We start from the raw sequence: 57,214 nt of genomic DNA on the forward strand, positions 1-57,214 counted from the left end.
AGCTTGCCGACATCTACCTTTGCTCCATCGTACTGTTCGGCGGTGAGCTGGACGATGATGACCCCTGCAATATGTGCGATGATGTCGGGGATAACATGGTCGAGATCATGGAGCAGAAGCTCGCACGCTGGAAGTACCGCTTGATGAAGAAGGAGGCACCCAATGTCCCTGAAGAATAAAGCCGTCCTCATCAGCATCCGCCCTGAGTGGTGCGACCTCATTGTGCGGGGCAAGAAAACCATTGAGGTGCGCAAGACCCGTCCGAAGCTGGAAACGCCGTTTACGGCGTACATCTACTGCACAAAAGCTCCGCAGCAACTCATCACCATTTTCAAGGATGGCGAAGAAACGATGGACGGCGAAATCCATCACGGAAAGCCTGTGTTCGTAAAGTTCAATAAGCTACTGCCGGACAGCATACGCGGTAATACCCAGATGGTTATTGGAGAGTTCATCTGTGATGACATCCGGCGCATCGGCCCTGAGTACTGCATCGTCAAAGAAGATATTGAAACAGCGATTGCTGGAAGTTGCCTCAATATCAAGCAAGTGAAGGAATACGCCGACTGGGATATCGGTATGAACTATGCCGACATGAAAGACCTGTATGGCTGGCATATTTCCGGCCTCAAAATCTATGATAAGCCCCGCAATCTGCACGAGTTCGTCCGCTTCAATTTTCAAAGCATGAACGGAACCGATGTCTGCGGGAATGAGAGTTGCGAGCATTATCGGCCGTCTGGAAGCTATATGCTCCCACCGACCTGCGAAATCAATGGCTGCTATTTGAGCAAGCCGCCCCAGAGCTGGTGCTACGTTGCTGAGAATGAGGAGAATGTATGATGTGGGCTGAAATGTCTGATGCCGCCAAGTGGCTGGCCGTTGGAGCTGCGATTGTCGCGGCTATTATCGTAACTGGGCAGACGTACCCGCTGTGGTTCTTTCTGATTCCGATGATCTGTTGATGAGGAGGTGCCGACCGTGGAACTGAAGAACAGCGAGCATTACAACGACCCGACGCCGTATGAAGCACACAAGAACATCCGCAAGGAGGAACAGCTTGAAGCTGCCCGGATGCGCACCATCAGCGCATTGGTCAGCGCATTGAAGCAGGTAGCCGATCTCGCCGGGTTCGAGATCGTGGGCCGGGTTGTTCTTATGGACAAGGATTCCGGGAGGATTTTCAGATGAGTACCCCAAAGTGCGAGATGTGCGGACGGGACATACCGAACGCCAAGAACCGCCAGAAGTTCTGCCCTGACTGCGTAAAGAAACGTCAGGCCGCACAATCCCACAAATCTTATCTCAAGCACCGCGAGTATTATCTGGAACGCAGCCTTGCTCAAGCTGAACGTCGGAAGCAGGAAGCACTGGAGGAAAGGATGCTGGAGGAACTTTTGCTCGCAAAAAGACCGGAACCGAAGTACAGCATCACTCAGGTGGTCGAAAAGGCAAAAGACCTCGGCATCAGTTACGGCTGGTGTTCGTATCTGCTTTCGGTCGGAAAAGTCTGTATGGAATGAAAGGAGAGTGCTTATATGACGCTGATTACGAAGTCCGAAGAATTGATGGCCGTTTCTGTCCGGCAGGGTGTTGAGCTTGCCGCCATTGAGGCCAAAGTGCTGCTGGGCTATCTGGAGGGGCATGACTACAGCCTGATGATGGATGACAAGTTCCATCTCACCCTGCATGACAATCAGGACGGCGAGAATGCCGACAACGATCAGCCGTACACCATCCGGGACTGCATCGACTTCTGTCAGGAGATGAATAGTGAGCTTCTTCTGGAGGAAGCGGGAAAAGAAGGCGGCGACCCGGACTACTTCAGCGAGCTTCAGAAGGACGAGCTGATTCTGGGTCTGATGATGGAACGCGCAAAGGTAGCGCTTCCGCCCCGGACCAGCACCTACGATGTGGTCATCATCGAATACCTGAAGAAGGCCGTACCCGTCGAAGCCGCAAGTTGGGAAGAAGCCAAGATGCTTGTCAACGAGGCGTGGGACAACGGAACCTACGTCTTGACCGCAGATGACTTTGCCGGGGTGAGCTTTACGCTCGGCCGCTGATGTCGTCCAAAAAGCAGTTGCATTATCGGTAAGCATCTGTTAGAATAGAGATATGTGGAACTATACCGAGTAAAAAGGCCCCACACGGGGCTTTTTTGCTGCACAGATACAAACACTCTTTGGATGCAAAGGCCGAATTCCAGACGAAACCAGTGGCACTCCTGTGTTTTGAAAATGCTCGCATTTTCGCTGCTTTCCATACCGGCATCCCGACTCCCGTCAGTATGGGGGATGCGATGCTGATCCTCTGATCCTTTTCCCGGCATTCTGTTGTTGATGAGCCTGATCCCGGGCTTTTTCATGAAGATCGCACGGCTGTTTTCCGTGCACAGAAAGGAATAAAAACTATGCCTTCTTTGACGACCTACAAGCTGCTCAAGCAGGAACATGACGCCCGGCGGGGCGAGTTCAAGACCGTGCATGGCACGGTGCAGACGCCCGCTTTTCAGAACGTGGCTACTGCCGGTGCTATCAAGGGCGGCCTTTCGGCCCATGACCTTAAGGAGATCGGTGCGCAGGTGATGTTGTGCAATACTTATCATCTTCACCTTCGTCCCGGCGACAAGGTAGTGGCAGACATGGGCGGTCTGCACAAGTTCACCCGCTGGAACGGCCCCATCCTGACGGACAGTGGTGGATTTCAGGTATTCAGTCTGGCCAAGCTGCGCAAGATCACCGAAGAGGGGGTGACCTTCGCCTCCCATCTGGACGGCCACCGCATCTTTATGGGCCCGGAAGAGAGTATGCAGATTCAGGCAAACCTTGGCTCTACCATCGCCATGGCCTTTGATGAATGTGTGGAAAACCCCGCACAGCACGATTATTCCAAAGCCAGCTGCGAACGAACGACCCGCTGGCTGAAACGCTGTAAGATTGAAATGGCCCGCCTGAAGCATGAGGGCATTTCCGTGAATCCCGATCAGCTGCTGTTCGGCATCAATCAGGGCTGCACCTTTGCAGATCTGCGTGTAGAGCACATGAAGCAGATCGCAGACCTTGATCTGGACGGTTACGCCATCGGCGGTCTGGCTGTAGGCGAGCCTACCGAAGTGATGTACGAAATGATCAGTCAGGTGGAGCCCCACATGCCCAAGGATAAGATCCGCTATCTGATGGGCGTGGGCACGCCGGGCAATATCATTGAGGCAGTTTCCCGCGGCGTGGATCTGTTTGACTGTGTAATGCCCAGCCGCAACGCACGGCATGGTCACCTGAACACCTGGGGCGGTATTATCAACATCAAGAATGCAAAGTATGAGCGTGATGAACGCCCCATCGATCCTGCTTGTGGCTGTCCGGTCTGCCGCAGCTATTCCCGCGCTTATATCCGTCACCTGTTCAAAGCAGAAGAGATCCTGGGAATGCGCCTTGCTGTCATGCACAACCTGTGGTTCTATAACCATCTGATGGAGCGCATCCGCGATGAACTGGATGCCGGTACCTTTACAGCCTTCCACGACAACTATGTAAAGCTTTTGGATACCCGAATTTGAGAATAGCCCTTGCAACCTGTCGTTTAAAAAGGTATAATAATTCTATCTGAATTTTGAGAGGAGATTTTGCCCCATGCAATTTCTGACTACTACGTCCGAAGGCTACATCAGCCTGTTCTTTACACTGGCGCTGATGCTGGTCCTGCTGTACTTTATGATCTATCGTCCCCAGAAGAAGCAGGAGAAGAAGGACGCTGCAATGCGCAGCAGTCTGGAGATCGGCGATCAGGTCACGACCATCGGCGGCGTCATTGGCCGTGTGGTTGCAATCAAGGACGATACCTTTGTTCTTGAGACCGGTGCCGACCGTGTGAAGATCCGCTTTACCAAGACTGCAATTTCTGCAGTTGAAAAGCTGAACATGGACAAGGCTGACAAGAAGTAAGCTTTTTCTTCAAACAATTAAGAGCATATCAAACGCGTCTTCCTGCATAGATTACTGGCAGGGAGGCGCGTTTTTATGTCTGAGAAAAAATTTCCCCCTGCGGAACTCCGTTTTCTCTTTCTGGCAGGCGGGACTGCCTTTGTAGTAACGGCGGTATGTCTGGCGGCAATGGCCGCATGGATGGTCGCTCAAAAATGTCCGGGCACAGCCGCCGAACCTCTTGCCGCAGCTGCCGTTGGTGTCGGAAGCTTCTGCGGCGGCTGGGTAGCAGCATTCTGTAAAAAAGAGCGCGGGCTGATTTGCGGGCTTGTGCAGGGCGTGTTTTATGCCGCACTGCTCTGTGTGCTCAGTATCCCATCCGGAGCTATCACCGAAAGTGGTGCACAGATGCGCTTTGCAATCGTGATTTTGTGCGGCAGCATCGGAGGCTTTCTTGGTATGAAGAGCCGTGAGAGCAAGCGCCGCAGCTGACAGGAGAAAGTTCACAGGAGGTTTTGTAATGTGGGTCTATCAGCAGACTGCAGCCGATCAAGAATTTACAGGGCATCCGTGCCCGGAGGTCAGCATGGCTCCGGCCCTTGGGTCAGCCGAACCCTTGCGGCCGGAATTTCCGGATGAAGGATCACCGTCTCAAACGCGTTCGTCTATACAAAAATCTGCATCCCGGCAGATATCCGGGCAGAAAAATTGCTGGCTGCTCGTCTGTGCATTTTTGCTTGGCAGCACGGCTGCCGGAGTGATTAAGGCAATGTGCGCAGCGCAGCCTTTGGATTGGACAGCTCACTATTTTCAGGCATGGAGCAAGCTGTTTGATGCCGCAGGTCCACAGGCGACGATCGATCTTTTTGGTATACAGTATCTTACATTGGTTTTTGCGGCAACGGCCCTTCTGCTGCTGGGGTTTTCTGCACTGGGGCCGGTTCTGATCTTCCTGTTTGCCATGTTCTACGGGCTGGGAAGTGGAATGCTGACCGTCCAGCTGTTTGAACTGCAACGAAACGCAGGGAGATTGCTCGTTGCTCTGCTGCCTGCTGCTGTGGCAGCCGATGGGCTATGTATCTTTGGAGCGGATGCTCTGCGGGTAAGCGGGCAGATACGCGCCTGTTCTTTTTTCACTCCGGATTTTTGTGCGGGGCACGAGAGAATCCGGCTCAATACGCTGATGCGTGCCTATCTGCTCACCATCGTATTGTTCCTGCCTCTATGCGGGGTCTCCACTGCGCTTGCCGCTATCAGCAGTCGGCTTTGATCAGGGAGCATCTGAAGATGCTTTTCTTGCGGGTTTGCATGTTGTATGCTACAATAGAGAAAACTAAAACCGATACAATGAAAACAGGAGCTTTTGATGAAAATAAAGACAGTCTATGTGTGCTCCAACTGCGGGGAGACAAGCCCCCGCTGGATGGGCCGCTGCCCCAGCTGCGGCAGCTGGAACACCATGAATGAAGACGTTGTGGCCGAAGCCCCCAAACCCGGCACCGCCGCAGCCAAGCAGGCAGCAGCGGCACGGCCCGAGGGCGTGACCAGCCTGACAGCCAAGCGCCTTTCTGAGATCAGCACCACAGAAGAAAAGAGCCGCATCCTGACGGGCATTTCCGAGCTGGACCGCGTGCTGGGCGGCGGCATTGTGCTGGGCGGCGTGGTGCTGCTGAGCGGTGAGCCCGGCGTAGGCAAGTCCACCATGCTGTTGCAGCTGTGCGGTGCTATTTCCAACCGGCACAGCGTGCTGTATATCACCGGCGAGGAATCGGTGCGGCAGGTCAAGCTGCGTGCGGCCCGTTTGAAGGTGCCGCAGGACAACATTTTTCTGGCAGCTGAAAACGATGTGGATGAGATCTGCGGCCTGATCGAAAAGGAAAAGCCGGATCTGGTAGTCATCGATTCTATCCAGACGATGCGCTGCATGGATATTTCGTCCTCTTCCGGCACCGTAAGTCAGGTGAAGGAGAGCGCTGCGCGTTTACTGGCCGTTGCCAAAAAGCAGGAGATCCCCATGTTTATCGTGGGCCATGTGAACAAGGACGGTGCCATTGCAGGACCCAAGGTCATGGAGCACATTGTGGATACGGTGCTCTATTTTGAGGGCGATAAAATGCTGCCGTACCGAATCCTGCGTGCGGCCAAAAACCGCTACGGCTCCACCAATGAACTTGGCATGTTTGATATGACAGGGCAGGGCCTTGCAGAAATTGAAAATCCTTCGCAGATGCTCTTGGAGGGTCGGCCCCTGGGCGTTTCCGGCAACTGTGTGGCCTGTACCATGGAAGGCAGCCGGCCCATCCTGAGCGAGATTCAGGCTCTCGCCACCAAAACAAATTTTCCGGCACCGCGCCGTGCCTGCAGCGGCTACGATTACAACCGCATGAATCTGCTGATCGCTGTGCTGGAAAAGCGTGCAGGCTACTTCTTTGGCAATCTGGATGTCTATATCAATATCGTGGGCGGCATTGCACTGCGGGATACAGCCTGTGATCTTTCGGTCTGCCTGAGCATGGTCTCATCGCTGCTGGACAGGCCTGTCAGCGATAAGCTGATCGCCATTGGCGAGGTCGGCCTTGGCGGTGAAGTACGCAGCGTTCCCAATTTGGAACAGCGCCTGCACGAGGCAGAACGTATTGGCTTTGAACGCGCGGTGATCCCGAAGCACAGCCTGAATCATCTGAACCCGGCAGATTACCCGGGAATGCAACTGGTCGGTGCAGCCTATATCACGGATGCCATCAACGCGCTGAAATCGGACCGTTTATAAAATTATAAGAGGGAACTATGTCGATCTATCTGGATGAAAAAAATCCTGGCAAGCATAAGCCATTCGATGATGCTTCACAGGATATCGTAGAATATGTCCGCTATCTGGAAGTGATCGCGGGCAAAAGCGCCAATACGGCATTCAGTTATTACTGTGATCTGCGCGGCTTCAGCCGTTTCATGAAGCGTCGCCGCGGCCTTGTTCCGGATGACAGCGAAATGAAGGACATCGACCCGAAAGGTCTGGATACCGCATTCTGGGCAACGGTCACAAAAGAAGATATTTATGAATATTTGTATTTTTTGAGCCGTGAATGCGGCAACAAAAAATCTTCGACCGCCCGGCGGCTGGCCAGTCTGCACGGCTTTTACGATTATCTGGTCAATCAGGTCAACCGGCTGGATGCGGACCCCACAGCCGCCATCCATCCACCCAAGCAGGATAAAGTTCTGCCCAAATACCTGACAGCGGAACAGTCCATTGAACTTTTGGAAAGCACGCAGACACAAAGCGATTTTCCAGAACGAGATTACTGCATGGTCGTGCTGTTCCTAAACTGTGGGATGCGTCTGGCCGAGTTGGTAGGAATGAATCTTGACGATATCGATCTGGAAAACCGCCAGATCCGGCTGTTCGGCAAAGGCCATAAGGAGCGCATGGTCTATCTGAATGACGCATGCATTGAGGCACTGCAGCTCTATTTAAGCAAGCGCAACACGATGGAAGGCCTTTTGCCGCAGGAAAAAGCCGTATTCATCACCCGGCGGCGCAAGGAACGCATCTCAAACCGCAGGGTAGAGCAGCTTGTTACCGGTGCCATGAAGGCTGCCGGACTGAAGGGCTTTTCAACCCATAAGCTGCGACACACTGCAGCCACGCTGATGTATCAGACTGGTAATGTGGACATTCTGACTTTAAAGCAACTGCTGGGTCACAGCAGCGTTTCTACCACCCAAATTTACACGCATCTGCAAGAATTTCAGGTGCGTGCCGCTATTGAGGAAAACCCTCTGGGTAAACTCAAAAAGCCAAAGTCCGCGCCCAAAGCCTTGGATACAACAGAACAAGAAACAGGGGAGAGCAGCGAGAAAATAATGCCGGAGCAAGAGCCTGTGCCGATGGAAGCGTTTGACGGCGCAGCCAAGGATGGCATTGGTCTGGACGCTGCTGCGCTTGCCATGGCGCAGAATGCTGACGTTGAAAACCGGAACGACTGATTTTTACTTATAAGCAAGAAACACCTCGTTATGTAAAATGAATCTGCACCGTCTATGACAGGTCTAGGACTCGGATCTGTCATAGACATTTTTTATAGGTTATCATGGAATCATAGGCCGGAATCCAGCCAACGAATTAAAATAACACGAGCGAATGGTCATGCACAGAAAAATAAAATGATCAGAATGGTTCTAACACGGATACCATAATGAAAGATGCGTGCCTGAAAAAGAATACTGTACGCAGAAAGCGAATGTATGTGTGTCCGGTAAAGCCCGTTATAGAAAATGATTCGAAAAAGGAATTACAACCGCAAAACGCAAATGAAATGCATCAAACGATGAAAAACTGCAAAAAGCCGATAAAACAGCATCGCGGTCAACGAAAGGTCCACAGACTGCCGAAAAAGCCGAATCTGAGAAAAGAGGCTTTTTTCACTCCCCTGTATTTCACATAACGTGCATTATACGAAATATATGCAATCAAAAAAACAGGTCTCCTCTCTCTTCCACTTTCGAGTTCGGAGACCCGTTTGTGAGTGCATCGTCTGGAACGGGATCGTTCTGCCGGTACATCTCTTTTTGTTCAATTCAGGGAAAGTCCGGCCAGCTGTTCAGACTGCGGCTGTGTGCCAAAGTATTCACAGATTGCCTCATAATAAATGCGTGCCGCTTTTTTACAGCCTTCTTCGCTGCCGAACCGTGTTGCATCGGCTTCATTCGTTACAAAGCACTGTTCTGCCAATACAGCCGGACAGTTCACGTCTTCTAACAATGTAAAGCTGCGTTCTTCCCGTATTTCGGTATGGGTGCTCTCCACCAGTTGTTTCTGATCGTTTTCCAGATAATAGATGTACCGGACTCCCCCGTGCCCGCGCAATGCTGCGCCTGAGGCCTGCATCCCTTCCGCAAGCAGCTGTGCAAAATAAAAGCTTTCCTGATGCCAGGTGCGGCCCGGTACGGACGGATAGCATTCAAAGCCGGATGCCGTGGAACCATTTGCAGCAGAGTTGCCATGGATAGAGAGCAGCAGCTGCGGCGACTGATCCGAAGCCCGGGCCGCACGCTGTGCAGGCGTTGCGGTCTCATCGAAGCTGTTACGGGTCTGCAGCGGGATAAAATTTGCATCCTGCTGTAACAATCGGATCAGTTCTGCTGCTGTGGCAGCCGTCATATTTTTTTCTTCAACAACTCCCCTTGCGCCCGGGTCTACACCACCATGTCCGGCATCGATCACCACCCGGTATGGCGGGTCGCCTACCTGTGGCCGAAACTCTTCACCGGCAATGCTTTCAGCGGGGTGAGCCGTCTGCAGCGTCCGTGCTGCGTACCAAAGTGAACAGCCAAACCAGATAGCCGCCCCGCAAAAAATCAGGATGATGACGTTTTTGATTTTGTGAGAAGTTTGTTTGTGTCTTTTTGCATGTGCGGCTTTGGAATATCGTTTTGCCATGTTGGCCTACTTCCTTCTAATATCAGTATTCCTTATAGAATACGATCTTGCGCAGCAAATTCCTGCAGATCAAGAGAAAAAAGCTATCCAGATCATACTCCGGATAGCTTTTTGTTATTTCAGTTCTACCACGGTCACGCCGCTTTCACCTTCGCCGTAGCGTCCCAGACGAAAACTTTTGACCATGCGGTTTCCGCGCAGATGCTTATGAATGGCTGTGCGCAACGCACCGGTTCCATTGCCGTGGATCAGGTAGACCACCGTCTGCCCGTTCAGAATCGCATGGTCAATAAAGGAATCCACCTCCGGCAACGCTTCGTCCACGGTCAGACCGAGCAGATTGCATTCCATTTTAGCAGAACGCTGCACGCGCTCTACCCTGCCGTTTGGACGGTTGGCATCACCGGTCAGACGGGAGTAGCGCTGCTGCGCCTTGGTCTGCGGTTTCTTTTCCTTGACCAGTTTTTCCGGCTGCTTCAATCCCTTGAGCGGGACCTTGGTCTTGATGATACCGGCACGCACCAGCACATCACCGTTTTTATCTGGCAGAGCCAGCACGGTGGCCAGCTGGTTCAGCTCTGCAATGCAGACCTCCTGCCCTACTTTGACCTCTTTCAGCGGCACAAACTCCTTGACGGGATTGTGCACCACTTCTGTGCCGATGAAGAGTTTTTCGGATTCTTTCTTTGCAATCTCACGTGCGCGCTGTGCCTTCTGCTGGGTGCTCATGCGTTCATCTTTCTGCAGCTGGCGCAGCTCATCGGTCAGAGCGTAGGCCTGACTTTCCACCTGCTGAGCCAGTGCGCGGGCCTTGGCACGGGCGGCTTCCAGCTCATTTTCGCCTTGCTGGATCAGCTCATCGCGTTTTTTCTGGGCGGCTTCCAGCTGATGAGAGGCCTCATTTTTCAGCTCTTCCACCTCGTTCTGGCTTTCCTTCAGCTGTAATTTCAAATCGTCCAGCTGCCCCAGAACAGCATCCAGCCGCTTATCCTCTGCGGACAGGTGCTGCTGCGCCGCTTCAATGACACGCTCCGGGATGCCAAGTTTTTCACTGATGAGGAATGCATTGGATTTGCCCGGTACGCCGACACTCAGTTTGTAGGTGGGGCGCAGTGTTTCCAGATCGAACTCACAGCTGGCATTGACCACGCCTTTTGTTTCCAGTGCAAACACCTTGAGCTCTGCGTAATGGGTGGTGGCCATCAGCAAAACGCCGCGGCGGCGCAGTTCCTCAATAATGGCAACAGCCAATGCAGCGCCCTCAGCGGGGTCGGTGCCGGCACCCAACTCGTCCAGCAGCACCAGCGTATGCGGCATGGCAAGCTCCAGGATTCCGGTGATCTTTTTCATGTGGCCGGAGAAGGTGGAAAGGCTCTGCTCAATGCTCTGCTCGTCGCCGATGTCTACCAGAAATTCGTCAAATACGCAGATCTCGCTGCGCTCATCAGCCGGGATCAAAAAGCCGCACTGCGCCATAGCGCACAGCAGACCGGCGGTTTTCAAGGTGACGGTCTTACCGCCGGTGTTCGGGCCGGTGATAATAAGCGAATCGTATTCCCTGCCCAATGCAATATCTACCGGCACGCACTTTTTAGGATCGATCAGCGGATGCCGCGCACGGATCAGAGAGAAAGAATTGTCTGTACGCACAGCAGGCTTAAAGGCCTTGAGATCCAGCGCCAGACGCGCTTTTGCCAGCAGAATGTCAATTTCCAGCATGGCCTTATAGCTGTACTGGAACTGTGGTTCGATGGCGGCCACCTGTGCAGTGAACGCCACCAATATGCGTTCGATCTCCTGGGCTTCCTGTGCGCGATACTGCAAAATGCGGGCATTTGCTTCCACAACGGCCTGCGGCTCCACAAAAACAGTAGCTCCGGTGGAGGATACGTCGTGGATGATGCCGCTCACTTCGCTGCGATATTCGCTCTTGACCGGCACAACATACCGGCCGTTGCGCATGGATACCACACTCTCCTGCAGATATTTGGAGGTGTCCATGTTGCGCACCATGCTTTCCAAGCGGTCTCGGATGCTGTTTTCGGTGGCGCGGATCTTCTTGCGCAGGTCATTCAGCGTATGGGAAGCCGTGTCTGCCATGGCATCCGGTGCCAGAATGGCGCTGGAGATCTGCTGTTCCAGACTTGGCTGCGGTGCCAGTGCATAGAACAGATCATCTGTCGGCAGAGCATCGTGCTCCGATGCTCCATACCAGCTTGAAAGATTCTGAAAATTGCGCAGCGCACCGGCTACCATCAGCAGCTCACCCATTGAGAGCACACCGCCCTTGACCGCGCGTGCCGCCAGCTGGCTGACATTTTCTACACCGCCAAAACGAGGCGAGCCATTCTTGATCAGCAGGGTATTGATCGCATCGGTCTGCTCCAGCGCATAGCGCACTTCATCCGGGTCGCACTGCGGCTGAAGGGCAAGCAGCATCTCATGCGCTTCCTTGCACACACAGCCTTCTGCTGCACGGGCGATGATCTTATCCAGTTCCAGTGTTTTTAAGTAACTTGTTTCCATAGGGTTTCCTTTATGCTCAGGGCAGCAGTGATTTTAAAAAGTCATAGCTTTTCAAGGGCTTATCCAGATGGACCAGAGCATACCGCTCTGCCACCGCAGCAAGCTTTTCCAGACTGCCCACAGATATTTTAAATGCAAATATTTTTTTGTCGTCTACAAGACAGATATGCCGCAATGCATACAAAGCGCCCTGATCCAGATTGCAGGTATTACCCTGCTTTGCGGCACAATCCGCACAAAGCAGATGCCCCTCCTGCACATCCAGATAAAAGGCGGCTCCATCATACACACCGCAGTCACGGCAGCATACGATCTGCGGCATAAAGCCGCATTCACTCATTGTGCGCAGCTCAAAAACGGCTTTGACCACCCGCAGATCTGTTTTGCTCTCACTGACCATATAAAAGCAGTTTAACAAAAGCCGGAGTTCCCGCTGTGCTTCCTGCCCGGTGGGCGAAAGAGTCATTGCCATCTCAGCCATATACATCGCAAGGCTCATGCCTTCAATGCTGGCCGAAATGCCGTGAAAGACGTTTTTCACTTCGGCTTCCCGCACGGTATACATGTTGCGGCCCGGCACCAGCGTAAACTCTGAATAGCAGAACAGCCCGCAGGCGCTGAACAATTTGCTTTTCAGCCGCAGGCTGCTCTGTGCAGAGGCTGAGATCACACCCAGCTCCGGCGTCAGGATCGTCAGGATCCGATCCGATTCCTTATAGCGGGTCTCCTTCAGTACCAGACCCGTGGTTACAAAGGCTTCCATTTTCCCTGTCCTCTGCTGTGGCTTCTTCCGGCTGCTTTTGCTTATAATCGAGATAGCGAAGGATATTGCCCGTGCAGGCAAACGCCTGCCAGCTTGTCTGCGCATCCATCTTACAGCACCTCTTCCCTTTTGCGGATAGTTTCAGTTTTATTCTGCTCCTTCATCCAAGGGAAATCTGTCCTGATCTGGAAAGTGTCAGCGATTGTTATTGTTCTGCTTAAAACCAAAGTTGTTCAGCAAGAACTCGTTATCCCGCCAATCTGACTTTACCTTGACCCAGCACTGCAGATTGACCCGGCAGCCAAGAAACTCCTCGCAGTCTGCACGGGCTGCACTGGCGATCTTTTTCAGCATTGTACCGCCCTTGCCAATAACCATGCCCTTGTGGCTTTCACGCTCACAGTAAATGTTCACATCAATATCGATCAGGTCTGTGTCCGGGCGCTCTTTGAAACGTTCCACCACAACGGCGATGCCGTGCGGGATCTCATCCCGCATGAACAGAAGTGCCTTCTCACGAATGACTTCTGCCACCAGCTCTTTTTCCGGCATGTCGGTGTAGGCGTCATCATCAAAGTAATGTGGGCCCTCCACGGCATAACGGCTCAGTGCATCGAACAGCATCTCGCAACCGTCGTTATCCCGTACACTGACTGTGTAGATATCATCGAACACGCCCAGCGCTTTCAGCTCTTCCCTGCGGGCCTCCAGATCGGCAGGCTCCTTGACAAGATCCGTCTTGTTGATGACGGCAATAGCCGGGCCACCACTGCTGCGCAGCATATCCACCAGCACCATTTCGGATTCGTTCAATGCGCCATAGGGCTCAAACAGCATCATGGAAACGTCCACATCTGCAATGGAGTCGCTGGCCGTCTTGTCCATCCGCTTACCCAGTTTGTTTCGTGCCTTGTGCACACCGGGCGTATCCAGCAGAACATACTGCAGCGGCCCGCGGGTAATGACACCCGTGATGCGGGTACGGGTGGTTTGAGGCTTGGAGGTGACGATCGCCACCTTTTCGCCGACCAGAAGGTTGGTCAGGCTGGATTTGCCTACATTGGGACGGCCAATGACCGCTACAAAAACGGACGACGTATCATAATGCCCCTGAATGGGTGTTGCGTTACTCAAAATTTAGCTCCTGTCTGTTTTGTGCGGCAGCCGCACAGTGATAAGTGAATTACTCGGTATAGCTGACGGTGCGCGGCAGACCCAGCTGCAGCAGAACGGCCTCTTCTTTTTCCCGCATATGCATCGCTTCCAGACCGCCATTCTCGTGGTCATAGCCCAGCAGATGCAGCATGGAATGCACGGTCAGGAAAGCCACCTCACGCTGCAGCGGATGGCCGTAAAGGTTGGCCTGCTCCTGTGCACGCTCCATGCTGATGACGATATCTCCCAGCATCTTGCAGCCGTTGTTCTCGTCCACATCGTATTTGCCATCCACCCCCAGAGGGAAACTCAGCACATCAGTGGGCATGGGCTTGTTGCGGTACTGGTTGTTCAGCTCTGCAATGGCAGCGTTATCCACAAAGGTAACGCTGATCTCTGCGGGTGCTTCAAAGTGTTCATATTCCAGTACAGCATTGCAGGCACGGCGGATAAGGATACGCAGACCAGAAGGAACCTTGACGGCCTTCTGTGAATTGGTGATCAAAACTTTATTGGACATAAATCAGTCCACTCCTTTCTGCTTTTGATAATCTTTTATCTCAACTCTGAGGATCTTATTTTTCAGGGTGTGCAGCTTTTTCATAGGCCTTGATGATCTCCTGCACAAGGCGATGACGCACAACGTCCTTTTCCGTGAAGTAGCACTGCGCAATGCCGTTCACATTCTTGAGCACATGCAGTGCGTCTACAAGGCCGCTGCGTGTTCGCTCCGGCAGGTCGATCTGGGTCACATCACCGGTGACCACGACCTTGGAACCCACTCCCATGCGGGTCAGAAACATTTTCATCTGCTCGGGCGTGGTGTTCTGCGCCTCGTCCAGAATAATAAAGGAATCGTCCAGCGTGCGGCCTCGCATATAGGCAAGAGGCGCCACCTCAATGATCTGTTTTTCCACAAGACGCTCATAGGTCTCGGCACCCAGCATATCAAACAGGCCGTCATACAGTGGGCGCAGATAGGGGTCTACCTTCTGCTGCAGGTCACCGGGCAGGAAGCCCAGCTTCTCGCCTGCTTCCACTGCCGGGCGGGTCAGCACAATGCGGGATATTTCCTTGGCCTTGAACGCTTTCACTGCCATGGCCACAGCCAGATAGGTCTTGCCTGTGCCCGCCGGGCCAACGCCAAAGGTGATGGCATTGCTGCGGATCGCATTCAGGTATTCTTTCTGTCCCAAGGTCTTAGGCCGGATAGGACGGCCCTTGACCGTCACCGTTACAAAGTCCTCGGTCAGTTCCTTGACCCGCTTTTCCGCACCGTCGTGAGCCAGACTGATGCAGTAACGCACCGTCTGATCCTCCAGCGGCGTATGGTTTTCCATCAGAAGCAGCATCCCTTCCACGGCACGGTTCGCAGCGGCAACGTTAGCAGGCTCGCCCGAGAGCCGCAGCTGCGTGCCTCGGCAGACTGCCGTAACCGAAAATTCGTGTTCCAGCAGACGGATGTTGCGGTCACAATTGCCAAAGACCGCCGCAGCCACCTCTACGCTATCCAGTTCAATGTTCTTTTCTGCCATGTGCTCCTCCTGAAAAGACCTATTTTAATGCTTCTATTGTACCACCAAAACATCATTTAGAAAACTATGAAAATTGCACAAAATATTTTTATTGTATCCAGCGTTTTTCCATGGAGCCTCTCGCAGCACAGCCAGATGATGTGCCGGTTCTCTTTATTTGCAGCCCAAAACAGTGACCGCCGGCCGCACGGATATGCAGTCGGTGGTTCGTGTGTCGGCAAACTGCGTTCCTACGTTGTCAAGTGCCATCCGGGAGAAAAAAGCAGCGAATCTTTGGGCAAAACGGCAATGGCATATTCTCTCCTGCCGTGCTACAATAGCAAGCGTTGTGTGCTTACCGCTGATCGCTGCAAAAAAGGAGAATGGACTATGGAACAACTTTTTCTGATGCCCGGACAGGAACGCTGTGAACGCTTTAAGGATGCCAATGGCACTCCCCGTGTCCATTATTCTTACTGCTCGATGCGCGGTGCTTTCTTTGATTGTGAAAGTCGCAGTCTGGAAGAAGCGCAGCGCCTGTGCGAGGACTGGCTGGTCGGTCAGGATCGCTGTTATCGCAATTGAATTTCGGAATTTTTGATAGCGTCTGTAAACAAAGAAAAGCCTCTGCTTCCCTGCTGGTGACACCGCCGGGAAGCGGAGGTTTTTCTCTTTTCAGTTATTTCCACAGCTGGGCACAAACCAGTTCCAGCACGCTGCCCGCAATGCAGCGAGCTTTATCTGAGATCAAAAAGCAATTAGAAAGTTCCTCCTTGCGCGGGTCTACGTCTGCTACTTTGAAGCCGGGCGTTACCGGGTAGCCGCTGCGCAGCAGTCCGCGAAGAATGCCTGTGATCTGTGTGGTCACAGGAGTGATGGTTCCATCTGCCGTTCTGATCTGAGCGATGGTCTCTCCTTCTGCTACAATATCGCCGATCCTGCGTACATCCTCAAACACACCCGCTGCAGCGGCATGGATCACGCGCTCTTTGCCATAGCCTCCGATGATCCCCGGGATGCCGGTGTTGGCAATGGCTGAACCCTCCCAGATGATACGTCCCAGCCGATGACCGCGTTTTGTTTCCACCACTGCATCCACATCCTGCCCGGCAATGAAGCCCGGGCCAAGCGCAATGGTAAGGGGTGCCATGTCCCGGGCAGTGCCGAGATTTTTCTTTGCAAGGATTGCATCCACCAGAACATCCGGTCTTGCCTGTGCGATACTCTCGCCTTTCGGGTCTACTAAAACAGGAGCCGCATTCTGGTTCCAGACCTCTTCTGCCTGCGCCAGCGCTTCAATGCGCACAGCACGCAGACCTTCCACGGTTGCTTCACCTTCATAGACTGCCTCACACAGCGAGACCTGCCGCCGGATCGCCGCCGGGTGCTCTGCTTCCAGTACAAGGACACGCAGACCGGCAGACCACAAGCGGTGGATCGTACCAGTGGCAAGATCGCCGCCGCCGCGCACAAGGATCAATGCATCCTGTTTCATTTAAGCTCCTCTCCTGCCTGCAGAATGGCCAACCATATTTCCATCGAACCGCCGCAGGCAGCGGCTGCAGCGTCTTCGTCTTTTCCATCTGCCGAAAAATGCATCAGCTGCTGTGCCGGAGTATTTCCCGCCAGCATTTCCTGCGCAGCCAGAATCGTGCGGTGCTCCATAATACCGCCGCCCACGCTGCCAACGACCGTGCCGTCCGCGAGGACCAGCATTTTTGCCCCCGCTTCTCTGGGAGTGGAACCATGCCGTGCCGTGATCACCGCCAGCACAGCACGCTGCCCCGTGTGGTCTGCCTGAGCCATTGCATCCAGAATTGCGGAAGAAAATCCCTCGGTCTGTGAGCGGGCGTTCTTGATCGAAACGACCTGTGCCAGAATAGACAGTGCGATCTCCTCTGCCGTCTGAGACCCGATGGACAGCCCAATGGGCGCATACAAGGCTTCCACCCGCTTTTCCTCAAGCCCCTTTTCCAGCAGCTGACGGCGCACCAGTGCAGAACGTCCCCGGCTGCCCATCATCCCAACATAGGCCGCAGGCTTTCGCAGGATCTGCTCAAGGCAGATCACGTCAAAAGCATGTGCGCGTGTAACGACAATAAAATAAGTTTCCGCGCTGCCGGGCACCTGCTTCAACGCCTGTTCAAACGGCAGGCAGAGCACATTATCTGCTCCGGCATCCCGCAACTGCTGTGCGTATTCTTCGCGGTCGTCTATGGCAAGGACCGGCAGACCCAGCAGCCTGGCAAGCCGTACCGTTGCAGTTGCCACATGACCACCGCCGCAGACGACCAGCTGAGGCACTGCACCAAAACGCTCCACAAATACATGATGTCCCTCGATCAGCTGTACACCCGTGGCGGTGCAGCTCTGCAATCCGGACAGCTCTCTGCGCATAAAGTCAGCCGGGCCTGCCTGCCATACCGGTTTACCCGCCTGCAAAAGCAGCTGACTGCCGGAAACGCTGCCGTCCAACAGGGTCGCCAGTGTCCAGCCGCCTGAGGACGGAACGTCCTGAAGCATCTTATAAAGCGGTGTTTTGCTCATGTGTCATTCTCCTGTTTTGCTCTTATTGTTCCACCGCTGCTGCACGGTCATACCCAGCTGCATCCAGCCTGTGCTGCCATTGCTCAAACTCTTCCGGCAGCATCCGCCATGCAAGACCGCAGCCCGCGGATATTTCGCGCGGCAGTGGGATCAGTCTGCCCGGAACGCCTGCTGCAAGGCACTGCTTCTCCCATTCCATTGCCTGCAGCGTAGTGCGGAACGAGAGCACGATATAAGTCTTTCTTACACGCATGTCATAACTCCTGCGCAAGCTCGCGTACCGCACCTGCAGCCAAAAGCACCTCTGCCTCGGTATTGAAGTGCGAAAAGCTGAATCGTACCACGCCCTGCCGGACGGTGCCAAGAGCTTTATGCATCAGCGGCGCACAATGCGCACCAGCACGTACGCAGATGCCGTAGTCCTCCCACAGGATGTCCGCAATGCGGGCTGAATCCTCGTTCCCGATATTGAGTGCAACAATGGGGGCGCGCAGTGCCATTTCCGGGTCGCCGTAAAGCGTTACATTCGGCAGATCACGGATGCGCTCATAAAAAAGTGCTGCCAACGCAGATTCCTGCGCACACAGCGTTTCCACGCCCTGAGCCAGGATCCACTCCACACCGGAACACAGGCCCGCCAGACCCGGAACATTGAGGGTGCCAGCTTCCAGCGCAGTGGGCATCTGTGCCGGATGACGCTCATCGAAGCTGTGCACACCGCTTCCACCCACTACCAGCGGACGGACAGAAAGTCCCGGCCGCACATACAGGCCGCCTGTTCCCTGCGGGCCAAGCAGTGCCTTGTGACCGGTAAAGCATAGCACGTCAATGTCCAGTGCCTGCACATCTACAGGCTGAGCCCCGGCTGTCTGAGCAGCATCCACGATCAGAAGCAGGCCGTTCCGGTGTGCAAACTCTGAGACCCGGATAAGGTCGGTGCCATTGCCCGTCACATTGGAAGCGCACGTAACAACGACCGCCTTCGTATTAGGCTGGATCAACCCTTGCCAGCCGTCATATTGCAGGCGTCCTTTCTCGTCCACCCCGGCAAAACTGAGCTGAACCCCCTCCTGATCCCGCAAACGGTAGAGCGCCCGCAGAACGGAGTTATGCTCACAAACTGTCGTGATGATGTGGTCTCCCGGTGCGAACAGCCCGCCCAGCGCCGTATTCAGCGCCTGAGTGGCGTTCGCCGTAAACGCGACGCAGGATGGGTCCGGTGCGTTCAAAAGCCTTGATATTGCGCACCGTGCTGCATAGACAAGGCGGCTTGCGTGCAGGGTGGGTTCGTGGGCACCTCTGCCCGGGTTGCCTGCTGTGCGCAGAGCATCCAGCATGGCTTGCTCTACCTGCGGCGGTTTGTGCAAAGTGGTAGCAGCATTATCCAGATAGATCACGGCTTCACCACATTGCCTGCCTGCGTCAGCTTTTCCACGATTGCATACATGTTGGTCACGCTGCCAACAGCCAGCTTTTCCGTCAGGCCATAGAAATTCAGGCAGGTCCCGCAGGTCATGATCTCCACACCCTGTGCCTCCAGTGCCTTCAGGTCTTCCAACATAGGCGAGCCCTCACAGGTAAGGGCTGCGCCGCCATTGTAAAACAGGATCGTTTTGGGCAGCCGGTCCTGCTGAGTGAGCGCAAACACAAAGGCCTTGAGCAGGGCCCTGCCCAGCTCTTCCGATCCTGCGCCCATTTTATCTGAGCTGACAGCCACCACTGTATCGGTGCGGAGATCCGGTGCACAGACAGGCACTTCCTCGGTCGGTGCTGCCGCAGCGTTCCCCACTGTGAACAGCACACGGTATTCCTGCTCCGCCAGCTTTTCAGCACTGTACTGATAGCCTTTCTGCTGGGCCATCTTGGTCAGGTTCTGCACGGCGATCTCGTTATCCACCAGCACTTCCACCTCACCGGCACCTTTCAGCTCAGAGATCGCTTTTTTTGCCTTTACAACAGGCAGCGGGCAGGCATCACCGCGGGCATCTACTTTCAGCATTGTTTTTTGTCCTCCACTGATATTTTTAATATTTTACGGTAATTTCAGGTTCCGTTTTAGGAACGATCTCCCCCACGATCTTTGCAGGCAGACCGGCCGCCTGCAGCTCTGCTTCCAGCGCAGATGCATCTTCCGGTGCAGCAGCCAGCAGCAGGCCGCCGGAGGTCTGAGGGTCGAACAACACTTCCTCCATGGCAAAGGGCAGATTTTCAAATGTGACATAGGGCCCGGTGTGGTTGCGGTTGCGCTGCCCGGCGGCAGTGTACAGAAACTCGTCTGCCGCCTTTTCAGCCCCCGGCAGGACAGGAATCGACCGTGCATCAATGATGCAGGAAATCTTTCCTCCCATCATTTCATGCAGATGGCCCAGAAAGCTGAATCCTGTCACATCAGTAGCAGCATGAACAGAATAGCGGCGGCTGATCTCAGCAGCTGTTTTGTTCAGCGTCGTCATGGACGCGATGGCACCTGCCATATGTTCCGGAGCGGCTTCGCCTACGCGGTTTGCCGTGCAGAGCAGACCTACACCCAGAGCTTTTGTCAGGATCAATTTGTCGCCGGGCTGGCCGGAATCATTGGTATACATCTTTTTGGGGTTCACAAGACCGGTGACGGACAGACCATATTTTACGCCTGTATCGGCAATGGAATGACCGCCTGCCAGGCTTCCGCCTGCTTCGGCAACTTTTTCTGCACCACCGCGCAGGATCTCCCCCAGAATGTTCAGATCCATACTCTCAGGGAAGCAGACCAGATTCAGCGCAGTTTTCACCTCGCCTCCCATGGCATAGATATCACTCAAGGCATTGGCAGCAGCGATCTGCCCGAAGGTATAAGGGTCGTCCACCATTGGCGGAAAAAAGTCCGCCGTCTGCACCAGCGCAATATCATCTGTTATGCGGTACACGGCGGCATCATCCCGGCTGTCGTAGCCCACCAGCAGGTTCGGGTCTTTTTCCCCGCGCGGCAGTTTTTCCAGAATGCGGCTCAGCACACCTGCTCCCAGCTTTGCAGTGCATCCGCCGCCGGTACAGAACACGATTTTTTCTTCTTTGCTCATGCACGCTCTCCTTTTTCAAAATGAGTCAGAATGCAAGGCACGCTGTAACGCTTTTTCAGGATATCAGCGGTCTGACGGGCCAACACGGCCTGCTCTTCGGTGTCTACCTGATTGAGCACCGCATAAAAGCTGCGCTCTCCCACCGCTTTCTTTCCCCCGGACTCGCTGACAAGCAGCTTTGCCAGCAGTGTTGGCGTCAGCACAGCATTTCCCGGGACACGCAAAATCTGTTGTGCCAGTTCTGCCCGGAAGCATCCTTTTTCCAGTGATTCCCCCAGTGCAGAAACGCCTGCAACCGCAAGTACGATATCGCACTGCGGCAAGAGCACCGGCTCATGTGCAGCCGGGGCCTTGCAGGGCATCCGTCTGGAACCATCCGCTTCGATGAGAACGATATCGGCCAGCTGCATCCAATGTTCCAGCTGTTTCTGCGGCGGGACTGTCATTTTCCCGCCGGGAGCCGCTGTTCCGGCAACGGCATAGCTGCCGTGTTCCCACAGGCGGAAAAGGTCCGCGTCCGTCTGCGCCCAGACAGTGCCGGGCGGCCGCATGATATGGGTAGTGGTGGTCACCAGCACATGCCAGTTCTTACGGACACAGTGCGCAGCCATGGCGTACATCAGTGTGGTCTTTCCGCCGCCGCCCACCAGAGAAACAACATGTCCCTTCTCCGCAAGAAACGGAAAAACTTTTTCGTCGATCATTTCTGCTTTTCTGCAACTGCCATGGCGATTTTTTCCGGTGTGATGGGCAGCTCATAGAACCGGGTACCAATGGCATTATAGATCGCATCGGAAATGGCCGGCAGCGGCGTATTGATGACGACCTCGCCGATGGACTTTGCGCCAAAGGGACCGTTGGGTTCGTAGCTGCTCTCAAACTCCACCTTGAGTTTTCCCACATCGGTACGGGCAGGGATCTTGTACTGGAACAGCGAGTTTTCCTGCGGATAACCATTCTTATCGTAGGTAATGTTTTCGGTCAAAGTCATGCCGATGCCCTGCAGCAACCCGCCCTCGGTCTGTACACGGGTCAGGTTCGGGTTGATGGGCGTGCCGCAGTCCACGCAGGCATCAAACTCCAACAGCTTTACTTCACCGGTCTCGGTATCCACTTCCACCTCAGCAGCACCGACCATGAACGGCGGCGGCGACAAAGGCGAAGTATGCGTTTCGGTGGCTTCCAGCGGTACCATGTGGCCGAACTGGGAAGCATACGCGATCTCCGACAACGTTTTTTTCTGTGCAGGGTCCTTGCTCATAAAAACATCCCTGCCGTCAAATTCCACCTCGTCCTCAGCACATCCCAACAGCTCTGCGCCCAGCCTGCAGATCTGAGTGCGCAGCTTCATGGCACATTTTTCAGTGGCCTTGCCGGTAACATAAGTGGTGCTGGACGCATAGGAGCCAGAGTCATAGGGCGAGGTATCTGTATCGGCTCCAAAGACCGTGATATTGTCCAGCGGGCAGTCCAGAACCTCGGCAGCGATCTGCGCCAGTGTAGTGTCACAGCCTGTGCCCATGTCGGCCGCACCGATCATCAGGGTGTAGAAGCCGTCGTCATTCAGTTTCAGGGTCGCACTGCCCACATCCATGCCGGAAATGCCAGATCCCTGCATTGCCATGCCCATGCCGACAGCGCGCACCTTGCCGTTGCCCATATCACGGGCAGGATACTTGTGCTCCCAGTCGATCATATCCCGCACCTTGATAAGGCAGCGATCCAGTGCACAGCTGGTATTGACGGCACCATAATAGGCGGGCATCACATCGCCCTCCTGCACGGTGTTTTTCAAACGCAGCTCAAAGGGATCCATGTTCAGCTTGTGGGCCAGCTCATTGACGGCAGATTCTACCGCAAACAGGCCCTGCGTTGCACCATAGCCGCGGTAAGCACCGGCAGACATGTGGTTCGTATACACGACATCACTGATAAAGCGGAATGCCTCTGCCTTGCCGTACAGTGGGATGGATTTGTGGCCGGAAAGGCCTACCGTTGTGGGGCCGTGCTCGCCGTAGGCGCCGGTATTGGAAAGGGTGTACAGATCAATGCCCTTCACAATGCCGTCCTTCGTAGCACCCAGCCGCACATGGACCTCCATTTCATGACGAGGCGAAGAGGCCGTCTGGCTTTCCATACGGCTGAAAATGATCTTGGAGGGCTTTTTGGTCTTCCAAGTCACAAAAGCCGGATATACTTCGCTGACCGCTGTCTGCTTGGCGCCAAAGCCGCCGCCGATGCGGGGCTTTGCTACGCGCACCATGCTTTTGGGGATATGCAGTGCGTTTGCAATATTGCGCCGTGCATGGAATACGATCTGGGTGGAGCTGAGCACGTTCAGGCGTCCATAGGTGTCGATCGAGCAGTAAGTGCGGAAGGTCTCCATCATAGCCTGCTGACAGGCTTTGGTGTGGTACACATGGTCGATGACCACATCGCTGGCTGCAAGCACTGCGTCGATATCACCGTCTCCGCATTCATCATGGGCACAGAGGTTGCGCTTGTTGTCGGCTCCCACCGGGCACAAACTGGCCCAGTTGTCCTCCGGATGCACCAGAATGGGGTTGTCCTTGGCAGTGTGATAGTCCAGCACTGCTTCCAAAACCTCATATTCCACCTTGATGAGTTTGAGGGCCTTATCCACGCACTTTTCGTCTTTGCCGGCCACGATGGCCACCACATCGCCCACAAAGCGCACATGGCGGTCAATGAGCAGGCGGTCATGCGGACTGGCTTCCGGATAGGTCTGGCCTGCCTGCGTGTAGCGCGGCGCATCCTGCGGCACATCCTCCCATGTAAAGATCGCTTCGATCCCGGGCACTTTTTTTGCCACAGCGGTGTTGATGGTTTTGACGATGGCATTCGCGTGCGGAGAGCGCAGCAGCTTCACGGTCAGGCAGTCCTGCGGGATCACATCATCCATATAAACGGGCTGTCCGGTGACCAGCTGCATCGCATCCTTTTTACGGAAGGGTTTATTGATGGTACTCATTCTGCGGCCTCCTTCTGCTTTTTCCATGCCAGAAAGTTCATGATGCCGCGCAGCTGGCCCTCATAGCCAGAGCAGCGGCAGAGGTTGCCGGAGAGATATTCCTTGACCTCTTTCTCACTGGGGTACGGATTCTCGCGGAAGAGGGCCAGTGCGTTCATGATAAAGCCCGGGTTGCAGAAGCCGCACTGCTCTGCGCCCTGATCCGCGATAAAACCGCCGAACTCCGCTGCTTCTTCCTGCAGGCCTTCCAGTGTGGTAATGCTGTGGCCGCTGGCACGTGCTGCCAGCACCGAGCAGGACAGCACCGGTTTCTCGTCCAGAAACACCGTGCACAGACCGCAGTTGGAGGTCTCACAGCCGCGCTTGACGCTCTTGCAGCCGTGGGCACGTACAAAATCGATCAGTAGCATATCTGCGGCCACATCCTCTGTGACCTTGACGCCGTTCAATGTAAGAGTGATCTGCATTTAATTTTCCTCCTGTGCCGTGCGTGCTTCCAGCTCCACAACCGCACGCTTTGTCAGAACGCCCGCCAGATGGCGGCGATATTCCGCACTGCCACGCATATTGGAGCCGGTAATGATATCGTTCTTTACTGCATCGGCGTATTTCAGCGCCAGCTCCTGTGCAGGCACGCCGTTTTCCGCCGGGAACTCATACAGCACCGCTTTGAGCGGGCGTGCGCCGATCGCAATGCGATAGCATCCATCTGCAAGACGGGCGGCGGCACAGGTGAGCACCGGGATATCGGTCTGGCTGTTGCGCACAGACTGATAGAAAAACTCCGCGTTTTCCTTTTTGACAATCAGCCGCACAAGGATGTCCCGGTCATAGGGACGCTCGGCGTACTCACGCAGGGACACGATGCCACCCTTGTACAGCTCTACCGAACAATCCATGGCCATAAACAGTGTGAGCACATCGGAAAAGCCGAATCGGCTGTAGATGCTGCCGCCCACAGTGGCCAGATTTCGCAGCTGCACGCCCACAATATGCCGCAGCGCTTCTTTTACTGCGCCGCGGGTATAGGCGGCAAGGCCGGGATGCTCTTCCAGCTGCCGCAGTGTGACCATAGCGCCGATGGAAAAATTGTCCTCGGTCTCCTCTATGGCGTCCAGTCCCAGACCGGACAGGTCGATGGCTGTGCCGACATTGATGTTCTCCATTTTGAGCCAGATCATGCCGCCCAGCACACGGTTGGCCTTTTTCTGGTTCAGCTGCCACGCTTCTTCCAGAGTTTCGGCCCGCTTATATTCTCGGATCGTCATCATAGCTGCAGGTTCCTCTCTTTTTTTCTCTGTTCTTTTATTTTAACACAGATTTCGATATAATACTATTGTCAATTCGTTTCAGAAGGAGTGGTACTATATGAAAGAACTTCTTCCGGTGGGCTGTGTCATCATGGCGTCCGGGGTAAGCCGCCGTTTTGGTTCCAACAAGCTGCTGGCAGATTTCTGCGGGGAACCGATGCTTTGCCGCGCATTTGCGGCGACCGATACTCCAAGGCTTTCGGCCCGCATCGTGGTGACACGCTCGGACGAAGTTGCGCAGCTTTGCCGCTCCCGCAATGTTCCGGTGCTGCTGCACGATCTGCCCGACCGAAACGATACGGTGCGGCTGGGACTTTCCGCGCTGCTGGAACAGGTGCCGGAGCTTTTTGGCTGCATGTTCCTGCCGGGAGACCAGCCGCTTTTGTGCCGCAAGACAGTGGAAGCCATGGCAGGCATCTCCGGGCGGGACCACGGGGCTCGGCTGGAACGACAAAAAGAAACAGAACGGGAGATCTTCCGTCTGGGATTCCGGGTCCGTAACGACCCATCTCCCCTTACCGGAAGCCCCGTTCTGTTTGAAAAAGGACTTTTTCAGGAACTGCTCACCTTGCCGCAGGGCATGGGCGGCAGCGTTCTGCTTCGGAAATATCCCGCACATGTTCACACCGTTTACATTGCGGATCGGAATGAACTGGCCGACGCCGACACGCCCGAAGCACTGGCGCAATTGGAAGCACTGGCCCGGCAGAAGCTTTGAGCTTTATACTGCCTTGTCATCCTTCGGCAGCAGCACATTCAGCAGGATCGCCACGAACGCAGCCGGAACGATGCCGGACTCGCCGCAGATCAGCTGCAAAGCGTGCGGAGCCTGTGCCAGAATGCCGCTATTGGCACCCATGCCGTAGCCAACACCCAGAGCCACCGAGACGATGGTAAGCTGACGCGGGGTCATCTTTTCCTTGGTGATGAGCTGGATGCCGCTGACCACGATGGAAGAGAACATCATAACGGCAGCACCGCCCAGAACGGCCTGCGGCATAATGGAGATCAGCGCGCCGAGCTTGGGGATCAGACCGCACAGGATCAGGAAGATGGCACCGGAGGCCAGAGCCATGCGGTTGACCACCTTGGTCATGGCCACCAGACCCACGTTCTGGCTGAAGGAAGTGTTGGGCAGTACGCCGAACAAAGCCGCAAAGGAGGAGCCCAGACCGTCACAAATCACACCGCCGGACAGCTCTTTATCGGTGGGCTCACGATTCATGCCGCCCTCCATGACACCAGAGATATCACCCACAGTCTCAACAGCGGTAACAACGAACATGATCATCACCGGCATAATGGCGCGCATATCAAACACGATCTTGACCGGCATCAGCTTGGGAATGGCAAACCAGGAGGCCTGTGCCACTTTATTCCAGTTGAGCACCCATGCCTTGGTAAACTCTACACCATCGGCAGTGACACCGGTGGTAGGCAGCACCAGACCCATGACAAAGGCCGCAACGTAACCAGCCAGAATGCCGATCAGGATCGCGGAAGAGCTGAGGAAGCCCGTGGTCCAATGCTTGAAGATCAGAATGACCACCAGAACGAACAGGGCCAGCAGCAGATTTTCCATGGAGCCGAAGTCTTTTGCGCTGTTGCCGCCGCCAAAGGAATTGATACCCACCGAGATCAGCGAAAGACCGATGGAAAGCACAACCGTACCGGTGACGACCGGCGGGAAGAACTTGCGCAGGGGCTTGAGGAAGAAGCCCAGCACGCTTTCAAAAATGCCGCCGATGATGGATGCACCCATAATGGCACCATAGGCCAGCACACCGCCGCCCATACTGCCGACAACACTGTTGAACACGCCAATAAAGCCGGAACTGGTACCCATGATGATGGGCACGCCACCGCCCACGGGGCCGATGGTGAACAGCTGCACCAGCGTGACCACACCGGCCACGAACATGGCACTCTGCAACAGCGTGACCTGCAGATCTGCGAACTCACCACCCGCAATGCCGCAGGCACTGGTGATGATCAGCAGCGGGGTTAGGTTGCCCACAAACATGGCGCAGACATGCTGCAGACCCAGCGGGATCGCCTGTTTCAGGGACATTTTTGCGTCGAACTGATACGCCGACTCTTCGAGCTTGACTTCCTTCAAATGTTCCACTCTCCTCAAATCTTGACAAAAATCATTCTTTTCGACTGCTTTACCAAAAAAGCGGATTTATTATAGCAAAACTGCGAATTCTTGTAAATTAAGTATGACTTTTCTATGAACGGTTGTTTCCCGCTGAGAAACACAAAAAGCAGGGCGTTTTGTGCGTTTTTTCCGCTTTGGTCGGAAAAATTTCGCGCAGAACTCCTGCTTTTTTGTTCCGTTTTATTTGATTTTTGTGCGATATGGAAATTTTACAGATCCGAAAGTCCGTAATCCTGCAGGCAGCACCGGATCCCCTGCTGCGTGGCAGCAAACCGGATGCCGGAACGCTCCAGCTTTGCAGCGTCCATCACAAGATTCCGCTCCCAGCTTTCTTCGGTGATCTTTACGGTAATGCCCAGTGCTTTGGCAAACTGCCGGGCCGTGCACACCATGTCCTCTGCATTTCCGCTGCCAAAATTGTATACGCCGCCGGGCAGGTCTATGGCGGGTTCCAGATTTTCGACCACCTGCCGCACATAGGTCACGCCGCGGAAGTCGTTCCGGGAGAAACGAACAGCCTCCCCCTTCAGCGCGGCACGCAGAAGATTCAGCGGCAGATTGCCCCGGATGGGCAGCCCATAGCCGGGCAGGTCATACATCCAACTGGCACGCAGATGGACCGAGTCCGGGCAGAGCTCCAGCACGCGCTGCTCTGCTTCCAATTTATACTGGCCATAAATGTTTGCCGGATGCAGATCCAACGCTTCTGACAACGGGCCCTGCCGCTTCGTTCCCGCATAGACCTGATCTGAGCTGAATGCCACCAGCTTTGCCTTCGTCTGCTGCGCGGCCCGTGCCAGCCAGACCGGCAGCTCAACATTGGCACGGTAAGCTTCTGCCGGATGCTGTGCGCAGTAGCCGGTATCGGAAAGCGCAGCGGTGTGCAGGATCACGTCCGGATCCCGCGCCCTCGTCTGCGTAAGGACTTCCGTTTCGGTGGCGGTGCACAGAAAGCCCTTGGGGAAAGCGCAAAGTTCGTATTTTCCCTGCCACTGTTGTAATACACGAGAGCCCACAAAGCCGCCTGCACCTGTGATCAGAACCCTTTTCATCGTCATCTTTCCTTTCGTTTTGAGAATATGAACCCAGCACAAAAAACGCCCGGCGGCACGATGCCTCCGGGCACAGAAGTTTTAAAGGAACAGCTCCAGCACGAACACAACGGCACAACAAATCACCGATACCTGAAACAGGCTTGCACCGAGCCATGCAGCCGCAATGCCGGCCACCAGCGCCATGGCACCGGCAGCCGGGCTCTGGGTCGCGTTGACAATGGCGGGGAAGGTCATGACCGCCAGCGTCACATAGGGCACATAATACAGAAACGACTGAATGAAGCGGTTTTTGATGGGCTTGCGGATCAGTGTGAGCGGAAGGATGCGGATGGTGTAGGACACCAGCGCCATCACTGCAATGTAGATGTAATTGTTATGCGTCATGCTCTGCCTCCTGCTCGTCTGGATTTACCGGAAAAAGCACCGCCGCTGTACCGGAGATCAGCACGGTGAGCAGAATGGTACGGGTGCCTTCCGAGAGAGCGGATATTCCCGGCAGGTAATTGCACAGAAAGCTCAGCGCAAAGCTGATGGCCACAAGTGCAGCTACCACCCTGCTCTTACGCGCCGGAGGAATGATGATGGCAAGGAACATGCCGTAAAGGGCAACGCTCAGCGCACTGACAGCCCGCAGCGGCAGCAGATTGCCCGCAATGATGCCCAACGCCGTACCGATGGCCCATGCGGGAGCAGCCAGCAGAATGGCACCGTAAGTATAATATGGGTTCAGGCTGCCGGGCCGTGCAATGGTGATTCCAAAAAGCTCGTCTGTCACATCATAGCCGATGACAAGCCTGTGCCAGAAGGGCGTGCCCGGTGCAAAACGCTGGGCCAGCGCGCAGCTCATGAGCAGATAGCGTGCATTTGCGATCAGGGTAATGACTGCTACTTCCAGATAGGTTGCGTTTGCCATGATGATGGCGAACGCAGCATACTCACCGGCCGAAGCGTTATTCAGCAGGCTGACCAGGAAGCCCTGAAATGGGGTGAATCCCGCCCGGCGGGCTGCAATGCCCAGCGAGAAGGAGACTGCAAAATATCCCAGTGCAATGGGCACGCCATCCCGCATACCCTCACAGAAGATTTTTTTGCTGAAAGCCCAAACCGGCCTTTCTGCATTGACAAGCTCCGGGGCAAGGAGCTTACTTTTGGAATTCATCTTTGTTTTTAACTCCTTTCCTATTTCAAACACCGCTTCTTATTATACTCTCCTGCACACAGAGAAGAAAGGGCTTTTTCACTTTCTTTTCGGCACAAAAGGAAAACGCCGCCTGAAAAGGCAGCGTTCTTCGTCGATTTATGCGCCCGGCACCAGAAAATGCATCGCCTGCGGCAGGGTCTGTGTTCCTGCATCCAGACCGTTTGCGGCCAGCATCTGTGCCGGTGATACATGGAACCGTTTTGCAATGCCGAAAGGCTCTTCTCCGGCCTGCGCGTAGTAAATGCGCAGTGCGATCTCCGGGTCTGGCACGGTCAGCGGCTCACCCAACTCCGCGCCGCCAATGCCCTGATGGGTGCTGCGGCAAAGGATGGCTCCCTCTGCGCGGGCTGTCACTGTGACCTCCAGCGTGCCGCCGGTACAGCTGCACTGGATGTTCTCAGTGCTCAGCCAGCACTCCGGGCTGAGCTGTGCACCCTGCGGTGCATCCACCGCAAGCGGAAAGACCAGCTCCAGCGTTTTTTCGTAACTTTCCAGCTCGGCAAGGCTGTTCTCTGCAAAGGCTGTGGCAACAGCACGCACGGTAAAAGCCCAGCCGTCCCGATAAGGAACCACCTGTGCCGGTCCGTAGGCCACAAAGCAGGCCCGGAGCTGTGCACCGGCATCCGGCAGAGATCCGGCAGCGGTGGCGGAAGCCGTCTCGTTCAGCATGCAGGCAAGATCCTCTACCACCAACTCCTGCGGCGTGACGGTAGTCTCAAACCGGGTGGAAAACGCATCCGATACGTACTGCAGCTGGCAAGACCGCCATGCGTGCAGATGCATCATCACACTGGCTGTCAGCTGACCACCGGCTCCCTGTTCCCCTTCCGTCAGCGCAAAACCAACCGGTTCCAAAACACACAGGCACTTGCAGTCCTCGGCCACGCCGTCCAGATCTACCACCTGATTGAATGGCAGGGATGCCGCCTGACTTTGCAGGCTGCTATCGCCTTCCGCGCGCCAGGCGCATTGGACACGTACCTCGCCCTTGACAACAGCCTTACCCGCCAGAAGCTTTATCTCCCGTACAGATGCCGTGCCGGTAATATCCAGAATGGCGGCAGGAGGCTTTGCAAACACCATTTCTCCCTCTACTGTGACCAGTTTTTCCAGCACCGCCGCACTGCGCACCCCGGTCAGGGTTTGCAGCTTCTGCTCAATGCCGCCGTCCGCCAGCGCAGTGATCAGCTCTGCCTTGTCCTGTGCATGAAGCGTGGCCACCAGACCATAGGCTCCGCGCACCTCAATGCGGTGCGGGTTCACGGCCCGGCAGTTGAGATATTCGGTCTGCCCTTCCACCATGGCTGTCCAGCTGGTGAAGGAAAATTCCGGCACTTCCAACTGTTTTGTAAAGGGCAGTTTCTGTTCGGTCTGGCATAGGCCTGCGCCATTCTCGCCCTGATAAAACACGGTGCAGCGCAGATAGCCTTCCAGCGTCAGCCGCCCGGGCTGCAGCTGTTTTTGCAGCACCACCGGTTTTGCAAAGCATTTGACCAGCTTGAATACCGGCGGCAGATAGTCCGAGATCAGGATCTCGGTTTCCAGCGGGAGTTCTGCCTTCACGGTGCAGCTTGCGCCCGCCTGCGGCAGGGTGTCCCGAAAGATCTTCAGTTCCATGCAGTGTGCTCCTTTCCCTGTCCGTTTCTACTGGAAAGGTATGCGGCTGCCGGGCTGGATATGCCCGTAAAAAAGGCACCGTGCCAGACGCACGATGCCTTGGGAAAGGTTATTGGGGTTCACGGATGACCGAGACCTCTTCCACATGATAGCGCTTCATCCATGCTGCTGCAGTTGGTGTGATCTGTTCGCCGCTCACCACGATGGGAATGGCCGGCGGGCAGGAGACCGTAGGCATGGCACAGATGCGGCCGACTGCCTGCTCTGCGGGCAGCTGTTCCTGCGGTGCGAAAACGGCCTGCCGGATGGTACAGCGGCGGTGCAGGCCGCGCTCCAGCTCCGCAAATTCACCGGCAGTTTCTTCCGGGAACGTCACCGGGCCAGCAAGTTCTTCCGCAATGCGGAGAACGGCTGCGGAAAGCCGCTCGAAGTCCTGCGGCGGATTATCCGGTGTGAACATCAGCACCAGATAACGCGGGTCGGCGTACTCGCACTCGATTTTTGCGGCACGCAGCTTTTCAGCAAGCTCTGTTCCGGAAAGCCCCAAAACCGCAGCATCCAGCGTGACCTTGAGAGGTTCGCTTTCCAGTGCCAGCGGCCCCGGGCAGTGTTTTGCAGCAGCTTCGTTCAGCTCCCGGCGCAGGCGGGTCAGATGACCGCAGCACTGCAAAAGCCGCAGCGGATAACCCTCCGACAGGATCTGGTTGCATTTGTCCAGCGACTGCAGGATCAGATAGGACGGGCTGGTGGAGCCAAACAGCGCCAGCGCATTGCGCACAGCAGTCTCATCCTGAACAGGAGCGTTTTTGCCCAAATGCAGATATGCGCCCCCGGTGACAACAGGCAGCGTTTTGTGGCCGGAATCGCAGCACATGGCTGCGCCCAGTGCAATGGGATGCTGACCGCCCTGCGGCAGAAAACGCAGGTAAGCGCCGTGGGCATTATCCACCAGAAGCAGAACGCCAAAATCCTTACACACTTCGGCCAGCGCTGCAATATCCTGCACACCGCCGAGATAATCCGGACTGGTGATGTAGACGCCAAAGGGCCTTTTGCCCTGCTGTGCCAAACCCTGCAGAGCACCTGTCAGCTTTGCAGCCGACACCGGGCAGCTGCAAAGCGCACTGGCATCCTGCGGCGCAGGCCAGAGCCACTGGATATCAAAATCCAGCAGTGCCGCCGCATACAACAGCGCTTTATGAGCGTTGCGCGCTGCCAGCAGGACCGGGCGCTGTCCGGTTGCGGGCGCAGCCTGCAGTGCAAGGCACAGCATTGCACGGATGCACTGGGACGAGCCCTCTGTGCTGTAATAGGTATGCACCGTGCCAAACAGCCGGGTAGCGTTGGCTTCGCTCTGGGCAATGATGCCGTCAGCCCCATACAGTTCATCCGCACCCTTTATTTCAGTAATGTCCCACGGCTCAAAGCCCAAAAGGCTCTGGCCCTTGTGGCCGGGCATATGCAGCCGGGAGGTGCCGGACTGGGCGTACCGACGCACAAAATCCACAATGGGCGTGGTCATGCTCATTCGCAGGCTTCGCCGTCTGCGCAGGCGCTGCAGGTGGAGCCCAGCTCAATGGGAACTTCGATGCCCTTGGCGGCAAGTTCCTGATTCTCAGCCACCTTGATCATGATGGCGCACTCCATGCGCTTTTTGAACAGCTCACAGCCGTACTCGTACACGCCGGTGATATTGCCGGTGGCATGGTAGGAGTTGGCTGCACAGCCGCCGGAGCAGTACAGCTTTGCCCAGCAGTCCTGACACTCCTTGCGGGCATAGGCGTTGCAGTGCTTGAACTCATCCCGCACAGCGGTGTTGGTAACGCCCTTCCAGATATCACCCATCAGATACTTGGGGTCACCCACGAACTGGTGGCAGGGATACAAATCGCCCCAGGGAGTGACGGCCATATACTCGGTACCGGAACCGCAGCCAGAGATGCGCTTGTAGATGCAGGGACCGCCGGTCAGGTCGATCATGTAGTGGTAGAAGGTAAAGCCTCTACCCTCGCGGTCGCGCTTGATCATTTCCTTGGCCAGGATCTCGTACTGCTCCTTCAGAATGGGCAGGTCTTCCTCGGTCAGGGCACTGGGGTCGCCAGGCTTAGACACCACAGGCTCCATGCTCAGCTCAGTAAAGCCGAGGTCGGCCATGTGGAAGATATCGTTGGTAAAGTCGGTGTTGTAGTGGGTGTAAGTGCCGCGCATATAGTAGCCCTTATCCCCACGCTTTTTCACGAATTCCTGGAACTTGGGCACGATGGTATCGTAGCTGCCATGGCCTGCATAGTCCTTGCGGAAGCGGTCATTGACCTCTTTGCGGCCATCCAGACTCAGAACGACGTTGTGGCACTCCTTGTTGCAGAAATCAATCACATCGTCATCGATCAGCATACCGTTGGTGGTCATGGTAAAGCGGAAGTTCTTGTTGTGGATCTTCTCCTGCTCACGGCAGTAAGCCACCAGCTTTTTGACCATGTCAAAATTCATCAGCGGTTCGCCGCCAAAGAAGTCCACCTCAAGGTTGCGGCGGGTGCCGGAGTTTTCGATTAGGAAGTCCATGGCACGCTTGCCCACTTCAAAGCTCATCAGCGCACGGTCGCCCTGATAGCGGCCCTGAGATGCAAAGCAGTAGGAGCAGTTCAGGTTGCAGGTATGTGCAACATGCAGGCACAGGGCCTTGACCACGGTATTGCGGTTTTTAAAGTCGAAAGCCATGTTCTCATAGGTATCCGGCGTCCACAGCTTGCCAGCCTCCTTCAGAGAAGTAACATCATCGATGCACTGGCGCAGATCTTCCTCGGTCACATCCTCGCGGTCGCCATACTTTGCCAGCATGGCAGAGACGATCTCGTCAGCAGTATGCTCCGGGTACATGGCAATGATATCGTATGCAACATCGTCCACCACATGCACCGAGCCGCTGCAGGTGTCCAGCACGATGTTATAGCCATTCAATTGATACTGATGTACCATTTTACTCTCCATTCCAATTACACAAAAAAATGCCGCCCGGCAAAGGCGGCATGGGGTTTGCAAAAATTACTTGTTGCTGTTCTCGCACTGCTGGTTAGCCACGCCGCAGGAGGTCTTGCAAGCGGACTGGCAGGAAGTCTGGCACTCGCCGCAGCCGCCGGTCTTAACGCTCTTGGTCAGGTCACGAGTAGCAATGGTCTTAATACGTTCCATAATAGAAAACCTCTCTAGCTCTCAAAATTTCATCGCGCCGGACAAAGCCCGGTACGCATTTATCTTTGCTTATGATAACACGCAAGGAGCTTTCTGTCAAGATTTTTATGCCGCTAACCTGTTTAAAGCTGCCCGGCAGGCTGATATTTCGTCAGGACAGTGTGCAGGCCAAGCTCCCGCGCCCTGGCCAGTAAGTACCGGTAGCGGCACAAAAGCGCCTGCCGCTCGTAAATGCGCTGCTCGATCAGGTCTGTATCTACCTCCAGATCAAACATCATCTCATTGCGCCGCAGGCAGAACAGACATTCCTTCAGCTCTTCTTCCAGTTCTGGGTGATAACGTTCGTGCTCGGTATCCCGCGGGATGCGGCTCGAAAGCAAAGTTTGGGTGTTCTGGGCATGGGTTCGTTCCAGCATAGGCCGTCCTCCTCTTCTTTGTGTATCTTGAAGGTTTGTACATTTTAGTATATGAAGAGACCGGTGCAGAATATGCCAGTTTATGGTAAAGCAGAAACTTCTCCGCTGGTGCGCGCATTTTAAAAAAGTTTGCAATTTTTTCAAAATCACGCTTGACAAGTATCACTTTTCCGCGTATAATAGCACACGTTGAGCGGCTCACACTGCGAAACACAATCGAATATTGGGGATTTGCATAGTGGTAGTGCGGTAGACTCTGACTCTACTTGTGGGAGTTCGATTCTCTCATCCCCAACCAAGAAGCCATCCGGTTTATGCCGGATGGCTTTTTTCGTTCTATATTGTTATACAAAAACAGCGTACCGTCTTTGCGACGGTACGCCCATTTTTATGCAGTTATTACAGAATGCTGATGCGGCCTGCGCCGTAGGGATTCTCGTAATCCAGCAGATAGCCCGGGTAATCGGCCAGCGGGCTGTTTGCGGTGGTCAGATGCGGCAGACCCTCTGCATCTACACCGCCAAAGGTCATGGCATAGGTAGACATCACAAGGTAATCCTCAGACACATAGTCCTTGATCAGCTCTGCGCCATCAAACATGGCAAAGCCATCGCCCAGATTGCGCAGAGTGTAATTCATGCCAGCCAGAGCGTAGGTCTTGCTCTCGTCCAGCGGTTCATAAGTACCGGAAGCCTTGTTGTAGATCTTCACGTTCTGCACGCGCGGAGTTCCGGTAGCGCTGCCGATCCAGACATTCTTTTCGTCGGTCTGCACCGTGTTGGGAATATCGGTGTGAATCTCGTAGGTAGCACCGGCCACATGCAGGAAGCCGCCGTTCTCCTTGCCGCCCTCGCCTGCAAAGCGGGCTGCAAATTCCAGTGCATCCTGGATCTGCTTGCCGGTAACAGACATCAGACAGGCCACATTGCCGAACGGACTGACCTGCTTGCAGGTCTTGAAGGTCCAATAGCCTGCGTTCACATCTGCACGGATGCCGCCGCCGTTCATGATGGCGATATCGCAGTGCAGCTGCTCTACCTCGTTGAAGTAGGTGTAGATGCCATCGGCCACAAAGTCGCCCAGATTGGTCTCGGCTGTGCGGATGCGGCGATTGCCGGTCTCCGGATCGGTGACATAGAAGTTGATCTCGGAAGCAGCGATCTTCTCGCCCAGCATATCATCCACAGAAGCGACCCACGCAGTCTGGATGCCTTCCACCACACTGTCGGAGCCTTCGTAAGAGGAGATCAGACGGGTAGCAATGGAACCATCGGTCTTGATGGTCATTTCGCCCACATTGGCAAAATAGGAACCGGTCTGGGTCAGAGCAACTGCCTTGCCGGACAGATCCTTCACCCACTCACACTCCATCTTGGTGTGAGAGTGGCCGTCGATGAATGCATCAAGGCCGGAGGTGTGCTGAATGACTTCCCTGCTGGTCCAGGGCGAAGAGGACGGGTCAACACCCAGATGGCCCAGACCGATCACGTAATCTGCCAGCAGCTTTGCCTTATCGATGGATTTCTGCACAGCCTTATACAGATTCTGACCATCGTCGCCGCCCAGAATATCATAGATGTAGCGCTTCTGGCTCTTGTCCATGAAGTAAGCCGGAGTGGACTTGGTGAAGGTCTCGGGCGTGGTGATGCCCACAAATGCGATCACGCGGCCGCCGATGGTAAAGTACTTGACATCCGGCAGAACGCGATTGCCCAGCGGCAGATTGACCCAGTTGCTGGAGAGGTACGGGAAATCCGCCTCAGCCATCGCCTCTTTTGCACGGGCCATGCCGTAGTCGAATTCATGGTTGCCGGGCGTAGCAACATCATAGCCTGCGGCATTCATCAGCTGGATGATAGAGGCACCTTCGTCCATGGAACCATAAGCAGTACCCTGAATATGGTCGCCTGCGTCCACCAGCAGAACGTCCTTACCTGCATCCTGATAGCTCTTTTTCAGGGCGGCAATAGCGGCGTAGGTCAGTTCCGGAGACTTTTTGTCGATGTAGGTGTGGACATCGTTGGTGTAAAGAATGGTGATGTCCTTCACGCTGCCCGGGAAGCAGGCAGATGCAGCGGGAGCACCAAGGCTCACGGCAGCAACGGCTGTGGTGACACCTGCGGCTTTCAGGAAGCTGCGGCGGGAGATAAGCTGTTTCATGGAAAAACGACCTCCTCTTAAAACTCTCTTTTATTTTTATCGGGCGCACAGAACCAGCCCGACGCTTGTTATATTAAGCATAACACACAAAACACCCAAGAACAACCCGGAATCGCACAATTTGTTCATAATTCACGGTACTAAGTCGCACTTTTTGTGCAATATTATTCCTTTTCAGGGCAAAAACAGCCCGCATCTGCAGCCAGTCGTTGACTGCAAAAGCGGGCTGTTTTCAAAGGGGATTCAAGAATGGATCAGAGCAACGAGCTCAAATCGCATTGTATTCCTTGAGGAATTTCTCAAGGTCGGTACCCTCGATCTTTTTCAAAGCTTCCTTCATGGCAAGGCGCGGGATGAGCGGCAGATCCATGTCGGTGATCTTCTTGCCGTCGCGCAGCTTGACCGTTGCATCGATCAGGGCACGTACATCATAGGTGCTTCCCCAGACCTCGGGCACACCGCGGTCGATGTCCAGCAGGGTGTACACAGCTTCCATACCGGTGCGCATGGAGTATTCTGTGGTGAAGATGGTGTCACGGCCGGTCTCGGCGAACTGACCCAGGAAGGCAAAGTTGACAGCACCCTCCGGCACGATATCAGGACGGTCGCCCATCGCACGCGGCATAAAGAATGCATCGATATATGGCATCATGACCGGGATGGTGTTGGCACTGTGCTCGGCCAGCTCTTCGATCTGACCCTCGGGCACACCGATATGGTACAGCCACTCCATGCACAGTTCCTTGCCGGTGCAGTCACGCATGGCCTTTTTGACGTAGTTGCCGGGCTTATCACTGAACAGGCCGTAGACCCAGACGCACAGCTGGTTCTTGGGCTGGTCTCGGAACTGCTGCTGACGGTTCAGCGTCCAGCTAAGCAGCCAGTTGGAGTCCTTAACGGTGACGATGCCGCCTGTGACGGTGTGGCCACTGAACGGGTCACGCTTGCAGATCTTCTGGATATACTGCGGGATCTTGTCGTCCAGCGTAGTGATGGTGGCGCTTTCCCAGTTGGAATGTTCAGGGTCGGAGCAGAACTTTTCAGGATTGCCGAATGCGGGGTCCTGTGCAGCGATCTTCTTCCACAGGTCCCAGCCGTTGCCCGGCTTGATGGTGGGATCAAAGCCTGCTGCCTTGTCCTGTGCGCCCATCGTGCAGCTTTCCACGCAGCCGCCGTTGGTGATGAACAGCAGATCATTTTCGGTCAGGTCAATGGAGCTGATCTCACCTGCGTGCTCCACAACCACGCTGCTTGCCTGCTTGCGCTTGTCATTGATATCAAATTTCACGTCCACGACCTTGGTCTCATAGTGGAACTGCACGCCGTGGTCCTTCAGGTAAGTGACCATGGGCAGGATGATAGATTCATACTGGTTGTAGCGGGTAAAGCGCAGGGCGGTGAAATCCGGCAGGCCGCCGATGTGGTGGATATAACGCTTGAGGTAGAGCTTCATTTCCAGAGCACTGTGCCAGTTTTCAAAGGCAAACATGGTGCGCCAGTACAGCCAGAAGTTGGAGTTCAGCACTTCATCATCAAAGAAATCGGTGATCTTCTTATCCTGCAGCTGCTCGTTGGGGGTGAAGAAGAGCTTCATGATCTCCATAGCACCCTTATCAGACAGGCCGAACTTGCCATCGGTGTGGGCATCCTCGCCGCGGTTGACGGTAGCACGGCACAGTGAATAGTTGGGGTCTTCCTTGTTCAGCCAGTAGTACTCATCCAGCACACTGGCACCCTCGGTCTCCAGAGACGGAATGGAGCGCAGCAGATCCCACATGACCTCGAAGTGGTTATCCATCTCGCGGCCACCGCGCATCACGTAACCGATATCGTATTTGTAGCCGTCGCAGGCACCGCCGGGGATGGGGTCTTTCTCAAACACATGCACATGCTCGCCCTTCATCTGGCCGTCACGCACCAGATAACATGCAGCCGTCAGTGCGGCCAGACCGGAACCAATGATATATGCAGATTTATGATCGACACCCTCCGGCTTTTTAGGGGTTGCAAAAGCTTCATAGTTGCCACTGGAATAGTACATAGAAAAGCCTCCCTGCTTTTTATTGCGTTTTTCGGCATCCTTGCGCCGTCCTTATGGCAACAGTATACCCTGCGCAGACGCAGCAAACAACAAACAAATTTTCATCCGTGTATAAACTTTATACAATCATCCTGTTTTGCTGGAAATGCGTCTAAAATATGACAAAAAAAGAAGGAGGAAGAACCGGACTGGTCCTTTCTCCTTCGGGAAAAACAGCTTATTTTGCGTTTGCCGGAGCAACTTCAAAATCGATCTTGCCCAGATTGACATCTGCGCGCACGATGGTGATCATCATGGTGTCGCCAAGGCTCCAGTTTTTGCCGGAGACCGGGTCGGACAGGCGGATGCCCTCGGTGAGCATGGTGCCGGAAGGGGTCAGGCTGGAAGCGGGCACAAAGCCCTCCACGCCGTTTTCCAGTTCGATGAACAGGCCGCGCTGGGTCACGCCGGAAATGCGGCCTTCGTAGCACTCGCCCAGATGGCGGCGGGCGTATTCGGCCTTATAGCAATCCTCTGCCTTGCGCTCGATCTGCATGGCGATGATCTCGCGTTCGCTGGACTGCTTGCTTGCCTTTTCGGCAAAGTCGCTGTAGCGCAGCACCATGGTCTCTTTATCAATACCCTTGAGCTGAGCCGTCATGATGCGATGGATGGCCAGATCCGGATAGCGGCGGATGGGGCTGGTAAAGTGTGCGTAGTCCTGCAGGACCAGACCGTAGTGGCCTTTGGGCTTTTCCTCATACACAGCCTTGGACATGCAGCGCAGCATCCCGGTATTGATGATCTGCTCATACGGGCCGCCGCGCACACCTTCCAGGATCGCGCTCAGTTCCTTGGGGGTGGGCACATCCTTGGCAAAGTGGTCGTTGATGCCGCAGGCCTGCAGCAGGGTGTGCAGGCGTTCCAGTTTTTCGGCATTGGGCTCCTCATGCACACGGTACACAAAGGGGATCTGCTTCACGCGGGCAAAGTGGGCGGCGCACTGGTTGGCCAGCAGCATGAACTCCTCGATCATGGCTTCGCTCTCGCCGGAAGTGCGCTTCTTCACGTCGATGCAGTGGCCATCCTCGTCCAGGATCAGCTTTACCTCGCCGCTCTCAATGTCCATGCAGCCGCGCTCCTTGCGCAGGCGGGCACGGTGGCCATACAGCTCCTTCATAGCAGGCAGCTGGCTGAGCACCTCGTGGTACTTGCCCTTCAGCTCGTCGTCTGCGCTGCCGGCAAGCAGAGCATTGATCTCGGAGTAAACACCCTTGACGCGGCTGCGGATGACCGTTTTCGCAAAGCGATAGTCGGTCAGGTTGCCATCCTTGTCCAGACGCATCAGGCAGGAGAACGCCAGACGCAGCGCACCCTCGTTCAGGCTGCAGATGCCGTTGGAGAGCTGCTTGGGCAGCATGGGAACGACCTGATCGGCATAGTAGACGCTGGTAGCACGGTTGAATGCCTCGTTATCCAGCTCGGTGCCGGGCTTGACATAGTTGGAAACATCCGCGATGTGGACACCCAGCTCAAAGCCGCCTTCCGGGGTCTTGGTCAGGCTGATGGCATCGTCAATGTCCTTGGTCTCGGCACTGTCAATGGTGAAGATGGGCAGAGCGCGCAGATCCATGCGGCCCTCGGTGTCCTTTTCAGAGACCTCGGCATTCTCCAGCTTCTTGGCTTCATCGCGGACTTTATCCGGGAAGCGGCTGCGGATATCCTGCGCATAGAGCAGGGCCTTGGCGCAGCGCTTGGCTTCATCCGAATTGCCGAACCGCATGGCAACGCCCACACGGTGATCTTCCTGACGGTTGCCGCGCTGCAGGATCTCCACGGCCACCTTGTCGCCGTCCTTTGCGCCGCCCTCGCAGTCACGCATCAGCTGCATGGAGATGGCCGGGCAGTCATCCGGCACGAATTTCAAGCGACCCTCGATACGGCGGGCAGTTCCCACCAGAGAATTTTTCTCTTCCAGAATGGCAAGAATCTCGCCTTCATCGCTGCCCTCCACACGGGGATGCTCAAACTTTTCCACAAGCACCATGTCACCGGGCATTGCACCGCGGGTAAAGCGGCCCGGGATAAAGATATCGCTGGTGCCGTCCTCCAGCATTACAAAGGCAAAATTTTTGCCCAGTTTGACCACCTTGCACAGCAGAGCCTTGTCTGCACGGCCAGAACGCACCGTAAAGAACACGCCCTGACGCTGGCAGATGACTGCCTCGTGCACCAGCTGGTCCACAGCCTCCATCACCTTGCGGTCCGCACTGCGGTCCCCGCCGAACTTTGCCTTGAGGTCTTTAACTGTGCACGGCTGATTCTGGATCGCGTGCTCAATTTTATCGCGCATTGCCATAATAATCTTTCTCCTTGCTCTTCCATGGCCGCAGCCTCCAACGTGCCGCAGCGCTGCCAGTTGTGGGCCAACTGCCCCACCCTGCCCGGCGGTCAGACTGCCGCCGACATCCTATCATAATACAGAAAAACAGCCCCGTCCTTTACACGGGGCTGCACGAACCTTTTCAGCCTGCCAGACGGCCTGCAAACAGACATGCCAGAATAGCGACCACAAAGAAAACGACACCTGCAATGCGGGTCACCTTGGCCAGCATCTGGTCAGCCGGGGTCAGGCGGGCATTGTTTGCACCGCCCACGCTGCCATTGATCGCACCGGAAAGGCCCTGACCATGCGTGTGCTGCATCAGAGTGAGAAGGACGATGACGAGCGAAGCGACCAGCAGGATCGCACCGCCAACAATTTCGATAACAGACATGGATTGAAACGCTCCTTTATTATATTTCAATAAAAACCACGCAAAAATACAAATATATAGTAGCATAACAAGCGTGAAAAAGCAAGCAAAAACCGCGCATTTTACGCCAGAGTACGAAGCATAGCGCACAGCCGGGCAAAGATGGCTGCACTGGAATAGGCCGTTTCGGTCTGCCCGTCCTGCAGCACGATCACCGTCCAGCGGGGCTTTTCTGCCGGGTAAAAGCCCGCAAACCACAGATTCTTGCGTTCTGTTCCGTCAGCATCAAACTGTCCGGTCTGAGCCGTGCCGGTCTTGCCGCCCGCACCGCCTTCCAGTCCTGCAGCATCCTGTGCAGTGCCCTCTTCCACCACCTGACAAAGCATTTTACGCAGAAGCGCTGCATTTTCCGCGCTCATCACCCGCCTCGACTGCGGATGTGCAAGCGTTTCCAGCGGTGTACCGTCGGTTTCGTCAACCGTGCATTCCAGAAAAAACGGCGTGCGATACCCCCCGCCGGAGGCGATGGCATTCATCATGGCGGCGATCTGCACCGGCGATGCCAGCAGGCTGCCCTGCCCAAAGCTGAAATTGGCAAGCTGACCGCTCCGGGCGAGTTCGGCTGCGTCCGGCAGGTTCCCGGATGCAGCATGCAGATCGCCTGCCAAGCTTATCTCCTGCCCAAATCCAAAACGCTGCGCCGCTTGCAGTAAATTCTCCGCACCCAGCTGCTGCCCCAGCCGTACAAAATAGCCATTACAGCTTTTTTCCAGTGCTTCCTCAAGCCCGATCTGCCCATGCGGCACACCGCCTGCGCAGCGGAAGGTCTGTCCATCGATCACTGCGGCACCCGTACACTCATATTCCGGAAAAGTGCCCTGTTCCAGTGCCGCCGCTGCCAGCACCGGCTTGAACACCGAGCCGACGGTATAGCATTCCAACACGCGATTCAGGAATGGGCTGTCAGGTGCGTCCAGACTGGCGGCAAGGTTATCCGGGTCATAGCCCGGCATGCTGACGCTGGCCCGCACGGCGGCAGAAGCTGTATCCAGAACCAAAATGCACCCGCTGGTCATAGTCTCCGCTGCTACCGCTTCCGCTGCGCGCTGCATTTGACGCGAAATGGTCAGCTGCACCCCCACAGCCTTGCTGTCCTGCCGGAGATACTGCGGTGTTTCTCCGGCTCGCAGCTGTCCCTGAGCGGTGACAGCGCACAGCAGGACGTCATGTTCCCCCGTCCCGGTCAGCAGCTTGTCCAGTGCTTTTTCCAGTCCGGCAGCTCCATGGCCTTCATCATCCAGATATCCGATCAGCTGCTGGCACAACGGTGCTGATGCATACCGCCGGGCAAACGGATAGCACGACACTCCCTGCCAGTAAAGATCACGCTCCACCCTTAGCAGAAATGGCATGGAACGATTCCGATTCCGGTACAAAAGAGCCTGTCCGTCCTCATCGGTATAGGCATACAGACGGGAATAGCTGTTTTCGCCCGGGAAGCAGAGGGCCAGATATTGTGTTTCCAGCCCGGTGAGCAGTGCACCGGTATGATCATAAAAATTTCCACGCCGTGCAGGCAGCGCAAGCCGAACCGCGCTTTGTGCTTTGGCGTGGGCTGCATAAGTCTGGTTCTGTGCCAGAAAATACAGGCGGCACAAAATTACTGCAAAGCTGAACAGAATGGCCGCATACAGCGCCAAGACCCTCTTGCCGGACATAAAATTCCGCCTCCTCTTTTTATAAGGGTGGGCAGAACAGCAGATGAATATGCGATCATACCATCTTGGGCCGTCTCCGTTTCTGACGCAGAGATGCTGTTTTATGCCAACTGCGAATGTAATCTGCAGCAATTTTTAACTAAAAAAGGAGGCGGACCCTCCAAAGAAGATCCGTCTCCTGCATGCTGTTTATTCGCGCAAGACGCTTTTGAGGCTTAGTACATGCCGCCCATGCCGCCCATATCACCGGCAGGTGCTGCAGGTGCCGGAGGTTCCGGCAGATCTGCAACCAGGCTCTCGGTGGTCAGGACCATTTCTGCAACAGATGCTGCATTTTCCAGAGCGGAACGAGTGACCTTGGTGGGGTCAACGATGCCAGCAGCGATCATATCGTCCACAAAGACCTCATTCTGCGCATCGAAGCCGTAGTTGGGCTTATTGGCAGAAATGATCTTGTCGATGATGACACTGCCTTCCAGACCGGCATTCTTAGCGATCTGGCGCAGAGGAGCTTCCAGAGCCTTCAGGACGATCTTGGCACCGGTGCGCTCGTCGCCTTCCAGCGTGTCGCACAGCTCACGCACAGCGGGAATCGCATTGATGGGAGCAGTACCGCCGCCGGCAACGACGCCTTCCTGAACAGCAGCCTTGGTTGCGTTCAAAGCATCCTCAATGCGCAGCTTCTTGTCCTTCATCTCAACTTCGGTGGCAGCACCGACCTTGATGACGGCTACGCCGCCAGCCAGCTTTGCCAGACGCTCCTGCAGCTTCTCACGGTCGAAATCGCTGGTAGCGACCTCAATCTGGCTGCGGATCTGAGAAATACGGGCTGCGATCGCATCCTTGTCACCTGCACCGCCCACGATAGTGGTGTTCTCCTTGGTGACCTTGACCTGACGTGCATGGCCCAGCATCTGGACGGTAGCGTCCTTCAGCTCATAGCCCAGATCGGAGGAGATCACGGTGCCGCCGGTCAGGGTTGCGATATCCTGCAGCATCTCCTTGCGGCGGTCGCCAAAGCCGGGAGCCTTGACAGCGCAGACGTTCAGGGTGCCACGCAGGCGGTTGACGATCAGAGTGGACAGAGCCTCGCCCTCAATGTCCTCAGCCACGATCAGCAGTTTCAGACCGTTCTGCATCACCTGCTCCAGCAGAGGGACCAGATCCTGAATCACGCTGATCTTCTTATCGGTAATCAGGATAGCGGCGTTGTCCAGATCAGCCACCATCTTGTCGGTATCGGTGACCATATACGGGGTGAGGTAGCCGCGGTCGAACTGCATGCCTTCCACGATCTCGTTGTAGGTCTCAGCGGTGGTCTTGTTCTCCTCAATGGTGATAACGCCATCGGAGGTGACCTTCTCCATAGCCTCGGCGATCAGACGGCCGATCTCGGGGTCGCCTGCAGAAATAGTGCCGACGCGGGCGATATCGTTGCTGTCCTTTACCTTCTGGCTGTGAGCCTTGATGGTCTCAACAGCCTTGGCAACAGCCTTGCTCATGCCGCGGCGGATATCCATGGGGTTTGCACCGGCGGTGACATTCTTCATGCCCTCGGTGACCATGGCCTGTGCCAGAACGGTTGCGGTGGTGGTGCCGTCGCCTGCTGCGTCGTTGGTCTTGGTAGCGACTTCACGCACCAGCTGTGCGCCCATGTTCTCGAACTCGTCCTTCAGCTCGATCTCCTTGGCAATGGTCACGCCATCGTTGGTGATGACCGGTGCACCGAACTTTTTGCCCAGCACCACATTGCGGCCCTTGGGGCCCAGGGTGATCTTAACGGTGTTTGCCAGGGTATCGATACCGGCACACAGTGCCTTGCGGGCATCCTCGCCCTGCTTGATCTGCTTAGCCATAATCAAATCGCTCCTTTAAAGCTCAATTTTCAAATATCAGAGGGAAACCGCTCAGTCCTCAACGACTGCCAGAATATCGCCCTGACGGACGATGGTGCACTCTTCGCCGTCCACCTTGACCTCGGTACCGGAGTACTTGCTGGTGAGGACCTTGTCGCCGACCTTCACAGTCATCTTGACTTCCTTGCCGTCCACAACGCCGCCGGGGCCGACAGCGATGACCTCAGCCACCTGGGGCTTTTCCTTAGCACTGCCGGTCAGGATCAGACCGCCCTTGGTGGTCTCCTCAACCTCAACAGCCTTAATGACAACACGGTCTGCAAGAGGAATGATCTTCATAGTTCTTGCCCTCCTATAGTAAAAATATAATTTAAAACTTTGCTGTGTCCAAAGAGCCTCATGTCGGCTCTTCGGTTCTTTAGCACTCCATTTCTCTGAGTGCTAATTGTATTGTACTCATCTTGACCCGAAAAATCAAGACCTTTTTTGCTTCTTTTTGTTAAGAATTTATGACAGATGAAAAAATCAGCCGTACAGCGAAAAAGAGACAGCTTTCTTCTTGGACAAAAAAGCTGTCTCTTCTTCTGGTTTTTCATGTTCGGTCTGCACTCTGTGCCGTCCTCTGCGCTGCAAAGCGCTCAAAAGCAGGCTTTGGCAGAAGGATGCGCCCTGCCAGCGGCTGTACCTGTACAGTGATCTGCTCCTTGGGTGCGCATTCACCGTCTGCCGTGGCAACGATCGGCCCGCGGCCATCCGCAGCGCGCAGGCTCACCTGTTTTGCGCGGCGGTAAATAAAGTACGGCTCTGCAGCCCTGACGAGCTGACCGTTCTGGAAGTGCTTGCCGCTCTTGTACATTCCCAGCAGCTTTGCAATGGTCACGCGGCTCACCTTGCGGATGATATATACATCCAGCCAGCCGTCGTCGGGCTGTGCTTCCGGCGCTGCACAGAAACCGCCGCCATAGGTGCGGCCATTGCAGATGGCACACATCAGGCAGTCCACATCCAGCGTTTCACCATCGATGGTGTACTCCACCCTGCGGCCGATGTGTCCGCACAGCTGTTCCACAATGGAAAGCACATAGGCCATCTCGCCGCCGCACAGCGGGATGCGCCGGAACTTCGGGATGCCGTAGGCAACCTGCGCATCCAGACCGGCAGCGCAGATGGTGGCCGAAAGGCCAAGGCTGGTCTGCATCAGATCGATGCTCACCGGCCCACCGGCCAGCTGGGCATCCAGATCCAGAAACTCTTCCTTTGTACCAAAGGTGCGCAGAAAATCGTTGCCGCTGCCAAAGGGCAGACAGCCCACGGCTGCATTTGCATAGCCATAGATCCCGGTGAGCGCTTCGTTGAAGGTGCCGTCGCCGCCTGCTGTATAGATGCGGAGCTGCTCCCCTGCCTGCCGGGCCTGTCGGGCTGCGGCATTGGCAAGCTCCCGGGCGTGGCCTGCGTGGGCAGTGATCCGAATGGTATATTCTCCCATGGCAAGACCGGCCCGCGCCGCAGCCGCATCGATCTGCCGCGGCAGAGCACGGGTACAGTCTGCCTTGCCGGCAGCGGGGTTCAAAAGAAATAAAGTGCACATGAACTTCCTCCTGCAATTCTGTTTTTCAGATACACCCTGATTCTATGATAACAGAAAACCAGCAGGTTGCAAGATGCATTTTTACTTGGCAGGACGGCGGGGAGTTTCCCCAGCAAATGATCCGAGGGTGGGACCCTGTTGCCGCAGGCAATAGGGCGGGAGCTGGAATGGCCTGCAACAATAGCGACTGCGGCCAGTGGCCGAGGCAAGAAGCTATTGTTGGGGCCGCGGCCAGCAAGATGCGAGCGAGAGCGAAGCAGATGCTGGGTGCCGCAACCCGTTATTTTGCGTGGAAAGCTCCCCGATGGCCTGCCGGGGAAGCCACTACTGTCCGATTTTTACATGGTTACGGTTTCATCCTCCCGCAGGATGATAGAGCCATCGGCCGAGCAGTCTGCTGTCCAGTGCTGGCCGGTACTGGCTGTGCCGGAGGCAATGCGGTCTGCAAGGGCTTGCTCTACTGCCCTGTCCACGGCGCGGCGCAGTTCCCGGGCACCATAGGCTGACCGTGCCTTTGCCGCCAGTGCCCTGCCCACCTGAGGCGTATGGTGCAGCTGATAGCCACTGCCTGCTGCACGCTGTTCCAGCTGGCAGAGCAGTTTTTCCGCAATGGCGCACAGGCTGTCATCTGCCAGCGGACGGAACACGATCATTTCATCCAGACGGCCTGCCAGTTCTGGCCGGAACCACTTTTTCGCTTCCTCAACGGCCTGCGCTGACTGCTTTTCAAACACGGCTTCGCTGCCCGCAGCAAAGCCCAGCGGAGCGCTCTGACCCGCCAGAAAGCGCGCGCCAAGGTTGGACGTAAGCAGCACGATGGTATTGCGGAAATCCGCTTTACGTCCCATGGCATCGGTGAGCTGTCCATCCTCCAGGATCTGCAGCAGGATGTTCTGGATATCCGGGTGGGCCTTTTCGATCTCATCAAACAGGACCACGCTGTAGGGGCGGCGGCGCACAGCCTCGGTAAGCTGCCCGCCCTCATCATGGCCCAGATAGCCCGGCGGGGCACCCAGCAGCCGGGCAGCGGTGTGCTGCTCCTGATATTCCGACATGTCAAACTTGAGCAGTGCCTTTTCGCTGCCGAACCAGCTGACGGCCAGCGCCCTGGCAAGGGCCGTTTTGCCAACGCCGGTGGGGCCAAGGAACAGCATGGCTCCTATGGGCCTTCCCGGCTCCCCAAGGCCGGTACGGCTGCGGCGGATGGCCCCTGCCACGGCAGCGACTGCGCGGCTCTGCCCGACGATCTCCTCGTTCAGGCGCTGTTCCAGCTTTTCCAGCCGTTCCCGTTCCTGCTCTCCAACGCGCTCTGTGGGCACACCGCTGGCCTGTGCCACCACATGGGCGATATCATCCGGGGTCAGCACGGGCTGGGGCTGCTTTTCCCGTTCCGCACGGATGCGTGCCGCTGCGCAAGCTTCATCCACAAGGTCGATGGCCTTATCCGGCAGAAAACGCCCCGGCAGATACCGTACCGAGAGTTCCACTGCCGCCTGCAGGGTCTCCTGCGGAAGCTTTACGTTGTGATAGCGTTCGTAGCGCGGGGCCAGACCGCTGAGGATATCGACGGCCTGTGCAGGCGTAGGCTCCTCCACCTGCACCTTGCCGAAACGGCGTTCCAATGCAGCATCCTTCTGGATATGGGTGCGGAATTCCTCGGTGGTAGTGGCACCGATCATCTGCAGCTCTCCGCGTGCCAGTACCGGCTTTAAAATGCTGGCTGCATCAATGGCACCTTCCGCTGCACCGGCACCTACAATGGTATGGAATTCGTCCACGAACAGGATGGCACTGCCGTCCCGGACCAGTTCTTCCAGCAGGTTTTTGAATCGCTCTTCAAAATCGCCGCGGTATTTTGTGCCTGCCACAAGGCTGGCCATATCCAGTGCAAGAAGACGGCGCCCCTTGAGCGCGCGCGGCACGCGGTCCCCGGCAATGCGCTGGGCAAGACCCTCTGCCAACGCCGTCTTGCCAACGCCCGGCTCCCCCACCAGACAGGGGTTGTTTTTTTGGCGGCGGCATAAGATCTCTACCATGCGGTCCAGCTCCGCCTCCCGGCAGAACACCGGGTCCAGTTCCCGTTCTGCGGCGCGGCGGGTCAGATCACGGCAGTATTTATCACTGGCCCGGCTGCCCCGTGGTGCACCGGCTGCCGCCCGTGTCTGGTATGGCAGGACGAACTGCCCGGACAACTGGCGGCATTCTCTCACAGCCTCTGTGAGCTGCAGCCCCATGGACGCCAGCAGCACGCCTGCCGTGCAGCCATCATCCTCCAGCATCGCGCAGAGCAGATGCTCCGGCTCGGCACGGTTCAGGTGAGCGTTCTGCGCCCCGATGATGGCATAGTCCATGGTACGCCTGAGATCCGGTGCAAGGTCATGGCGGTCCAGATGCAGAGCCGGGGCGCGGCGGGTCTGAGCCAGTTGACGGCGCACTTCCGGCTCACAGATCTGTTTGCCTGCCAGAAACCGCGCTGCTGCGCCCTGATCCTGCTGCAGGATCGCCAGCAGCAGATGGCTGGTATCTGCCTTTTCGCAGCCCAGGTTCCCGGCAAGCTCCACTGCACTGCGCAGCAGTCTGTCCGCCTCATGCGAAAAGCCCTTGTAACCGCCAAAGCCCATTTTTTCCCAGATGCTCATTTGCCTGCTCCTTGCTGAAAAATTCGTTTGCATAAGAAGTATAGCCCCAAAGCACCGAAAAAAATCAGTCGTTTGTGTCGGGATGGGAAAAGCAAAGAGGAGATACCAGTGTGGCATCTCCTCTTTGGCAGATCATGTTCAGTTCATTTCAGCCAGAGCCTTTTTCAGGTTCTTTGCGATCTGATCCGGGCAGCTGGTGCTGCGGAAGCCGCATTTCACATCCTCAAAGCGTTCGATGACCTGTTCGGCCTTCATGCCGCGCACGAGGCTGCAGATGCCCTTCAGGTTGCCATTGCAGCCGCCGATGACTTCCATGCTCTCAATGGTGTGGTCATCGTTCAGTACAAAGTTGGTCTGCTTGGAGCAGGTGCCGCTGTTCGGGAAGCTGAATTCCTTGCTCATAGTTCAAAATCCTCTCTTTTTGACAGACATTCCGACGGTATTCGTCTTCATTTATTATAGGCCGGTCTGTTGGAATGTCAATGTGACCTGCTGCACGGTCATACATCGATCCCACGGCGCTGGTGGGCCAGCTCCAGAATACGGGCGATCTGATCCTCCTCTGTGGTGCAGGTGCCCACCGGATGCGGCACCTTGTGGTTGGCCCCGTGGAAGTCGGTGCCACCCGTATGGATGAGGCCATATTGCTTGCACAGCGCTGCACACTCTGCCTTGTCCTCCGGGCTGTTGCGGGGATGCTCCACCTCAATGCCGTCGATCATTCCCTCTTTGGCAAGCTGGCGTACCAGCGGCATGCTTTTGTAAACGGTCGGGTGCGCAAACACCACCACCGCACCGGCTGCCTTGGCTGTGGCAAGCACCTCCTGCACCGAAGGATACTTTACCTGATGCAGTACCACGCCGCGCGGCTCCCAGCCAAAAAGGTAACTGTACAGCCTGCCATATACGGCATCGCACAGACCCAGCTGATGCAGTGCCTCCATAATGCCGCTTTTGAACAGTACGCCGCTGTCTTTTGCGTATTCCAGTGCCTGTTCCGTGCGGAACTGCGGATACAGCGCTTCAATTTCCTTTGCGCTTTGCAGACCGCACTCGTTGCGGCGCTGGCGCAGGATGTCGCAATGCTCCCTCAGCTCCCGGTTTTCCGGATCCGGATAATAGCACAGCAGGTGCACTCGGTGATGATGCTCGTGGTCGTAGCCGGTGAGCTCAGCCGCCGGGAGCAGATGCACCCCGTCCTGCACCGGGTGCTCATAGCAGTAATTCACACTGAGCAGGGTATCATGGTCGGAAATGGCCATGGTGTCCAGACCCGCCCGCGCCGCCATGAGCGGCAGACGGTGGATGGGCACCGAGCCATCGGAACAGGTAGAATGATTGTGAAGATCGCCGGGCATAGAAATTGAAACCTCCATGAAAACCCCCTCAGCCGCCTGCGGCGTCAGCTCCCCCGAGGGGGGCTTTTCTTTTGCCAAATGCTTTTTATCCGCAAAAGCTGCCGTGCTCCGTTCCGCTAAAAAGCTCTCCCTTTCGGGAGAGCTGGCATTGCGAAGCAATGACTGAGAGGATCTTTATTAGTTCTTATAGAAATTGATCAGGCAGCCATCTGCCAGGATCTTGCGCTCATCGGCGGTCAGCGGGGCCATGTACAGGCTGAACTCCTTGACGGAATCGCCCAGCACATAGGCCTTGATGTCCTGCAGATCGCCCTTGAGCGCTTCGCGGACGTTGGGGATGAACACATAATCGCCCAGACCGAAGGGCGTTGCGCCCACCAGCTGCAGCGGCAGCATACCCCAGTTGATGAGGTTGGAGCGGTAGCGCTTGGTGGCATACTCGGTGACGATGTTGGCCCCGGCACCCAGCACGCGCTGGCAGCTGGCAGCCTGCTCACGGGCAGAACCATCGCCGGGCTTGACGGCAAAGATGGTGGATGCGATCTGCACATCATCCCATGTCAGATCCTCGCAGCCGGGCACTTTGTGCAGCTGGGCCAGCACCTCGGCGCTGCCCTCGCCTGCACGGCGGGCCTTTTCCTCAGCCTGCACAGCCTTGGCGCGGCCCACGTACTCCGGGTCCTTGCGGCTGAGGGTGAACTCTGCCAGACCCAGCGGATTGGAGCGGAAGGACGAGGTCTCTCCGGAGGGGATGAGCTCGTCCGTGGTGGTAACAGGATCGGTGATGTAGGAAGCTACCTTCAGCAGCAGATTCTCGCCCAGCGGTGCGATCTCGGGCCAGTCCTTGATGTTGGGACCCAGCTTGAGCAGGGCATCGTAATCGCCCTTGCCAAAGCCCTGATACACGCGGGTATTGTAGCTGGAAGGATCGTACTGATACTCAGGCACAGTGGGATCATAATCAATGTCGGTGGCCGGGGTCAGGATGCCGCCGTTGGCCGTGGTGGCTGCAATGCTGCGGGCATCCATCAGTGCTACGCCGGAAAGCTGGCCGTTGCCAGGCTTGGAGCCCTCACGGCTGGGGAAGTTGCGGGTGGTATGGCGGATGGACAGCGCGCCGTTTGCGGGCACATCGCCTGCGCCGAAGCAGGGACCGCAGAAAGCTGTGCGGATGGTTGCACCGCTTGCCATCAGGTCGCTGATCACGCCGGTGCGCACCAGCTCCATCATGATCGGCTGGCTGCCAGGGTACACGCTGAGTGCGTAGTCACCGCAGCCGCCGGTATGGCCCTTGAGGATGGAGGCTGCCTCATAAATGCTGTCGTAAAGACCGCCTGCACAGCCTGCAATGACGCCCTGATCCACACGCAGCTTTCCGTTCTCGATCTTGCTGCACAGGTCAAGGCTGACGTCCTTGCGGCCGATGAGCTTCTGCACATCCTGTTCGCAGGCGTGGAGAATATCCTCAAGGTTTGCGTTCAGTTCTTCAATGGTGAATGCATTGGAGGGGTGCATGGGCAGTGCGATCATCGGGCGGATCGCAGACAGGTCCACTTCCACCACGCCGTCATAGTAGGCCAGATCCGCCGGGGCCAGCTTTTTATAGTCGGCAGCGCGGCCGTGCACAGCAAGGAAGCGATGGGTGGTCTCGTCTGTCTCCCAGATGGAGGACAGGCAGGTGGTCTCGGTGGTCATCGCATCGATGGCATTGCGGGTATCCTGACGCAGGGACGCAATGCCGGGGCCAACGAACTCCATGACCTTGTTCTTGACGTAGCCGCTCTTGAACAGCTTGCCCACCAGTGCGATCGCCACATCGTGGGGGCCGCAGCCTGCGGGCAGAGAGCCGGTGAGGTAGATGGCCACGACGCCCGGGCGGGCAACATCATAGGTGCGGCCCAGCAGCTGCTTTGCCAGTTCGCCGCCGCCCTCGCCAATAGCCATGGTGCCCAAAGCGCCATAGCGGGTGTGGGAGTCGGAGCCCAGAATCATTTTGCCGCAGCCCGCAAACTTTTCGCGCATGTACTGATGGATGACTGCAAGGTGCGGGGGCACAAAGATGCCACCGTACTTTTTAGCAGCGGACAGGCCAAAGCGGTGGTCATCCTCGTTGATAGTGCCGCCCACAGCGCACAGGCTGTTGTGGCAGTTGGTAAGCACATACGGAATGGGGAATTTCTCCAGACCGGATGCGCGGGCCGTCTGGATAATGCCAACAAAGGTGATGTCATGGCTGGCCATGGCGTCAAACTTGATCTTCAGGTTATCGGCATCGCCGCTGGTGTTATGGGCCTGCAGAATGCTGTAAGCCATGGTACCGGTCTTTGCATTTGCAACGGCTGCTGCATCAAAGCCTTTTGCGGCCAGCGCGGCAGATGCATTGCCGTCTGCCGGCACCCACTCCCCGCGGGCATAGTATGCACCGCCGGTGCTGCACTTGATCATATCCAACATCTCGATTCGCCTCTCTTTTTGATTTTCCCGCCCGCCCTCTGTTGCGGGCACTGCCCCGGCAGAACGGTACACCGTCTGATCTGCCCTATCCTGCCGCACTGCCAAAGCAGGCGGCGACGGCCCCAAAGCCGTGTTTGAATAATATTATAGCATGAAACGCCGGAAAGAAAAAGCACTTTTTTCAAATGAACTGTGAAGGGAGGATGAAGAGACGGACTCTGCGCCGCTCTCTCCCCTCGTCCGGCACAAAAGAAACAAGCCCGAACTGCCGCAAAACAGCCCCTGCAAAAAATGAGACAGGCTTTCCCGAAAAGGATCGCCTGTCTCGTTGTCAGATATTTCCATCCCGAAGCATTGCCAGAAATTCCGCCTCGGTCAGAACGGGAATCCCGAGTGTCTGTGCCTTCGTCAGCTTGGAACCCGCCGCAGCACCAGCCACAACGTAAGCCGTCTTTTTGGAGACGGAGCCGCTGGCCTTGCCGCCATTTTTCACGATCAGAGCCTCGGCTTCGTTGCGGGAAAGCGATTCCAGCGTACCCGTGACCACCAGCGTTTTACCTGCCAGCTTATCGCCTTTCGGTTCGCCCTTCCACTGCATATTCAAGCCGGCATCTGCCAAGCGGTGCACAAGATCGGTGGTGCCTTCTTTTGCAAAAAATTCTACTACGCTTTGTGCCATCACGCCGCCAAATCCGTCGATCTCGCTGATCTTCTCCACGGTGGCTTCCCGGAGGGCCTGCAATGTTCCAAAATGCTCCGCCAGCAGAGCTGCTGCCTTGTCACCAATGTTGCGGATGCCAAAACCGAACAAAAGCTTATCCAGATTATTCTGCTTGGAGCGTTCGATCGCGCTCAAAAGATTCTCCGCACTTTTCTCCTTGAATTTGTCCAGCGTCAAAAGCTGCTCCCGGGTCAGAGTGTAGATATCCGCAGCAGAATGCACCATATCCTTTTCCACCAGCTGAGTGGCAACCGCTGTGCCAAGGCCCTCAATATCCATAGCATCCCGGGATGCAAAGTGGATGATGTTGCGCAGGGCCTGTGCCGGACATTCGGGGTTCACACAGCGCAAAGCCGCTTCATCTTCCAGATGAACGACCGGTGCGCCGCAGGAAGGACAGACAGTTGGCATTTCGTAGGGCTGCGCATCCTCTGCATGGCGGGTGACACCGATCACTTCCGGGATGATATCGCCAGCCTTGCGCACCTGAATGGTATCGCCGATGCAAAGACCAAACTGATGGATAAAATCTTCATTGTGCAGCGTTGCGCGGGCAACCGTGGTGCCTGCCAGAAATACGGGATCAAAGCAGGCAGTCGGCGTCAGCACACCGGTGCGGCCCACTGCGACCTCAATGCTGCGCAGCGTAGTTTCCTTGACCTCCGGCGGATACTTGAAAGCGATTGCCCAGCGCGGAAACTTGTTGGTGGAGCCCATCAAATCACGCTGTGCAAAACTGTTCACTTTTATAACAGCACCATCCATATCAAAGTCCAGCTTTGCACGGTTCTGCCCAATCTGCTCGATCTCTGCAATGGCCTGCTCAATATCATGCACCACATGATAACGCGGCGACACCGGCAACCCCAGACTCTTGAGATAGTCCAGACTTTCCGAATGCTTTGTGAGGGTTTTGCCACGGATCTGCTGCACATTAAAAATAAAAATAGAAAGCCCCCGGCTGCCGGTTATTTTGGCGTCCTTCTGACGCAGGGAACCGGCAGCAGCATTGCGCGGATTTTTGAAAGGCGCAGCGCCCTGCAGCTCCTGCTCTGCGCAGAGCTTCTGGAACGCTCCGTGCGGCATATACACTTCACCGCGCACTTCCAGAAACTCTGGTGCATTCTTCAATTTTTTGGGAATGCTGCGAATGGCACGGACATTGGCTGTAACGTCTTCGCCTACTACGCCATCGCCGCGGGTGGAGGCACGAACCAGCTCACCATTCTCATATTCCAAGCTGCAGGAAAGACCATCGATCTTGATCTCGACCACATACTCCGGCTCTGCGCCTGCTTCGCGCACACGGCGGTCAAAGTCGCGCAGTTCATCATACGAAAAAGCATCCAGAAGACTCTCCATTTTGACCGTGTGGGTCACCTTGGGCAGTTTGCTGCTGGCGGTACCGCCCACCTTCTGCGTAGGAGACGACGCCGTTACCAGCTGTGGAAACTGTGCTTCCAGCGCTTTCAGCTCCCGGGTCAGGGCATCATACTCAAAATCTTCCAGTTCCGGCGCATCCTGATCATAATAAAGACGATTATTTTTTTCAATGATCGTTCGCAGCTCTTCCACGCGCTGCTTTGCCTGTTCCAACTCCAAAAAATCCACTCTCCCGCTCTCCGACTTTTCCTGCGCTGCATTCCAGACTTGTTGGCTGGTGCAGCACAGGCTTCATTTTTGTTAGTATACCACATTTTTCCGCCCTCTGCAAAGGAATACGGTTTGTATAGATCATTTATCCATCACAGTTGAAATCGGTTTCACTTTACTCTTTCGGTTGATTTATAATCAATTCAGAGGAGATACTCTTTGTTGAATAGCGTAAATTTAATACGTATTATCGCGTTATTTTTGCTGTATCTTTCATTGGATTTCCAGCAATTGCAAGAGGCTTTCTCGGTCAAATCTGCAATGAAGGATGTGAGCACGTTCCTCCGTTCATGCCATAAAAAAGAGCCGCCCTCCCGATCCCTCGAGAGAACAGCTCCATGGTATTGACTTTATAAATATCAGATAGAAATGGTGTTGCAAACGTCCAGCAGCACCGGGTCAAGCGTCTTGGTCATTTCAAGGGCTTCATCCACCGGATAGTCCACCAGTTTTTCGCCTTTCATGCCAACGATACGGTTATACTTGCCCTGCTCCAGCAGACAGACAGCGTGATAGCCCATTGCAGACGCATTCACGCGGTCACGCAGGGTGGGAGAACCACCGCGCTGGACATGACCCAGAATCGTTGCACGGGAATCAATGCCAGTACGGGCCTGGATCTCGTTTGCGATCTCCTGCGCATGGCCGACGCCCTCGGCCACGATGATGATGAAATGACGCTTGCCGGTCTTCTGGGTCTCTGCGATCTTATCCAGAATATCGCGCTGCATGTCGAACTCTTTCTCCGGCAGCAGAACAGCCATAGCACCGGAAGCGATGGCCACGTTCAGTGCAATGTAACCGGCATTGCGGCCCATGACCTCGACCACACTGCAGCGGTCATGGCTCTGGGTGGTGTCGCGCAGCTTATCGATCATTTCCAGCGCGGTATTCATCGCAGTATCGTAGCCGATGGTATAATCCGTGCAGGAAATATCGTTATCGATGGTGCCGGGCAGGCCGATCATCGGGATGCCGCGGTGGGCCAGCTCACGAGCGCCGCGGTAAGAACCATCACCGCCAATGACCACCAGTGCATCGATCCCCAGCTCGCGGCATTTCTCGGCACCCTTGTCCTGACCTTCCTTGGTCTTGAACTCCAGGCAGCGGGCAGTGTAAAGGATCGTACCGCCTGCAGAAATGATGTTCGAGACACTGCGCAGGTTCATTTCAAAGCATTCGCCGTTCAGCAGGCCGTTATAGCCGCGCTGAATGCCGATCATACGGTAACCCTTATGCAGGCCGGTACGGACTACGGCGCGCACAGCAGCGTTCATGCCGGGAGCATCACCGCCGCTTGTCAACACACCAATCGTTTTGATCTGCTTTTCCATACGAGAGATTCCCTCCAATTTTGTCTTCATTTACCCAGTAATATCACAGCGCTCTCCATTTCAACGCTGCTCAGAGCACTTCACTTGCC

General features: G+C 55.7%; 53 protein-coding genes and 1 tRNA gene (1 of these 54 only partly in view). 14 read left to right on the forward strand and 40 right to left on the reverse strand.

Annotated features, from left to right (window positions below; all coding sequences use genetic code 11):
* From ACKXF9_RS10610 to ACKXF9_RS10660, 11 genes are all read left to right on the forward strand, one after another.
* Nucleotides 1–179, forward strand: partial view of a hypothetical protein gene (locus ACKXF9_RS10610; protein WP_418266149.1) — the 3' portion only. Its footprint begins 169 nt before the window's first position; only the last 179 of its 348 coding nucleotides appear in the window; its start codon lies beyond the left edge, outside the window; it ends in the stop codon at nucleotides 177–179.
* The gene (locus ACKXF9_RS10615) at nucleotides 163–843 is read left to right on the forward strand and encodes an ASCH domain-containing protein (RefSeq protein ID WP_418266150.1); all 681 of its coding nucleotides are present in this window, start codon (nucleotides 163–165) and stop codon (nucleotides 841–843) included. Before ACKXF9_RS10610 ends, ACKXF9_RS10615 begins: the two co-directional genes overlap by 17 nt.
* 138 nt (nucleotides 844–981) lie before the next feature.
* On the forward strand, nucleotides 982–1,191 hold the full coding sequence (locus ACKXF9_RS10620; protein WP_223454326.1) for a hypothetical protein: 210 nt from the start codon (nucleotides 982–984) through the stop codon (nucleotides 1,189–1,191).
* Nucleotides 1,188–1,523, forward strand: coding sequence for a hypothetical protein (locus tag ACKXF9_RS10625; protein ID WP_418266151.1), 336 nt, complete (start codon nucleotides 1,188–1,190; stop codon nucleotides 1,521–1,523). The genes ACKXF9_RS10620 and ACKXF9_RS10625 overlap by 4 nt, the downstream gene beginning before the upstream one ends.
* Before the next feature lie 15 nt (nucleotides 1,524–1,538).
* Complete coding sequence (locus ACKXF9_RS10630; protein WP_418266152.1) at nucleotides 1,539–2,066, forward strand: DpnD/PcfM family protein; 528 nt, start codon at nucleotides 1,539–1,541, stop codon at nucleotides 2,064–2,066.
* Between the two features lie 347 nt (nucleotides 2,067–2,413).
* Nucleotides 2,414–3,559: a tRNA guanosine(34) transglycosylase Tgt gene (gene tgt / locus ACKXF9_RS10635; protein ID WP_339394877.1), complete on the forward strand. Its 1,146-nt coding sequence runs from the start codon at nucleotides 2,414–2,416 to the stop codon at nucleotides 3,557–3,559.
* 73 nt (nucleotides 3,560–3,632) lie between these two features.
* Nucleotides 3,633–3,944: a preprotein translocase subunit YajC gene (gene yajC / locus ACKXF9_RS10640; protein WP_005942086.1), complete on the forward strand. Its 312-nt coding sequence runs from the start codon at nucleotides 3,633–3,635 to the stop codon at nucleotides 3,942–3,944.
* 75 nt (nucleotides 3,945–4,019) lie between these two features.
* On the forward strand, nucleotides 4,020–4,415 hold the full coding sequence (locus tag ACKXF9_RS10645) for a TIGR04086 family membrane protein (protein ID WP_418266153.1): 396 nt from the start codon (nucleotides 4,020–4,022) through the stop codon (nucleotides 4,413–4,415).
* A gap of 28 nt (nucleotides 4,416–4,443) precedes the next feature.
* Nucleotides 4,444–5,193: a hypothetical protein gene (locus ACKXF9_RS10650; RefSeq protein ID WP_418266154.1), complete on the forward strand. Its 750-nt coding sequence runs from the start codon at nucleotides 4,444–4,446 to the stop codon at nucleotides 5,191–5,193.
* A gap of 96 nt (nucleotides 5,194–5,289) precedes the next feature.
* Complete coding sequence (gene radA, locus ACKXF9_RS10655) at nucleotides 5,290–6,693, forward strand: DNA repair protein RadA (protein ID WP_348583500.1); 1,404 nt, start codon at nucleotides 5,290–5,292, stop codon at nucleotides 6,691–6,693.
* A 17-nt stretch (nucleotides 6,694–6,710) separates the two neighbouring features.
* On the forward strand, nucleotides 6,711–7,910 hold the full coding sequence (locus ACKXF9_RS10660; RefSeq protein ID WP_418266155.1) for a tyrosine-type recombinase/integrase: 1,200 nt from the start codon (nucleotides 6,711–6,713) through the stop codon (nucleotides 7,908–7,910).
* Between the two features lie 586 nt (nucleotides 7,911–8,496).
* On the opposite strand, the gene ACKXF9_RS10665 is transcribed toward ACKXF9_RS10660, so the two are convergent.
* From ACKXF9_RS10665 to ACKXF9_RS10690, 6 genes are all read right to left on the reverse strand, one after another.
* Entirely contained in the window at nucleotides 8,497–9,363 is an 867-nt protein-coding gene (locus tag ACKXF9_RS10665) for an N-acetylmuramoyl-L-alanine amidase family protein (RefSeq protein WP_418266156.1), read from the reverse strand.
* 114 nt (nucleotides 9,364–9,477) lie between these two features.
* Nucleotides 9,478–11,889: an endonuclease MutS2 gene (locus ACKXF9_RS10670; RefSeq protein ID WP_418266157.1), complete on the reverse strand. Its 2,412-nt coding sequence runs from the start codon at nucleotides 11,887–11,889 to the stop codon at nucleotides 9,478–9,480.
* A 16-nt stretch (nucleotides 11,890–11,905) separates the two neighbouring features.
* Entirely contained in the window at nucleotides 11,906–12,652 is a 747-nt protein-coding gene (gene recO, locus ACKXF9_RS10675) for a DNA repair protein RecO (protein WP_418266158.1), read from the reverse strand.
* Nucleotides 12,653–12,847: 195 nt separating this feature from the next.
* Nucleotides 12,848–13,786 carry a GTPase Era gene (gene era / locus ACKXF9_RS10680; RefSeq protein ID WP_418266159.1) on the reverse strand — a complete coding sequence of 313 codons (939 nt, stop codon included), beginning with the start codon at nucleotides 13,784–13,786 and terminating at the stop codon, nucleotides 12,848–12,850.
* Nucleotides 13,787–13,835: 49 nt separating this feature from the next.
* Nucleotides 13,836–14,327, reverse strand: a complete 492-nt coding sequence (ybeY, locus tag ACKXF9_RS10685) for an rRNA maturation RNase YbeY (protein ID WP_249236628.1) — start codon at nucleotides 14,325–14,327, stop codon at nucleotides 13,836–13,838.
* Between the two features lie 55 nt (nucleotides 14,328–14,382).
* On the reverse strand, nucleotides 14,383–15,342 hold the full coding sequence (locus ACKXF9_RS10690; protein ID WP_418266160.1) for a PhoH family protein: 960 nt from the start codon (nucleotides 15,340–15,342) through the stop codon (nucleotides 14,383–14,385).
* A 369-nt stretch (nucleotides 15,343–15,711) separates the two neighbouring features.
* Here ACKXF9_RS10690 and ACKXF9_RS10695 point away from each other — a divergent pair, with 369 nt between their 5' ends.
* Nucleotides 15,712–15,906 (forward strand): DUF3873 family protein, encoded by a 195-nt coding sequence (locus ACKXF9_RS10695; RefSeq protein ID WP_339394930.1) that lies wholly within the window; start codon nucleotides 15,712–15,714, stop codon nucleotides 15,904–15,906.
* A gap of 94 nt (nucleotides 15,907–16,000) precedes the next feature.
* On the opposite strand, the gene yqeB is transcribed toward ACKXF9_RS10695, so the two are convergent.
* From yqeB to ACKXF9_RS10745, 10 genes are read right to left on the reverse strand one after another with little or no spacing between them, the layout of a single operon-like run.
* A complete protein-coding gene (yqeB, locus tag ACKXF9_RS10700) occupies nucleotides 16,001–16,816 on the reverse strand; it encodes a selenium-dependent molybdenum cofactor biosynthesis protein YqeB (RefSeq protein ID WP_418266161.1) in 816 nt (271 codons plus the stop codon).
* Nucleotides 16,813–17,868, reverse strand: a complete 1,056-nt coding sequence (locus ACKXF9_RS10705; RefSeq protein ID WP_418266162.1) for an XdhC family protein — start codon at nucleotides 17,866–17,868, stop codon at nucleotides 16,813–16,815. The genes yqeB and ACKXF9_RS10705 overlap by 4 nt, the downstream gene beginning before the upstream one ends.
* A 22-nt stretch (nucleotides 17,869–17,890) precedes the next feature.
* On the reverse strand, nucleotides 17,891–18,121 hold the full coding sequence (locus tag ACKXF9_RS10710; RefSeq protein WP_339394867.1) for a DUF3343 domain-containing protein: 231 nt from the start codon (nucleotides 18,119–18,121) through the stop codon (nucleotides 17,891–17,893).
* A gap of 1 nt (nucleotide 18,122) precedes the next feature.
* A complete protein-coding gene (locus tag ACKXF9_RS10715) occupies nucleotides 18,123–19,265 on the reverse strand; it encodes an aminotransferase class V-fold PLP-dependent enzyme (protein ID WP_418266163.1) in 1,143 nt (380 codons plus the stop codon).
* Nucleotides 19,262–19,867, reverse strand: a complete 606-nt coding sequence (gene yedF, locus ACKXF9_RS10720; protein ID WP_418266164.1) for a sulfurtransferase-like selenium metabolism protein YedF — start codon at nucleotides 19,865–19,867, stop codon at nucleotides 19,262–19,264. The genes ACKXF9_RS10715 and yedF overlap by 4 nt, the downstream gene beginning before the upstream one ends.
* Before the next feature lie 25 nt (nucleotides 19,868–19,892).
* The gene (selD, locus tag ACKXF9_RS10725) at nucleotides 19,893–20,927 is read right to left on the reverse strand and encodes a selenide, water dikinase SelD (RefSeq protein WP_418266165.1); all 1,035 of its coding nucleotides are present in this window, start codon (nucleotides 20,925–20,927) and stop codon (nucleotides 19,893–19,895) included.
* Nucleotides 20,924–21,631 carry a selenium cofactor biosynthesis protein YqeC gene (gene yqeC / locus ACKXF9_RS10730; RefSeq protein ID WP_418266166.1) on the reverse strand — a complete coding sequence of 236 codons (708 nt, stop codon included), beginning with the start codon at nucleotides 21,629–21,631 and terminating at the stop codon, nucleotides 20,924–20,926. Before yqeC ends, selD begins: the two co-directional genes overlap by 4 nt.
* On the reverse strand, nucleotides 21,628–23,919 hold the full coding sequence (locus ACKXF9_RS10735; RefSeq protein ID WP_418266167.1) for a xanthine dehydrogenase family protein molybdopterin-binding subunit: 2,292 nt from the start codon (nucleotides 23,917–23,919) through the stop codon (nucleotides 21,628–21,630). Before ACKXF9_RS10735 ends, yqeC begins: the two co-directional genes overlap by 4 nt.
* The gene (locus tag ACKXF9_RS10740; protein ID WP_418266168.1) at nucleotides 23,916–24,386 is read right to left on the reverse strand and encodes a (2Fe-2S)-binding protein; all 471 of its coding nucleotides are present in this window, start codon (nucleotides 24,384–24,386) and stop codon (nucleotides 23,916–23,918) included. Before ACKXF9_RS10740 ends, ACKXF9_RS10735 begins: the two co-directional genes overlap by 4 nt.
* On the reverse strand, nucleotides 24,387–25,190 hold the full coding sequence (locus tag ACKXF9_RS10745; protein ID WP_418266169.1) for an FAD binding domain-containing protein: 804 nt from the start codon (nucleotides 25,188–25,190) through the stop codon (nucleotides 24,387–24,389).
* A 97-nt stretch (nucleotides 25,191–25,287) separates the two neighbouring features.
* Between ACKXF9_RS10745 and ACKXF9_RS10750 the strand changes: the two genes are divergently transcribed.
* The gene (locus ACKXF9_RS10750) at nucleotides 25,288–25,947 is read left to right on the forward strand and encodes a nucleotidyltransferase family protein (protein WP_418266170.1); all 660 of its coding nucleotides are present in this window, start codon (nucleotides 25,288–25,290) and stop codon (nucleotides 25,945–25,947) included.
* Between the two features lie 3 nt (nucleotides 25,948–25,950).
* Here the strand turns inward: ACKXF9_RS10750 and ACKXF9_RS10755 are convergent, their stop codons facing one another.
* The 9 genes from ACKXF9_RS10755 to ACKXF9_RS10795 all read right to left on the reverse strand — a co-directional run bounded on the left by ACKXF9_RS10755 (nucleotide 25,951) and on the right by ACKXF9_RS10795 (nucleotide 34,868).
* A complete protein-coding gene (locus tag ACKXF9_RS10755) occupies nucleotides 25,951–27,300 on the reverse strand; it encodes a uracil-xanthine permease family protein (protein WP_418266377.1) in 1,350 nt (449 codons plus the stop codon).
* Nucleotides 27,301–27,599: 299 nt separating this feature from the next.
* The gene (locus ACKXF9_RS10760; protein ID WP_418266171.1) at nucleotides 27,600–28,442 is read right to left on the reverse strand and encodes an SDR family oxidoreductase; all 843 of its coding nucleotides are present in this window, start codon (nucleotides 28,440–28,442) and stop codon (nucleotides 27,600–27,602) included.
* Nucleotides 28,443–28,523: 81 nt separating this feature from the next.
* The gene (locus tag ACKXF9_RS10765) at nucleotides 28,524–28,829 is read right to left on the reverse strand and encodes an AzlD domain-containing protein (protein WP_249236613.1); all 306 of its coding nucleotides are present in this window, start codon (nucleotides 28,827–28,829) and stop codon (nucleotides 28,524–28,526) included.
* A complete protein-coding gene (locus ACKXF9_RS10770; RefSeq protein ID WP_339394858.1) occupies nucleotides 28,819–29,604 on the reverse strand; it encodes an AzlC family ABC transporter permease in 786 nt (261 codons plus the stop codon). The genes ACKXF9_RS10765 and ACKXF9_RS10770 overlap by 11 nt, the downstream gene beginning before the upstream one ends.
* Before the next feature lie 138 nt (nucleotides 29,605–29,742).
* Nucleotides 29,743–31,263 (reverse strand): DUF3794 domain-containing protein, encoded by a 1,521-nt coding sequence (locus tag ACKXF9_RS10775; RefSeq protein ID WP_418266172.1) that lies wholly within the window; start codon nucleotides 31,261–31,263, stop codon nucleotides 29,743–29,745.
* Between the two features lie 109 nt (nucleotides 31,264–31,372).
* A complete protein-coding gene (locus ACKXF9_RS10780; RefSeq protein WP_418266173.1) occupies nucleotides 31,373–32,791 on the reverse strand; it encodes an amino acid decarboxylase in 1,419 nt (472 codons plus the stop codon).
* Nucleotides 32,788–34,239: a thioether cross-link-forming SCIFF peptide maturase gene (scfB, locus tag ACKXF9_RS10785; protein ID WP_418266174.1), complete on the reverse strand. Its 1,452-nt coding sequence runs from the start codon at nucleotides 34,237–34,239 to the stop codon at nucleotides 32,788–32,790. Before scfB ends, ACKXF9_RS10780 begins: the two co-directional genes overlap by 4 nt.
* Nucleotides 34,240–34,305: 66 nt before the next feature.
* Nucleotides 34,306–34,452 (reverse strand): six-cysteine ranthipeptide SCIFF, encoded by a 147-nt coding sequence (gene scfA, locus ACKXF9_RS10790; RefSeq protein ID WP_005926683.1) that lies wholly within the window; start codon nucleotides 34,450–34,452, stop codon nucleotides 34,306–34,308.
* 122 nt (nucleotides 34,453–34,574) lie between these two features.
* On the reverse strand, nucleotides 34,575–34,868 hold the full coding sequence (locus ACKXF9_RS10795) for a DUF2508 domain-containing protein (RefSeq protein ID WP_418266175.1): 294 nt from the start codon (nucleotides 34,866–34,868) through the stop codon (nucleotides 34,575–34,577).
* Between the two features lie 224 nt (nucleotides 34,869–35,092).
* Here ACKXF9_RS10795 and ACKXF9_RS10800 point away from each other — a divergent pair.
* Nucleotides 35,093–35,166, forward strand: a tRNA-Gln gene (locus tag ACKXF9_RS10800).
* 101 nt (nucleotides 35,167–35,267) lie between these two features.
* Here ACKXF9_RS10800 and ACKXF9_RS10805 read toward each other — a convergent pair.
* The 15 genes from ACKXF9_RS10805 to pfkA all read right to left on the reverse strand — a co-directional run bounded on the left by ACKXF9_RS10805 (nucleotide 35,268) and on the right by pfkA (nucleotide 57,125).
* Nucleotides 35,268–37,028 carry a bifunctional metallophosphatase/5'-nucleotidase gene (locus ACKXF9_RS10805; protein WP_418266176.1) on the reverse strand — a complete coding sequence of 587 codons (1,761 nt, stop codon included), beginning with the start codon at nucleotides 37,026–37,028 and terminating at the stop codon, nucleotides 35,268–35,270.
* A gap of 268 nt (nucleotides 37,029–37,296) precedes the next feature.
* Nucleotides 37,297–39,069 carry an oleate hydratase gene (locus tag ACKXF9_RS10810; RefSeq protein ID WP_418266177.1) on the reverse strand — a complete coding sequence of 591 codons (1,773 nt, stop codon included), beginning with the start codon at nucleotides 39,067–39,069 and terminating at the stop codon, nucleotides 37,297–37,299.
* 217 nt (nucleotides 39,070–39,286) lie between these two features.
* Complete coding sequence (gene rnr / locus ACKXF9_RS10815) at nucleotides 39,287–41,407, reverse strand: ribonuclease R (protein ID WP_339394853.1); 2,121 nt, start codon at nucleotides 41,405–41,407, stop codon at nucleotides 39,287–39,289.
* A 166-nt stretch (nucleotides 41,408–41,573) separates the two neighbouring features.
* On the reverse strand, nucleotides 41,574–41,825 hold the full coding sequence (secG, locus tag ACKXF9_RS10820) for a preprotein translocase subunit SecG (protein ID WP_418266178.1): 252 nt from the start codon (nucleotides 41,823–41,825) through the stop codon (nucleotides 41,574–41,576).
* Between the two features lie 101 nt (nucleotides 41,826–41,926).
* Complete coding sequence (locus ACKXF9_RS10825) at nucleotides 41,927–43,522, reverse strand: peptidoglycan D,D-transpeptidase FtsI family protein (RefSeq protein WP_418266179.1); 1,596 nt, start codon at nucleotides 43,520–43,522, stop codon at nucleotides 41,927–41,929.
* Nucleotides 43,523–43,737: 215 nt separating this feature from the next.
* Nucleotides 43,738–45,378, reverse strand: a complete 1,641-nt coding sequence (groL, locus tag ACKXF9_RS10830) for a chaperonin GroEL (protein ID WP_418266180.1) — start codon at nucleotides 45,376–45,378, stop codon at nucleotides 43,738–43,740.
* A 51-nt stretch (nucleotides 45,379–45,429) separates the two neighbouring features.
* Nucleotides 45,430–45,717 carry a co-chaperone GroES gene (locus ACKXF9_RS10835; protein WP_005937287.1) on the reverse strand — a complete coding sequence of 96 codons (288 nt, stop codon included), beginning with the start codon at nucleotides 45,715–45,717 and terminating at the stop codon, nucleotides 45,430–45,432.
* Nucleotides 45,714–45,974, reverse strand: a complete 261-nt coding sequence (locus ACKXF9_RS10840) for a hypothetical protein (RefSeq protein WP_418266181.1) — start codon at nucleotides 45,972–45,974, stop codon at nucleotides 45,714–45,716. The genes ACKXF9_RS10835 and ACKXF9_RS10840 overlap by 4 nt, the downstream gene beginning before the upstream one ends.
* Nucleotides 45,971–46,966: a diacylglycerol/lipid kinase family protein gene (locus ACKXF9_RS10845; RefSeq protein WP_418266182.1), complete on the reverse strand. Its 996-nt coding sequence runs from the start codon at nucleotides 46,964–46,966 to the stop codon at nucleotides 45,971–45,973. The genes ACKXF9_RS10840 and ACKXF9_RS10845 overlap by 4 nt, the downstream gene beginning before the upstream one ends.
* A 338-nt stretch (nucleotides 46,967–47,304) precedes the next feature.
* Nucleotides 47,305–49,605, reverse strand: a complete 2,301-nt coding sequence (locus ACKXF9_RS10850; protein WP_418266183.1) for an ATP-dependent Clp protease ATP-binding subunit — start codon at nucleotides 49,603–49,605, stop codon at nucleotides 47,305–47,307.
* A gap of 138 nt (nucleotides 49,606–49,743) precedes the next feature.
* Nucleotides 49,744–50,007, reverse strand: coding sequence for a TIGR03905 family TSCPD domain-containing protein (locus ACKXF9_RS10855; RefSeq protein WP_418266184.1), 264 nt, complete (start codon nucleotides 50,005–50,007; stop codon nucleotides 49,744–49,746).
* Between the two features lie 98 nt (nucleotides 50,008–50,105).
* On the reverse strand, nucleotides 50,106–50,963 hold the full coding sequence (locus ACKXF9_RS10860; protein ID WP_418266185.1) for a PHP domain-containing protein: 858 nt from the start codon (nucleotides 50,961–50,963) through the stop codon (nucleotides 50,106–50,108).
* A gap of 177 nt (nucleotides 50,964–51,140) precedes the next feature.
* Nucleotides 51,141–53,408: a hydratase gene (locus ACKXF9_RS10865; protein WP_418266378.1), complete on the reverse strand. Its 2,268-nt coding sequence runs from the start codon at nucleotides 53,406–53,408 to the stop codon at nucleotides 51,141–51,143.
* Nucleotides 53,409–53,748: 340 nt separating this feature from the next.
* Nucleotides 53,749–55,749: an NAD-dependent DNA ligase LigA gene (gene ligA / locus ACKXF9_RS10870; protein WP_418266186.1), complete on the reverse strand. Its 2,001-nt coding sequence runs from the start codon at nucleotides 55,747–55,749 to the stop codon at nucleotides 53,749–53,751.
* Between the two features lie 401 nt (nucleotides 55,750–56,150).
* A complete protein-coding gene (pfkA, locus tag ACKXF9_RS10875) occupies nucleotides 56,151–57,125 on the reverse strand; it encodes a 6-phosphofructokinase (protein WP_249236585.1) in 975 nt (324 codons plus the stop codon).
* Between the last annotated feature and the right edge of the window lie 89 nt (nucleotides 57,126–57,214).

It is taken from the genome of Faecalibacterium sp. 9, assembly GCF_048320955.1.
Taxonomy (GTDB): Bacteria; Bacillota; Clostridia; order Oscillospirales; family Ruminococcaceae; genus Faecalibacterium; species Faecalibacterium wellingii.

Coding starts and splice junctions, on each gene's coding strand:
- ACKXF9_RS10615 (WP_418266150.1), top strand. CDS start 163: ATGTCCCTGAAGAATAAAGCCGTCCTCATCAGCATCCGCCCTGAGTGG.
- ACKXF9_RS10625 (WP_418266151.1), top strand. CDS start 1,188: ATGAGTACCCCAAAGTGCGAGATGTGCGGACGGGACATACCGAACGCC.
- ACKXF9_RS10630 (WP_418266152.1), top strand. CDS start 1,539: ATGACGCTGATTACGAAGTCCGAAGAATTGATGGCCGTTTCTGTCCGG.
- tgt (WP_339394877.1), top strand. CDS start 2,414: ATGCCTTCTTTGACGACCTACAAGCTGCTCAAGCAGGAACATGACGCC.
- yajC (WP_005942086.1), top strand. CDS start 3,633: ATGCAATTTCTGACTACTACGTCCGAAGGCTACATCAGCCTGTTCTTT.
- ACKXF9_RS10645 (WP_418266153.1), top strand. CDS start 4,020: ATGTCTGAGAAAAAATTTCCCCCTGCGGAACTCCGTTTTCTCTTTCTG.
- ACKXF9_RS10650 (WP_418266154.1), top strand. CDS start 4,444: ATGTGGGTCTATCAGCAGACTGCAGCCGATCAAGAATTTACAGGGCAT.
- radA (WP_348583500.1), top strand. CDS start 5,290: ATGAAAATAAAGACAGTCTATGTGTGCTCCAACTGCGGGGAGACAAGC.
- ACKXF9_RS10660 (WP_418266155.1), top strand. CDS start 6,711: ATGTCGATCTATCTGGATGAAAAAAATCCTGGCAAGCATAAGCCATTC.
- ACKXF9_RS10665 (WP_418266156.1), bottom strand. CDS start 9,363: ATGGCAAAACGATATTCCAAAGCCGCACATGCAAAAAGACACAAACAA.
- ACKXF9_RS10670 (WP_418266157.1), bottom strand. CDS start 11,889: ATGGAAACAAGTTACTTAAAAACACTGGAACTGGATAAGATCATCGCC.
- recO (WP_418266158.1), bottom strand. CDS start 12,652: ATGGAAGCCTTTGTAACCACGGGTCTGGTACTGAAGGAGACCCGCTAT.
- ybeY (WP_249236628.1), bottom strand. CDS start 14,327: ATGTCCAATAAAGTTTTGATCACCAATTCACAGAAGGCCGTCAAGGTT.
- ACKXF9_RS10690 (WP_418266160.1), bottom strand. CDS start 15,342: ATGGCAGAAAAGAACATTGAACTGGATAGCGTAGAGGTGGCTGCGGCG.
- ACKXF9_RS10695 (WP_339394930.1), top strand. CDS start 15,712: ATGGAACAACTTTTTCTGATGCCCGGACAGGAACGCTGTGAACGCTTT.
- yqeB (WP_418266161.1), bottom strand. CDS start 16,816: ATGAAACAGGATGCATTGATCCTTGTGCGCGGCGGCGGCGATCTTGCC.
- ACKXF9_RS10705 (WP_418266162.1), bottom strand. CDS start 17,868: ATGAGCAAAACACCGCTTTATAAGATGCTTCAGGACGTTCCGTCCTCA.
- ACKXF9_RS10710 (WP_339394867.1), bottom strand. CDS start 18,121: ATGCGTGTAAGAAAGACTTATATCGTGCTCTCGTTCCGCACTACGCTG.
- yedF (WP_418266164.1), bottom strand. CDS start 19,867: ATGCTGAAAGTAGATGCCCGCGGTGATGCCTGCCCGCTGCCTGTTGTA.
- selD (WP_418266165.1), bottom strand. CDS start 20,927: ATGAGCAAAGAAGAAAAAATCGTGTTCTGTACCGGCGGCGGATGCACT.
- yqeC (WP_418266166.1), bottom strand. CDS start 21,631: ATGATCGACGAAAAAGTTTTTCCGTTTCTTGCGGAGAAGGGACATGTT.
- ACKXF9_RS10735 (WP_418266167.1), bottom strand. CDS start 23,919: ATGAGTACCATCAATAAACCCTTCCGTAAAAAGGATGCGATGCAGCTG.
- ACKXF9_RS10740 (WP_418266168.1), bottom strand. CDS start 24,386: ATGCAGATCACTCTTACATTGAACGGCGTCAAGGTCACAGAGGATGTG.
- ACKXF9_RS10745 (WP_418266169.1), bottom strand. CDS start 25,190: ATGATGACGATCCGAGAATATAAGCGGGCCGAAACTCTGGAAGAAGCG.
- ACKXF9_RS10750 (WP_418266170.1), top strand. CDS start 25,288: ATGAAAGAACTTCTTCCGGTGGGCTGTGTCATCATGGCGTCCGGGGTA.
- ACKXF9_RS10755 (WP_418266377.1), bottom strand. CDS start 27,300: ATGTCCCTGAAACAGGCGATCCCGCTGGGTCTGCAGCATGTCTGCGCC.
- ACKXF9_RS10760 (WP_418266171.1), bottom strand. CDS start 28,442: ATGAAAAGGGTTCTGATCACAGGTGCAGGCGGCTTTGTGGGCTCTCGT.
- ACKXF9_RS10765 (WP_249236613.1), bottom strand. CDS start 28,829: ATGACGCATAACAATTACATCTACATTGCAGTGATGGCGCTGGTGTCC.
- ACKXF9_RS10770 (WP_339394858.1), bottom strand. CDS start 29,604: ATGAATTCCAAAAGTAAGCTCCTTGCCCCGGAGCTTGTCAATGCAGAA.
- ACKXF9_RS10775 (WP_418266172.1), bottom strand. CDS start 31,263: ATGGAACTGAAGATCTTTCGGGACACCCTGCCGCAGGCGGGCGCAAGC.
- ACKXF9_RS10780 (WP_418266173.1), bottom strand. CDS start 32,791: ATGAGCATGACCACGCCCATTGTGGATTTTGTGCGTCGGTACGCCCAG.
- scfB (WP_418266174.1), bottom strand. CDS start 34,239: ATGGTACATCAGTATCAATTGAATGGCTATAACATCGTGCTGGACACC.
- scfA (WP_005926683.1), bottom strand. CDS start 34,452: ATGGAACGTATTAAGACCATTGCTACTCGTGACCTGACCAAGAGCGTT.
- ACKXF9_RS10795 (WP_418266175.1), bottom strand. CDS start 34,868: ATGCTGGAACGAACCCATGCCCAGAACACCCAAACTTTGCTTTCGAGC.
- ACKXF9_RS10805 (WP_418266176.1), bottom strand. CDS start 37,028: ATGAAACAGCTTATCTCCCGCCGCAGCTTCCTGAAAGCCGCAGGTGTC.
- ACKXF9_RS10810 (WP_418266177.1), bottom strand. CDS start 39,069: ATGTACTATTCCAGTGGCAACTATGAAGCTTTTGCAACCCCTAAAAAG.
- rnr (WP_339394853.1), bottom strand. CDS start 41,407: ATGGCAATGCGCGATAAAATTGAGCACGCGATCCAGAATCAGCCGTGC.
- secG (WP_418266178.1), bottom strand. CDS start 41,825: ATGTCTGTTATCGAAATTGTTGGCGGTGCGATCCTGCTGGTCGCTTCG.
- ACKXF9_RS10825 (WP_418266179.1), bottom strand. CDS start 43,522: ATGTCCGGCAAGAGGGTCTTGGCGCTGTATGCGGCCATTCTGTTCAGC.
- groL (WP_418266180.1), bottom strand. CDS start 45,378: ATGGCTAAGCAGATCAAGCAGGGCGAGGATGCCCGCAAGGCACTGTGT.
- ACKXF9_RS10835 (WP_005937287.1), bottom strand. CDS start 45,717: ATGAAGATCATTCCTCTTGCAGACCGTGTTGTCATTAAGGCTGTTGAG.
- ACKXF9_RS10840 (WP_418266181.1), bottom strand. CDS start 45,974: ATGAAAAACCAGAAGAAGAGACAGCTTTTTTGTCCAAGAAGAAAGCTG.
- ACKXF9_RS10845 (WP_418266182.1), bottom strand. CDS start 46,966: ATGTGCACTTTATTTCTTTTGAACCCCGCTGCCGGCAAGGCAGACTGT.
- ACKXF9_RS10850 (WP_418266183.1), bottom strand. CDS start 49,605: ATGAGCATCTGGGAAAAAATGGGCTTTGGCGGTTACAAGGGCTTTTCG.
- ACKXF9_RS10855 (WP_418266184.1), bottom strand. CDS start 50,007: ATGAGCAAGGAATTCAGCTTCCCGAACAGCGGCACCTGCTCCAAGCAG.
- ACKXF9_RS10860 (WP_418266185.1), bottom strand. CDS start 50,963: ATGCCCGGCGATCTTCACAATCATTCTACCTGTTCCGATGGCTCGGTG.
- ACKXF9_RS10865 (WP_418266378.1), bottom strand. CDS start 53,408: ATGATCAAGTGCAGCACCGGCGGTGCATACTATGCCCGCGGGGAGTGG.
- pfkA (WP_249236585.1), bottom strand. CDS start 57,125: ATGGAAAAGCAGATCAAAACGATTGGTGTGTTGACAAGCGGCGGTGAT.